The 56,357-nt window shown below is 70.6% G+C and carries 51 protein-coding genes and 2 pseudogenes (2 of these 53 only partly in view); 30 read left to right on the top strand and 23 right to left on the bottom strand.

Features of this window, described 5'->3' with window-relative positions:
- A protein-coding gene (locus tag AC5DRG_RS03585) for an RNA polymerase sigma factor (protein WP_491807980.1) crosses the window boundary here: on the top strand, nucleotides 1-1,044 show its 3' portion. The gene continues 171 nt to the left of window position 1, outside the view; only the last 1,044 of its 1,215 coding nucleotides appear in the window; the start codon falls outside the window, past its left edge; its stop codon occupies nucleotides 1,042-1,044.
- Between the two features lie 9 nt (nucleotides 1,045-1,053).
- On the opposite strand, the gene urtE is transcribed toward AC5DRG_RS03585, so the two are convergent.
- From urtE to AC5DRG_RS03555, 6 genes are all read right to left on the bottom strand, one after another.
- Nucleotides 1,054-1,746 carry an urea ABC transporter ATP-binding subunit UrtE gene (urtE, locus tag AC5DRG_RS03580; RefSeq protein ID WP_491807979.1) on the bottom strand — a complete coding sequence of 231 codons (693 nt, stop codon included), beginning with the start codon at nucleotides 1,744-1,746 and terminating at the stop codon, nucleotides 1,054-1,056.
- On the bottom strand, nucleotides 1,746-2,519 hold the full coding sequence (gene urtD, locus AC5DRG_RS03575) for an urea ABC transporter ATP-binding protein UrtD (RefSeq protein WP_491807978.1): 774 nt from the start codon (nucleotides 2,517-2,519) through the stop codon (nucleotides 1,746-1,748). The genes urtE and urtD overlap by 1 nt, the downstream gene beginning before the upstream one ends.
- Entirely contained in the window at nucleotides 2,516-3,643 is a 1,128-nt protein-coding gene (gene urtC / locus AC5DRG_RS03570) for an urea ABC transporter permease subunit UrtC (protein ID WP_491807976.1), read from the bottom strand. Before urtC ends, urtD begins: the two co-directional genes overlap by 4 nt.
- A complete protein-coding gene (urtB, locus tag AC5DRG_RS03565) occupies nucleotides 3,640-4,536 on the bottom strand; it encodes an urea ABC transporter permease subunit UrtB (protein WP_491807975.1) in 897 nt (298 codons plus the stop codon). Before urtB ends, urtC begins: the two co-directional genes overlap by 4 nt.
- Before the next feature lie 63 nt (nucleotides 4,537-4,599).
- Nucleotides 4,600-5,820: an urea ABC transporter substrate-binding protein gene (gene urtA, locus AC5DRG_RS03560; protein ID WP_491812960.1), complete on the bottom strand. Its 1,221-nt coding sequence runs from the start codon at nucleotides 5,818-5,820 to the stop codon at nucleotides 4,600-4,602.
- 295 nt (nucleotides 5,821-6,115) lie between these two features.
- Nucleotides 6,116-7,228, bottom strand: coding sequence for a substrate-binding domain-containing protein (locus AC5DRG_RS03555; protein ID WP_491807974.1), 1,113 nt, complete (start codon nucleotides 7,226-7,228; stop codon nucleotides 6,116-6,118).
- Between the two features lie 137 nt (nucleotides 7,229-7,365).
- On the opposite strand from AC5DRG_RS03555, the gene AC5DRG_RS03550 reads away from it, so the two are divergent.
- From AC5DRG_RS03550 to AC5DRG_RS03530, 5 genes are all read left to right on the top strand, one after another.
- A complete protein-coding gene (locus AC5DRG_RS03550; RefSeq protein WP_491807973.1) occupies nucleotides 7,366-7,812 on the top strand; it encodes a MarR family winged helix-turn-helix transcriptional regulator in 447 nt (148 codons plus the stop codon).
- Nucleotides 7,813-7,900: 88 nt separating this feature from the next.
- On the top strand, nucleotides 7,901-9,292 hold the full coding sequence (locus AC5DRG_RS03545; RefSeq protein ID WP_491807972.1) for an aldehyde dehydrogenase family protein: 1,392 nt from the start codon (nucleotides 7,901-7,903) through the stop codon (nucleotides 9,290-9,292).
- 217 nt (nucleotides 9,293-9,509) lie between these two features.
- A complete protein-coding gene (locus AC5DRG_RS03540) occupies nucleotides 9,510-10,394 on the top strand; it encodes a glycoside hydrolase family 19 protein (protein ID WP_491807971.1) in 885 nt (294 codons plus the stop codon).
- A 66-nt stretch (nucleotides 10,395-10,460) separates the two neighbouring features.
- On the top strand, nucleotides 10,461-11,825 hold the full coding sequence (locus tag AC5DRG_RS03535) for a phosphoinositide-specific phospholipase C-related protein (protein WP_491807970.1): 1,365 nt from the start codon (nucleotides 10,461-10,463) through the stop codon (nucleotides 11,823-11,825).
- 42 nt (nucleotides 11,826-11,867) lie between these two features.
- Complete coding sequence (locus AC5DRG_RS03530) at nucleotides 11,868-12,764, top strand: aldo/keto reductase (RefSeq protein WP_491807969.1); 897 nt, start codon at nucleotides 11,868-11,870, stop codon at nucleotides 12,762-12,764.
- Here the strand turns inward: AC5DRG_RS03530 and AC5DRG_RS03525 are convergent.
- Both AC5DRG_RS03525 and AC5DRG_RS03520 read right to left on the bottom strand, forming a co-directional pair.
- Complete coding sequence (locus AC5DRG_RS03525) at nucleotides 12,751-16,098, bottom strand: NACHT domain-containing protein (RefSeq protein ID WP_491807967.1); 3,348 nt, start codon at nucleotides 16,096-16,098, stop codon at nucleotides 12,751-12,753. The two genes, AC5DRG_RS03530 and AC5DRG_RS03525, sit on opposite strands and share 14 nt — an antisense overlap.
- Before the next feature lie 10 nt (nucleotides 16,099-16,108).
- Nucleotides 16,109-16,456 carry a trypco2 family protein gene (locus tag AC5DRG_RS03520; protein ID WP_491807965.1) on the bottom strand — a complete coding sequence of 116 codons (348 nt, stop codon included), beginning with the start codon at nucleotides 16,454-16,456 and terminating at the stop codon, nucleotides 16,109-16,111.
- 187 nt (nucleotides 16,457-16,643) lie between these two features.
- On the opposite strand from AC5DRG_RS03520, the gene AC5DRG_RS03515 reads away from it, so the two are divergent.
- Complete coding sequence (locus tag AC5DRG_RS03515; RefSeq protein WP_491807964.1) at nucleotides 16,644-17,036, top strand: VOC family protein; 393 nt, start codon at nucleotides 16,644-16,646, stop codon at nucleotides 17,034-17,036.
- Between the two features lie 37 nt (nucleotides 17,037-17,073).
- A complete protein-coding gene (locus tag AC5DRG_RS03510) occupies nucleotides 17,074-18,144 on the top strand; it encodes an adenosine deaminase (RefSeq protein ID WP_491807963.1) in 1,071 nt (356 codons plus the stop codon).
- Here AC5DRG_RS03510 and AC5DRG_RS03505 read toward each other — a convergent pair.
- Together AC5DRG_RS03505 and AC5DRG_RS03500 are read right to left on the bottom strand one after the other, a co-directional pair.
- Entirely contained in the window at nucleotides 18,126-18,641 is a 516-nt protein-coding gene (locus tag AC5DRG_RS03505; RefSeq protein ID WP_491807962.1) for a mycothiol transferase, read from the bottom strand. The two genes, AC5DRG_RS03510 and AC5DRG_RS03505, sit on opposite strands and share 19 nt — an antisense overlap.
- 102 nt (nucleotides 18,642-18,743) lie before the next feature.
- Complete coding sequence (locus AC5DRG_RS03500) at nucleotides 18,744-19,661, bottom strand: LysR family transcriptional regulator (protein ID WP_491807960.1); 918 nt, start codon at nucleotides 19,659-19,661, stop codon at nucleotides 18,744-18,746.
- A gap of 117 nt (nucleotides 19,662-19,778) precedes the next feature.
- Between AC5DRG_RS03500 and mgrA the strand changes: the two genes are divergently transcribed.
- The 5 genes from mgrA to AC5DRG_RS03475 all read left to right on the top strand — a co-directional run bounded on the left by mgrA (nucleotide 19,779) and on the right by AC5DRG_RS03475 (nucleotide 25,548).
- Nucleotides 19,779-20,771, top strand: a complete 993-nt coding sequence (gene mgrA / locus AC5DRG_RS03495) for an L-glyceraldehyde 3-phosphate reductase (protein WP_491807959.1) — start codon at nucleotides 19,779-19,781, stop codon at nucleotides 20,769-20,771.
- Nucleotides 20,772-21,163: 392 nt separating this feature from the next.
- Nucleotides 21,164-21,574, top strand: a complete 411-nt coding sequence (locus AC5DRG_RS03490; RefSeq protein WP_491807958.1) for a hypothetical protein — start codon at nucleotides 21,164-21,166, stop codon at nucleotides 21,572-21,574.
- An 81-nt stretch (nucleotides 21,575-21,655) separates the two neighbouring features.
- Entirely contained in the window at nucleotides 21,656-23,995 is a 2,340-nt protein-coding gene (locus AC5DRG_RS03485; RefSeq protein WP_491807957.1) for an ABC transporter ATP-binding protein/permease, read from the top strand.
- A gap of 15 nt (nucleotides 23,996-24,010) precedes the next feature.
- Nucleotides 24,011-24,559, top strand: coding sequence for an SH3 domain-containing protein (locus tag AC5DRG_RS03480; RefSeq protein WP_491812959.1), 549 nt, complete (start codon nucleotides 24,011-24,013; stop codon nucleotides 24,557-24,559).
- Nucleotides 24,559-25,548, top strand: a complete 990-nt coding sequence (locus AC5DRG_RS03475; protein ID WP_491807956.1) for a serine/threonine-protein kinase — start codon at nucleotides 24,559-24,561, stop codon at nucleotides 25,546-25,548. Before AC5DRG_RS03480 ends, AC5DRG_RS03475 begins: the two co-directional genes overlap by 1 nt.
- On the opposite strand, the gene AC5DRG_RS03470 is transcribed toward AC5DRG_RS03475, so the two are convergent.
- Nucleotides 25,549-26,820 carry a streptophobe family protein gene (locus AC5DRG_RS03470; protein ID WP_491807955.1) on the bottom strand — a complete coding sequence of 424 codons (1,272 nt, stop codon included), beginning with the start codon at nucleotides 26,818-26,820 and terminating at the stop codon, nucleotides 25,549-25,551.
- 163 nt (nucleotides 26,821-26,983) lie between these two features.
- On the opposite strand from AC5DRG_RS03470, the gene AC5DRG_RS03465 reads away from it, so the two are divergent.
- Nucleotides 26,984-28,195 (top strand): DUF6777 domain-containing protein, encoded by a 1,212-nt coding sequence (locus AC5DRG_RS03465; protein WP_491807954.1) that lies wholly within the window; start codon nucleotides 26,984-26,986, stop codon nucleotides 28,193-28,195.
- A gap of 162 nt (nucleotides 28,196-28,357) precedes the next feature.
- Nucleotides 28,358-28,852 carry an ATP-binding protein gene (locus tag AC5DRG_RS03460; protein ID WP_491807953.1) on the top strand — a complete coding sequence of 165 codons (495 nt, stop codon included), beginning with the start codon at nucleotides 28,358-28,360 and terminating at the stop codon, nucleotides 28,850-28,852.
- A gap of 79 nt (nucleotides 28,853-28,931) precedes the next feature.
- Here the strand turns inward: AC5DRG_RS03460 and AC5DRG_RS03455 are convergent, their stop codons facing one another.
- On the bottom strand, nucleotides 28,932-29,789 hold the full coding sequence (locus tag AC5DRG_RS03455; protein ID WP_491807951.1) for an RNA polymerase sigma factor SigF: 858 nt from the start codon (nucleotides 29,787-29,789) through the stop codon (nucleotides 28,932-28,934).
- A gap of 105 nt (nucleotides 29,790-29,894) precedes the next feature.
- Here AC5DRG_RS03455 and AC5DRG_RS03450 point away from each other — a divergent pair.
- Nucleotides 29,895-30,249 (top strand): annotated as a pseudogene (locus tag AC5DRG_RS03450) (mycothiol transferase).
- Nucleotides 30,250-30,268: 19 nt separating this feature from the next.
- Here AC5DRG_RS03450 and AC5DRG_RS03445 read toward each other — a convergent pair.
- Entirely contained in the window at nucleotides 30,269-31,051 is a 783-nt protein-coding gene (locus AC5DRG_RS03445; RefSeq protein ID WP_491807950.1) for a class I SAM-dependent methyltransferase, read from the bottom strand.
- A gap of 84 nt (nucleotides 31,052-31,135) precedes the next feature.
- Here AC5DRG_RS03445 and AC5DRG_RS03440 point away from each other — a divergent pair, with 84 nt between their 5' ends.
- Entirely contained in the window at nucleotides 31,136-31,570 is a 435-nt protein-coding gene (locus AC5DRG_RS03440) for a helix-turn-helix domain-containing protein (protein ID WP_491807949.1), read from the top strand.
- Between the two features lie 24 nt (nucleotides 31,571-31,594).
- Here AC5DRG_RS03440 and AC5DRG_RS03435 read toward each other — a convergent pair whose 3' ends face one another.
- The 6 genes from AC5DRG_RS03435 to AC5DRG_RS03410 all read right to left on the bottom strand — a co-directional run bounded on the left by AC5DRG_RS03435 (nucleotide 31,595) and on the right by AC5DRG_RS03410 (nucleotide 35,877).
- Nucleotides 31,595-32,197: a ClpP family protease gene (locus AC5DRG_RS03435; protein ID WP_491807947.1), complete on the bottom strand. Its 603-nt coding sequence runs from the start codon at nucleotides 32,195-32,197 to the stop codon at nucleotides 31,595-31,597.
- 1 nt (nucleotide 32,198) lies between these two features.
- Nucleotides 32,199-32,837, bottom strand: coding sequence for an ATP-dependent Clp protease proteolytic subunit (locus tag AC5DRG_RS03430; protein WP_491807946.1), 639 nt, complete (start codon nucleotides 32,835-32,837; stop codon nucleotides 32,199-32,201).
- Nucleotides 32,838-32,947: 110 nt separating this feature from the next.
- The gene (locus AC5DRG_RS03425; RefSeq protein ID WP_491807945.1) at nucleotides 32,948-34,159 is read right to left on the bottom strand and encodes an epoxide hydrolase family protein; all 1,212 of its coding nucleotides are present in this window, start codon (nucleotides 34,157-34,159) and stop codon (nucleotides 32,948-32,950) included.
- A 33-nt stretch (nucleotides 34,160-34,192) separates the two neighbouring features.
- Nucleotides 34,193-34,606: a cytidine/deoxycytidylate deaminase family protein gene (locus AC5DRG_RS03420; protein ID WP_491807944.1), complete on the bottom strand. Its 414-nt coding sequence runs from the start codon at nucleotides 34,604-34,606 to the stop codon at nucleotides 34,193-34,195.
- A gap of 9 nt (nucleotides 34,607-34,615) precedes the next feature.
- Nucleotides 34,616-35,527: a hypothetical protein gene (locus AC5DRG_RS03415; RefSeq protein ID WP_491807942.1), complete on the bottom strand. Its 912-nt coding sequence runs from the start codon at nucleotides 35,525-35,527 to the stop codon at nucleotides 34,616-34,618.
- A gap of 5 nt (nucleotides 35,528-35,532) precedes the next feature.
- Nucleotides 35,533-35,877, bottom strand: a complete 345-nt coding sequence (locus tag AC5DRG_RS03410; RefSeq protein WP_491807940.1) for a hypothetical protein — start codon at nucleotides 35,875-35,877, stop codon at nucleotides 35,533-35,535.
- Between the two features lie 43 nt (nucleotides 35,878-35,920).
- Here AC5DRG_RS03410 and AC5DRG_RS03405 point away from each other — a divergent pair, with 43 nt between their 5' ends.
- Complete coding sequence (locus tag AC5DRG_RS03405) at nucleotides 35,921-40,042, top strand: CHAT domain-containing protein (protein ID WP_491807938.1); 4,122 nt, start codon at nucleotides 35,921-35,923, stop codon at nucleotides 40,040-40,042.
- A gap of 161 nt (nucleotides 40,043-40,203) precedes the next feature.
- Nucleotides 40,204-40,686 (top strand): VOC family protein, encoded by a 483-nt coding sequence (locus tag AC5DRG_RS03400; RefSeq protein ID WP_491807936.1) that lies wholly within the window; start codon nucleotides 40,204-40,206, stop codon nucleotides 40,684-40,686.
- A 154-nt stretch (nucleotides 40,687-40,840) separates the two neighbouring features.
- Here AC5DRG_RS03400 and AC5DRG_RS03395 read toward each other — a convergent pair whose 3' ends face one another.
- Nucleotides 40,841-41,719, bottom strand: coding sequence for an aminoglycoside phosphotransferase family protein (locus AC5DRG_RS03395; protein ID WP_491807935.1), 879 nt, complete (start codon nucleotides 41,717-41,719; stop codon nucleotides 40,841-40,843).
- Between the two features lie 213 nt (nucleotides 41,720-41,932).
- Here AC5DRG_RS03395 and AC5DRG_RS03390 point away from each other — a divergent pair, with 213 nt between their 5' ends.
- Genes AC5DRG_RS03390 through AC5DRG_RS03365 form a run of 6 tightly spaced genes read left to right on the top strand, consistent with a single transcriptional unit; the run spans nucleotide 41,933 to nucleotide 49,832 of the window.
- On the top strand, nucleotides 41,933-43,540 hold the full coding sequence (locus AC5DRG_RS03390; protein WP_491807933.1) for an ABC transporter substrate-binding protein: 1,608 nt from the start codon (nucleotides 41,933-41,935) through the stop codon (nucleotides 43,538-43,540).
- Between the two features lie 2 nt (nucleotides 43,541-43,542).
- Nucleotides 43,543-44,499 (top strand): ABC transporter permease, encoded by a 957-nt coding sequence (locus AC5DRG_RS03385; RefSeq protein ID WP_491807932.1) that lies wholly within the window; start codon nucleotides 43,543-43,545, stop codon nucleotides 44,497-44,499.
- A complete protein-coding gene (locus AC5DRG_RS03380; RefSeq protein WP_491807931.1) occupies nucleotides 44,496-45,383 on the top strand; it encodes an ABC transporter permease in 888 nt (295 codons plus the stop codon). Before AC5DRG_RS03385 ends, AC5DRG_RS03380 begins: the two co-directional genes overlap by 4 nt.
- A gap of 29 nt (nucleotides 45,384-45,412) precedes the next feature.
- Entirely contained in the window at nucleotides 45,413-47,158 is a 1,746-nt protein-coding gene (locus AC5DRG_RS03375) for a dipeptide ABC transporter ATP-binding protein (RefSeq protein WP_491812958.1), read from the top strand.
- Nucleotides 47,155-49,161 carry a CocE/NonD family hydrolase gene (locus AC5DRG_RS03370; RefSeq protein WP_491807929.1) on the top strand — a complete coding sequence of 669 codons (2,007 nt, stop codon included), beginning with the start codon at nucleotides 47,155-47,157 and terminating at the stop codon, nucleotides 49,159-49,161. Before AC5DRG_RS03375 ends, AC5DRG_RS03370 begins: the two co-directional genes overlap by 4 nt.
- On the top strand, nucleotides 49,158-49,832 hold the full coding sequence (locus AC5DRG_RS03365) for a TetR/AcrR family transcriptional regulator (protein WP_491807928.1): 675 nt from the start codon (nucleotides 49,158-49,160) through the stop codon (nucleotides 49,830-49,832). The genes AC5DRG_RS03370 and AC5DRG_RS03365 overlap by 4 nt, the downstream gene beginning before the upstream one ends.
- A 4-nt stretch (nucleotides 49,833-49,836) precedes the next feature.
- Here the strand turns inward: AC5DRG_RS03365 and AC5DRG_RS03360 are convergent, their stop codons facing one another.
- Entirely contained in the window at nucleotides 49,837-51,507 is a 1,671-nt protein-coding gene (locus AC5DRG_RS03360; protein ID WP_491807926.1) for a hybrid sensor histidine kinase/response regulator, read from the bottom strand.
- Nucleotides 51,508-51,516: 9 nt separating this feature from the next.
- Nucleotides 51,517-52,191, bottom strand: a complete 675-nt coding sequence (locus tag AC5DRG_RS03355; RefSeq protein ID WP_491807924.1) for a response regulator transcription factor — start codon at nucleotides 52,189-52,191, stop codon at nucleotides 51,517-51,519.
- Between the two features lie 237 nt (nucleotides 52,192-52,428).
- Between AC5DRG_RS03355 and AC5DRG_RS03350 the strand changes: the two genes are divergently transcribed.
- Nucleotides 52,429-52,863: an STAS domain-containing protein gene (locus AC5DRG_RS03350; RefSeq protein ID WP_491807922.1), complete on the top strand. Its 435-nt coding sequence runs from the start codon at nucleotides 52,429-52,431 to the stop codon at nucleotides 52,861-52,863.
- Here the strand turns inward: AC5DRG_RS03350 and AC5DRG_RS03345 are convergent.
- A complete protein-coding gene (locus AC5DRG_RS03345; RefSeq protein WP_491812957.1) occupies nucleotides 52,808-53,818 on the bottom strand; it encodes a zinc-binding alcohol dehydrogenase family protein in 1,011 nt (336 codons plus the stop codon). The two genes, AC5DRG_RS03350 and AC5DRG_RS03345, sit on opposite strands and share 56 nt — an antisense overlap.
- A gap of 190 nt (nucleotides 53,819-54,008) precedes the next feature.
- Here AC5DRG_RS03345 and AC5DRG_RS03340 point away from each other — a divergent pair, with 190 nt between their 5' ends.
- The 4 genes and pseudogenes from AC5DRG_RS03340 to AC5DRG_RS03325 form a co-directional block, all read left to right on the top strand.
- Nucleotides 54,009-54,806, top strand: coding sequence for a VOC family protein (locus tag AC5DRG_RS03340; RefSeq protein WP_491807921.1), 798 nt, complete (start codon nucleotides 54,009-54,011; stop codon nucleotides 54,804-54,806).
- Nucleotides 54,807-54,843: 37 nt separating this feature from the next.
- Nucleotides 54,844-55,572, top strand: coding sequence for a ribonuclease H family protein (locus AC5DRG_RS03335; protein ID WP_491807920.1), 729 nt, complete (start codon nucleotides 54,844-54,846; stop codon nucleotides 55,570-55,572).
- 26 nt (nucleotides 55,573-55,598) lie between these two features.
- Nucleotides 55,599-55,859: pseudogene (locus AC5DRG_RS03330) on the top strand (hypothetical protein); the annotation flags it as partial.
- Between the two features lie 137 nt (nucleotides 55,860-55,996).
- Nucleotides 55,997-56,357, top strand: the 5' end (the start) of a protein-coding gene (locus AC5DRG_RS03325) for an MFS transporter (RefSeq protein WP_491807919.1). 1,088 nt of this gene lie beyond the right edge of the window; the window shows 361 of its 1,449 coding nt (coding positions 1-361); it begins with the start codon at nucleotides 55,997-55,999; its stop codon lies off the right edge, out of view.

The following is a 56,357-nucleotide window of genomic DNA, read 5'->3' as shown; positions in this document are numbered from 1 at the left end:
GTGCCGCCCAGTCCCGCCGGCTGGATCATCACGACCGCCCGTAACCGCGCCATCGACCGGTTGCGCCGCGAGTCGTCCCGCTCGGCCCGCCACGCCGAGGCCGCCCTGCTCCACGCACCCGACACGCCGCCCGAGGAGGGACCCGTGCGCGACGACCGGCTCCGCCTCGTCTTCACCTGCTGCCATCCGGCGCTCGCTCCCGAGGCCCGGGTCGCGCTCACCCTGCGCCTGCTCGGCGGGCTCACCACGGCTGCGATCGCCCGCGCCTTCCTGGTGCCGGAGCCCACCATGGCCCAGCGCCTGGTGCGCGCCAAGGCGAAGATCAGGGACGCCCGCATCCCGTACCGGGTGCCGCGCGATGCCGACCTCCCCGACCGGCTGGGCGGTGTCCTCGCCGTCATCTATCTGATCTTCAACGAGGGCTACACGGGCGAGCCCGGGCTGTGCGCCGAAGCCGTACGCCTCGGCCGGCTGCTCACCGAGCTCATGCCGGACGAACCGGAGGTCACCGGCCTGCTCGCGCTGATGCTCCTCGTGGAGTCGCGCCGGGCCGCCCGGGAGGACGAGAACGGGGAACTGGTGCCGCTGCCCGAGCAGGACCGCGCCCGCTGGGACCGCGACCTGGTCGTCGAGGGACAGGGGCTCGTCCGCCGCTGTCTGCGCCGGGGCCGACCGGGGCCGTACCAGATCCAGGCCGCGATCAACGCCGTCCACAGCGACGCGCCGACCGCGGACGCCACCGACTGGGGTCAGATCCTTCAGCTCTACGACCAGCTGAGCGCCGTAGCTCCGAGCCCGGTCGTCGCCCTGAACAGGGCGGTCGCGGTTGCCGAGGTCGAGGGCCCAGGACCGGCCCTCGACCTCGTGGACGCCCTCGACCTCGACGGCTACCACGTCTTCCACGCCGTCCGCGCCGATCTGCTGCGCCGCCTCGGCCGCGACACCGAGGCGGTACGGGCGTACGAGGCGGCCATCACCCTCACGGAGAACCTGGCGGAACGGGCCTTCCTGACCCGCCGGCGGCGGGAACTCGAACACCGATGACGCCGAGCCTCACACGCTCAGCGCCTCCCGGACCGCGAGCTCCGACTCCTTGCCGCCCTCGCCGGACGACGTGACCCGCCCGGCCTCCAGGACGTAGTACCGCTGGGCGGCCCGCATCGCGAAGCCGACGTGCTGTTCGACCAGGAGCACGGAGAGTCCGCCCCGGGCGGCCAGAGCCAGGATCGTCTCCTCGATCTCGGCGACCACGGAGGGCTGGATGCCCTCGGTCGGCTCGTCGAGGAGGAGGATCCGAGGCTCCGTCACCAGGGCGCGGGCGATGGCGAGTTGCTGGCGCTGACCGCCCGACAACAGGCCCGCCCGGCGGCCGGACAGGGTCCGCAGCGCCGGGAACAGGTCCAGCGCCTCCGCGATCGCCTCCTTCCCGCGCTTGCGTCCGTCGGCCACCAGCTGGAGGTTCTCCGCGGTCGTCAGGTGCGGGAACGCCTGCTGGCCCTGCGGGACGTACGCCATCCCGCGCGCGACCCGCTCGTGCGGCTTGCGGCGGGTGATGTCCTCGCCGTCCAGGCGGATGGTGCCGCTGGAGGGCGTGAGCAGCCCGACCGCCGCGCGCAGCAGGGTGCTCTTGCCGGCGCCGTTGTGCCCGAGCACGGCGGCGACCCCGTCCCTGGGGACCTCGACGGAGACGCCGTGCAGGACGGTACTGCGGTGGTAGCCGACGCGGACGTCGTTGATCTCAAGCATCACGCCTCCTGTACGGCCACGTCGGAAGCGGTCTCCCGGGCGGCGTGCCCGAGGTACACCTCCTGCACCTTGGGATCGGCCTGCACCTCGGCCACCGTGCCCTCGCTGAGCACCTTGCCCGCGTGCAGCACACTCACGCTGCGCGCGAAGGAGCGCATGAAGTCCATGTCGTGCTCGATGACGACGACGGTCCGCTCCTCGCTGATGCGCTCCAACAGCTCGCCGGTGGACTGCCGTTCGTCGTGGCTCATCCCGGCGACCGGCTCGTCGAGCAGCAGCAGACGCACGTCCTGCACGAGCAGCATGCCGATCTCCAGCCACTGCTTCTGGCCGTGCGCGAGGATCCCGGCGGGGGAGTCGGCGAGTTCGGTGAGCCCGACCGTCTCCAGCGCCTTGGCGACGGACTCCGGCACGTCCTTGCGGCGCCGCAGCATCGTCCACGCGCTGCGGCCCGCGCCGGCCGCGATGTCCAGGTTCTGCAGGACCGTCAACTCCTCGAAGACGGTGGCGGTTTGGAACGTACGCCCGATGCCCGACCGGGCGATCTTGTGGACGCTCCGCCCGAGCAGCTCGTCCTCGCCGAAGCGGACCGAGCCCGCCGCCTTCACCAGGCCGGTGACGGCGTCGACGAGGGTCGTCTTGCCCGCGCCGTTCGGCCCGATGAGGAACCGCAGATCGCCCGGCCGCACGTCGAGGTCCACACCGTCCACGGCGGTGAACCCGTCGAAGGACACGCGCAGTTGCCGTATCTCAAGCCCTGCCAGCTCGGTCATGCTGCTTCTCCCACGGGAAGTGCGGTCGCGGGTTCCCCGGCCGGCTGCCTGGCGGCCCGCCACCGGCGTACGATCCCGGCCAGCGAGGCGAGTCCGCCGGGCAGGAAGGCGAGCGCCACGATGAACAGCAGGCCCTGGAAGTAGGTCCAGGCCGCCGGGAACTCCTCCGACAACGCGGTCTTGGCCCAGGCCACGCCGATCGCGCCGAGCACCGCGCCGACCAGGCTGGCCCGGCCGCCCACCGCTGCGCCGATCACGAACTCGATGGACGGCACGATGCCGATCATCGCCGGCGAGATGATGCCGACGGCCGGCACGAACAGCGCGCCCGCGAGGCCCGCCATGCCCGCCGCCACGACGTACGCGACGAGCTTCACGTTCGCCGGGTTGTACCCGAGGAAGCGCACCCGCTCCTCCGAGTCCCTTACGGCGACGAGGAGTTCGCCGTACCGGCTGTGGATCAGCTGGCGGGCGATCGCGATCAGGGCGAGCAGACACGCGGCGATGATGAAGTACACCGTCCGCTGGTTGAGCGGGTCGTTGAGGTCGTAGCCGAAGAAGCCCTGGATGTCGGTGAGTCCGTTGGTGCCGCCGGTCGTGTCCTGCTGGCCGATCAGCCAGATGGCGAAGGCGGCGGCGAGGGCCTGGCTGAGGATCGCGAAGTAGGCGCCCTTGACCCTGCGCCGGAAGATGAACGAGCCCAGGATCGCGGCGACGGCCATCGGCAGCAGCACGGTCGCCGCGAGCGCGAACAGGGGATTCGCGAACGGCTTCCACCACCAGGGGAGTTCGGTGGCGGTGCCGTACAGCGCCATGAAGTCGGGCAGGTTGCCCGGCCCGGCGTCGGCGATCTTCAGATGCATCGCCATCGCGTAGCCGCCGAGCCCGAAGAACACGCCCTGGCCGAGCGTCAGCAGCCCGCCGCGGCCCCAGGCCAGACAGATGCCGACCGCGACCATGGCCGTGCACAGGTACTTGGCGAGCAGCCCGAGCCGGAAGTCGGACAGGGCGAGCGGAGCGAGGGCGAACAGCACTACGGCAGCCGCCGCGAATCCCGCCACGGCCCGGGCCGAACGGCCTTTCAGCAGAGGCACGTTGGGGAGAGTCACTTTCTGCGGGCTCATACGAGACTCCTCGTACGCAGCGTGTACAGCCCCTGGGGCCGCCACTGGAGGAACGCGACGATGGCCACGAGGACCAGCACCTTGGCGACACTGACCGTGGTCGAGTACTCGAGGACCGACTGCAGCACGCCCAGCACGAAGGCGACGATCACGCTGCCCTTGAGCTGCCCGATGCCGCCGACCACGATCACCAGGAAGGCGTCGATGATGACGTTGGTGCCCATCGTGGGCCCGATCGGACCGACCAGCGTGAGCGCGACCCCGGCCACGCCCGCGAGCCCGGACCCGATGAAGAAGGCGGTGCGGTCGACGCGGGACGTGGAGATCCCGGACACCTCGGCGAGGTCGCGGTTCTGCACCACGGCCCGGATACGGCGGCCCAGCGGCGTCAGCCGCAGCGTCAGAGAGAGAGCGACCACGGCCGCGATCGCCAACCCCAGAATGAACAGGCGGCTGTTGGCGAAGGTGAGCGGATCGTCGCCGCCGATGATCGTGATGTTCCCGGTGAGCACGTCCGGCGCACGGGTCTGCACATTCGGCGCCCCGAAAATGTCACGGGCGAGTTGCTGGAGCATCAGTGAGACGCCCCACGTGACGAGAAGCGTGTCGAGTGGCCGGAGATACAGACGGCGAATCAGCAGCCATTCCAGCAGTGCGCCGAGCGCCCCCGAGACGAGAAAAGCGACGGGAAGCGCGACCAGCAGTGAAATTCCCGCGCTGGATATGGATTTTTGAAGGACGTATGTGGTGTAGGCGCCCGCCATGATGAACTCGCCGTGGGCCATGTTGATGACGTTCATCTGGCCGAAGGTGAGCGACAGGCCGAGCGCGATGAGCAGCAGGACGGCACCGATGCTGATGCCGGTGAAGGTCTGACCGAGGATCACGGTCATACGGCGGCTCCGGGGAGGCGGGACGCGGGGGCCTCGGCGTGCGAGGCCCCCGCGGAGGGGCGGTCAGGAGAGGCCGGAGGCCCACGAGTAGCCCTTGAGGTACGGGTCCGGCTTGATGGGCTCGCCGGAGTTCCACACCTCCTTGATCAGACCGTCGGTGCCGATCTCGCCGATCCGGGCCGTCTTGTAGATGTGCTGGCTGGCGCCGTCCACGGTGACCTTGCCCTCGGGCGCGTCGAAGGTGATGCCGTCGGAGGCGGCCTTCACCTTCTCCGGGTCGAAGGACTTCGCCTTCTCGACCATCGCCTTCCACAGGTAGACCGAGGTGTACGCGGCCTCCATCGGGTCACTGGTCGGCTTGTCCTGGCCGTACTCGGCCTTGTACGCCTTCACGAACTTGGTGTTCGCCGCGCCCGTGGTGGTCTGGTAGTAGTTCCAGGCCGTCAACTGGCCCGCCAGGTACTGGGCGCCGATCGACTTGACCTCCTCCTCGGCGATCGACACCGAGACGACCGGCATGGACTTGGCGGTCAGGCCCGCGGACTTGTACTCCTTGAAGAAGGCAACGTTGGAGTCGCCGTTGAGGGTGTTGAAGACCGCGTCCGCCTTCGACGCCTTCACCTTGTTGGCGATCGTGCTGAACTCCGTGGAGCCCAGCGGCGCGTAGTCCTCACCGGCGATCGTCATGCCGTTGGCCTCGGCGTACGCCTTGATCTCCTTGTTGGCGGTACGCGGGAAGACGTAGTCGCTGCCGACCAGGTAGAGCTTCTTGAGGCCCTTGCTCTTGAGGTAGTCGAGCGCCGGGACGATCTGCTGGTTGGTGGTCGCGCCCGTGTAGAAGATGTACGGGGACTCCTCAAGCCCCTCGTACTGCACGGGGTAGAACAGCAGGGACTTGTTCTTCTCGAAGACCGGCTTGACGGCCTTGCGGCTGGCGGAGGTCCAGCAGCCGAAGGTGGCCGCCACCCGGTCCTCGCTGATCAGCTTCTGCGCCTTCTCGGCGAAGGTCGGCCAGTCGGAGGCGCCGTCCTCGCTGATCGGCTTGATCTGCTTGCCGAGGACGCCGCCGGAGGCGTTGATCTCGGAGATCGCCAGTTCCAGCGAGTTGCGTACGGTCACCTCGCTGATCGCCATCGTGCCGGACAGCGAGTTGAGGAGACCGACCTTGACCGTGTCACCGCTGACGTCGGCCTTCGCGGCCTCGTCGGAGGAGCCGGCCTCACTGGTCTTGGCGCCGCACGCGGAGAGCACGACGGCGGCGGCGAGCGCCGCGGTACCGGCCATCAGCCGGCGGCGGAAAATGCTGGGAACGCTGGACAAAAGAACCCCCTTGTCCCCTATGGGACACCTGAAAAGGAAAGGCCAGCCCTTCAGGGGCCTGAAGTGCGGTCACAGCTTCAAGTCGCCCTGTTTCCAAGCTGTTTCGCGGCACTTACCCGCCTGTATCTTCCGGCTCCCGACGGGAAAGAAGGGGAAAACAAAAAATGCCCGGGGCGGAATGCTTGAGATGCATTCACAGTTCGCCCGAGGCATTCTAGTTACTTCCTGAGGGAAGTATCTCGGCGTGGTGAGGCGCATGTCAAGGGCGGGCCGGGTCGGCGTCCAGCTGGGTGAGCACGTCGAAGTCGACGCCGTCCGCGCGGGCGAGGTAGATCCGCTGCTTCACATGGCTGCCCCGCAGCCGCAGGAGTCCCCGTGGCCCCTCGTACGACACGGAGTCGGCACTCGCGCCGATCGCGGTCACGTCCAGAGTCCTGGCCCGGGCGATGAGCGCGGCCAGCAACAGGACGCCCTCGTAACACGATTCGCCCAGGCTGCCCGGGGCCGGCGCCTCGACGCCGAACCTTCCGGCGTACTGGCCGTGGAAGTCGAGGGTGTCCTGGTTGGCGAGAGAGGAGAAGAATCCGGCGGTGCTGTAGAGGCCCTCGGTGGCCGTGGGTCCGCTGGCCATCAGCATGTTCTCGTCCATCAGCGTGCTCAGTCTGAGGCAGCGCTGGTCGAGCCCGGACGCGGCGAACGCGCGGTTGAAGCGGACGGCGTCACTGCCCACGAGGAGCATCAGCACCGCGTCCGCCTCCGACTGCTCGATCCGGCGCAGCACCTGGTCGAACTCATGCGTGCCGAGCGGGAGGTAGGCCTGCCCGCAGATGCCGCCCCCGGACTCGCGCGCGTACGTGCGTGCCGCCAGCGCGGTGCGGCGGGGCCACACATAGTCGTTGCCGATCACGAACCAGCGCCGCACCGTGTGCTCGGCCGCCAACAGACGCATCGCGGGCCGCAGTTGGTCGTCCGGCGTCTCGCTGGTCAGGAAGACACCCGTGGTGTGCTCCCCGCCCTCGTACAACGCCGTGTAGACGTACGGGACGCGGTGCGCGATCCGCGGGGCCAGTGCCTGCCGGACCGAGGAGATGTGCCAGCCGGTGACGCCCTGGACGACGCCCAGATCCACCAACGCCCCTACCCGGTCGGCGATCTCACCCGGCTCGGCGCCGCCGTCGACCGGCAGCAGTCGCAGTTCCTTGCCCAGCACCCCGCCCGCGTGGTTGACCTCCTCGGCGGCGAGCCGCGCGCACAACTCGCAGGTGGGCCCGAAGATTCCCGCGGCGCCCTGCATGGGGAAGACGAGCGCCACGCTGAACACGGAGTCATCGACGGTGAACCAGTCGAGCGGGTGGGGGTCGAGCTGGAACATGAGGTCATGATTCCGGGTCCGACCGGTGAACTCCAGTCCGTCTCGTGGTGCGGTCGTCCCGGCGGCGGCAGGCGTGCGCGAACCACAGGCGGAGCGGGACTTGTACGATGTTGGGCACTCCGGCACCAAGGAGAAGGATGCCCACTCCACCTCCGCGTCAGCCCCAGGATCTGATGCAGCTGTTGACCCAGGCCGAACGCCTTGCGGCACGGCGGCTCCAGGCCGCCCTCGACGCGGACGGCTGCTCGCTCGACGCCTGGCGGGTGCTCTCCCTGCTCTCCGACGGCGAGGGCCACTACATGACCGCCGTCGCCGGAGCGGTCTTCCTGCCGCCGCCGACCCTCACCAAACTGGTCGACCACCTCGTCGACCAGAACCTCGTCTACCGGCGCGTCGACCCCCTGGACCGGCGTCGCATCCTCACCTACCTCACACCGCGCGGCGAGACCTACTGGCGCAAGGTCAGCCGTGAGGTCCGCGCCCAGTGGCCGGTGCTGAGCGACGGAGACGACGAACTGCTGCGCGCCCTGCTGGAACGGCTGGTGGGCGCCTTCGAAGGGGCTGCGACGGAGTCCGCCTCCTGAGGTGTCCGGGTATCCACCCGTGACGTTCTGATCACGAAAAGTAGTTTCCGCGTGTCCGGAATTCTCCCTCCGGGGTGATGGTTGGTATATGCATCGAGCTGACCGCCCGACCCGACCGCACGCGGCCGAAAGGCCCGCGCACCACCAGCGAGGCACCGTGAACCACTCCACCCCCGAGCAGCCCGCCGACATCGTGGCCCGGCTGCGCGCCGCCTTCCGCACCGGCCGCACCAAGCCCGTCGAGTGGCGCACCGCGCAGCTTGGCCGCCTGCGCGAGATGCTCACGGAGAACGGCGACGACATCGCCGCCGCCCTCCACGCCGACCTGGGCAAGAGCAGCACGGAGGCCTACCGCACAGAGATCGACTTCACGATCCGCGAGATCGACCACACCCTGGACCACCTCACCGACTGGCTGCGCCCCGAGCCCGCCCCCGTCCCGGCCCACCTCGGCGCCGACGCCACGGCCTGGACGCAGTACGACCCGCTGGGCGTCGTCCTCGTCATCGCCCCCTGGAACTATCCGGTCCAGCTCCTGCTCACCCCCGTGATCGGCGCGCTGGCCGCCGGCAACGCGGTGGTCGCCAAGCCCAGCGAGATGGCCCCCACCACCTCCGCCGTGCTGGCCCGTCTCCTGCCTGCCTACCTCGACACCGACGCGGTCGCCGTCGTCGAGGGCGGCATCCCGGAGACCACGGCCCTGCTGGCCGAGCGCTTCGACCACATCTTCTACACCGGCAACGGCGCCGTCGGCCGCATCGTCATGCGCGCCGCCGCCGAGCACCTCACCCCGGTCGCCCTCGAACTCGGCGGCAAGTCCCCGGCGTTCGTCGACCACGACGCCGACCTGAACGTCGTAGCCGACCGGCTGGCCCGCGGCAAGTTCCTCAACGCCGGCCAGACCTGTGTGGCCCCCGACTACGTCCTGACCGACCCGGAGACCGCCGCCGCGCTCGAGCCCCTACTCGCGCGTGCCGTCGAGGCGCTCTACGGCACCGACCCCGCCGACTCGACCGAATACGGCCGCATCGTCAACGAACGCCACTTCGACCGGCTCGCCGGCCTGCTCGACTCGGGCCGTGTCGTCGTCGGCGGCGGCAGTGACCGTACGACGAAGTACATCGCGCCGACCGTCCTCGCCGACGTCGACCCCAAGTCGCCGGTGATGCGGGAGGAGATCTTCGGCCCGATCCTGCCCGTCGTCACCGTCGCCGACCTGGACGCGGCGATCGACTTCATCAACGACCGGGACAAGCCCCTCGCCCTGTACGTGTTCACCGAGTCCGAGGACACCCGCTCCCGGATCGCCGCCGAAACCTCCTCCGGCGGCCTCGGCTACGGCCTGCCGCTCGCCCATCTCACCGTCTCCGACCTGCCGTTCGGTGGCGTGGGGGAGAGCGGCATGGGCAGCTACCACGGCCGCTACTCCATCGAGACGTTCAGCCACCGCAAGGCGGTGCTGGCGAAGCCGCTGAGCTGAACGGACTCCAACTCGGCCGAGGGGGCGGCCGAGTCGCCGTCCCTGTTGACTGGTCTACACCCTTGACTGGTACAGACCAACGCGGTTGAGTGAGCCTCCACACCCCCCACCACGGCCGCCCCCACGCCGTGGCCGGTCCGACCGGCTCGTGCGCACAAGGCTGTGCTCCGCCCTGCCCTTGGTGGGGTCGGCCGTGCTCCGCAGAGGAGTTGACCCTGTGTCGAGGCGCCGCATATCCGCTGTTCTGACCGCACTCGTCCTCGGAGGCATGGCCCCCGTGCTCCTTCCGGCCTCGGGCGCGTCCGCAGCCGCCTGCTCCAGCTATCCCAGCTGGGTGGCGGGCAAGTCGTATGTCACCGGCGACATCGTCCGCTACACCGACGGCAAGGCGTACGTCGCCGAGCACGACAACCCGGGCTACGACCCGACGATCAGCACCTGGTACTGGGAGCCGTACGCCTGTGACGGCTCCGGCACTCCGTCCGGATTCGTCGTCTCCGAGGCGCAGTTCAACCAGATGTTCCCGAGCCGGAATTCGTTCTACACCTACAGCGGCCTGACCGCCGCGCTGAGCGCCTACCCGGCCTTCGCGAACACCGGCAGCGACACCGTGAAGAAGCAGGAGGCCGCCGCTTTCCTCGCCAACGTCAACCACGAGACCGGCGGGCTGGTCCACATCGTCGAGCAGAACACCGCCAACTACCCGACGTACTGCGACTGGAGCCAGTCCTACGGCTGCCCGGCCGGCCAGGCCGCCTACTACGGCCGCGGACCCATCCAGCTGTCCTGGAACTTCAACTACAAGGCCGCAGGCGACGCACTCGGCCTCGACCTCCTCAACAACCCCTGGCTGGTACAGAACGACGCGTCCGTCGCCTGGAAGACCGGCCTGTGGTACTGGAACACCCAGACCGGCCCCGGCACCATGACCCCCCACAACGCCATGGTCAACCAAGCCGGCTTCGGCCAGACCATCCGCAGCATCAACGGCTCCCTGGAATGCGACGGCAAGAACCCCGCACAGGTGCAGAGCCGCGTCGACGCCTACAACCGGTTCACCTCCATCCTCGGGACTTCACCGGGCGGCAACCTCTACTGCTGACGCCCGATCGCAGGGCATGGTGTCATGCACCTGACTATTGATCCCGCACGGATGAAGGGCATCGTCATGCGCACCCCCCACGCCCTGCTCGCCACGACCGCCGCGCTCGCCGCGACGGTCGTGGCACCCCCGGCCGGAGCCGCCACGGCGGTCCCGGCCGCGGGCGCCTACTACGTCCAGAGCGCCACGACCGGGCTCAACGCGGCCGACAACAGCGGAGCGGTCGAGCAGCACAACCCCAAGGGCAACGAGGACCGCCAGCAGTGGACTCTCCGGGCGAGCGGATCCTCGTACGTCCTGGAGAGCACCGACACGGCCGGCAGCTGCCTCGGCCGCTCCGGCGACCAGGCGAGAACCGTGGCCTGCACGAGCGCGGACGCGGCCTGGGAGATCACCCCGACCGGCCCCGACCAGTACACCCTCAAGTCCCCGGGAACGGAGCGCTACTTGACGGTGGCTGCCAAGCCGTCCGGCTCCAACTACCCCGCCCAGCTGGCCGTCGGCTCCTCCGGCACCCTCGCCGCCTGGTACCTCACCCCGGTCACGCCCACGACGGGCACCATGCCGTCGGCGGACCAACGCACCCTGGACCAGGTCACGTTCCTCACCTCGCACAACGCCTACGCCAATGGAGTCGACGGCGGCTTCGCACCGCCCTTCGTCAACCTGGTGCCGAACCAGTCCCGGGGCATCAACCAGCAACTCGCCGACGGTGTCCGGGGATTCATGATGGACATCCACCAGACCTCGGACGGGGCGATCCTCTGCCACAACAGCTGCACCCTGGTCAGCAGTCCGGTCGCCCTGTGGGTCGACATCCAGCGCATGGTCGACTTCCTGAAGGCGCATCCCGACCAGGTCGTCACCGTCTTCCTGGAGGACTACGTCGACCCGGGCGTCCTGCGCAGTGAACTCGCCCGGGTCAGCGGCCTGTCCGACGTGCTCTACCGCCCCGACCAGACAGGTGTCCGGCAAAGCGGCTGGCCCAAGGTGGCCGACCTGATCGCCGCCAACGACCGGCTGCTCATCTTCACCGACCACAGCCGTTCCTCCGACGAGTCCGCGGGCCTGACCCGGGACAGCTTCGGGGTGATGTACCAGCGGGAGTGGACCGTCGAGAACTACTGGTCCATGGGCTCGGGCCTCGGCTCCTCCAACTGGGCCTGCTACAGCCGCTGGTACGACGCCAACGCCAACATCCCGCTGACCCGCACCGAGACCGCCTTCCGGCCGCTCTTCGTCATGAACCACTTCCGCGACGCGGCGATCGCCTCGACCGCGCAGACCGACAACACCAAACTGACCGACCGGGCCAAGCGGTTCTGCCAGCCGGCCGCCCGCAAGAAGCCCAACTTCCTCGCCGTGGACCGCTACGACCTCGGGGACCCGGCGTCGGCGGTCAACTCGCTCAACACGTACACATATCCGTAAAGCGCCCGTTCCGCCTGACGGTCCCTGTGCGAGACTCCGCTGATGACCTCGGAAACGATCACCGCACAGGCCTCCGGCACCTGGAAACTCGGCGACCTGTCCGTCAACCGCATCGGCTTCGGCGCGATGCGGTTGACGGGCAGCGCCGCCTTCCACCTCGGCACACCGAGCGACCGCGACCGGTCGATCGCCGTACTCCGCAAGGCGATCGAACTCGGTGTGAATCACATCGACACGGCCGCCTTCTACTTCTCGTCCCTGCGCTCCGCCAACGAGCTCATCAACAGCGCGCTCGCCCCCTACTCCGACGACCTCGTCATCGCCACGAAGGTCGGGCCTTTCCGGAACTACTCGGGGGAGTGGGGCACTTCGGCACGCCCCGAGGACCTGCGCGGCCATGTCGAGGAGAACCTGCGCCAGCTCGGCCGGGACCATCTCGATCTCGTCTACCTCCGCCGGATGCGCCAGGACTCCATCGCCGAGCACTTCGGCGCGCTCGCCGAGCTCCGCAAGGAGGGCCTGATCCGGCACCTCGGCATCTCCGACGTCGAGCCCCGGCATCTCGCCGAGGCGCAGGAGATCGCCCCTGTGGTGAGTGTGCAGAACAGGTTCGGGCTGGACTCCCGCAACCCCGAGACCGCCGAGATGCTGCGGATCTGCGGGGAACAGGGCATCGCCTTCGTTCCGTTCTTTGCCATCGCGGGCGAGGGAGGGGCACAGGGGGCCACCACCGCACACGACGACGAGGTACTGGCCATCGCGGGCGCCCACGACGCCAGTCCCGCCCAGATCCGGCTCGCCTGGTCGCTCGCGCAGGGCCCGCACGTTCTCGCCATTCCCGGGACGGGCAACCCCGACCATCTCGTCGAGAACGTGGCCGCGGGCGCGATCCGTCTCACCGAGGACGAGTTGAGGCGGCTGGTGGCTACGGGGCCTTGATGTGGAGACGGTCGCCGAACGGTTCCGCGCCCGTAAGACGCGGACGGCTCCGCGCGACGATCGTGACGGACAACCCCGGCAGTCCTTGCAGCGGGGAGAGGTCGACCGTCGGGTCGACGGCGTCCAACTCCAGGGTGAGCCTCCTCAGGAAGGGGAAGGCAAGGCCAAGCCCGACCAGTTCGGGATCGTCCTTGACCTTCATCAAGGTGAGGGAGTGAATGCCTGGCTGGAACGGGAGGCCGGCGAATTCCAGCGCGGGGTCACGCACCGGGATCCGGAGCGCCTTCAGCTTCGGCAGGCCCCTGATCTGGTCGAAGAGCTCGTCGACAGGTGTCTCGTTCCAGAGGGCGAGTCCGCGCAGGCCTGCCCAGCGGTGGAGGGAGTCGAGGCGCAGCTTGTCGCCGGACACCGAGAGCCGCATGACCGTGGGGTGCGCTGGGGGGAGTTGGCTGTCACGCAGCCCCCAGAGACGCAGCTCGCGGAGCTGCTCAAGTGTGGGGATGACGTCCAGGTGCCCTCGTTCGAGCAGGGCGGCACCGAGTTCCAACGTGACCAGGGGCGCGCCGGCAAGGGTGGCGACATCATGGACACAGGTCCCGTTCCCGATGAACAGGTGCTTGATTCCCGGACGCCTGGTCAGAAAGGACAGGTCGGACAAGCGGGAATTGTCCCTCACGGTGAGGTTCTCGATCGTGTCCTGCGGCAGGTCGTTGTCCAGCAGAGCCGCGTCGAAGGGACCACTGACGACGACCTTCCTCAGCGGACCGAGATGGTGCAGGCTCCTGATCATGTGATCGCGGTCGACGAGCACCTCTAGATCGTCCAGCCGCATACGGGCCAGCACCTCACGGGCGTACCGCTCGACAGGGAAGTCCCGCCAGGCCGAGACGACGAACTGGCGTACCAGCGGGCTCGGTTGCGACGCGAAGTCGAGGACGAGCGGCAGGCACTCGGGAGTGCCGATCTTCCGTAGCGTCGTGGTGACGAGGAGTTGCACCTCCTCCGGCAAACCGATGGGGCCAGGCAGCATCGGAAGGGCGTACGGCCCGAGTCCGGCCACCTCGGTTGCCTGGCGGGCGTTTTCGGGCGGCATGAAGGCTTTGACGCGCTCCTCCACCGCCTGGCGTGTCTCCGGCGGCAGGAACACCGCCTCGGCCGCGCAACTCGCTGCGAGAACTCGGAGTTTCCACCGCTTGCGTCCCGACCGGGCATCCCCCTGCTCCACGAGATGCTCGATCACGCCGCGCACTTCGGCGGCCGTGCAGTGACCGACGGACAGCAGGACGACGTCATGCCACTCCTCCTGCGAGGCGTGCTGCAGCATCTCCGCCAGGCAGTCGCTGTCGCGGAACTCGGCGGCGGCCAGGTAGTCCTGGAATGTGCGGTGAATGAACTGGATGCTGTCAGCGGTGCGTTCTTCCAGGACTCCACTGCGATTGAGCATGTGCCGCAAGATGGCCTCCGCCGGACCCTGCTTCAGCACCTTCGGCATTCCCTGCAGGGCGGGCGTCAACTGACCGATGGCCTGCTCGTGGGAGAGCTGCAACTGGCCGTTGCGCACCAGCCACACGGCGATGCGCTGCAGGAGCGCCTGGTGTGCCTCCGGGCTCAGTTCGATCCCTTCCGGCCCGGTGATCCTTCGCCGCGCGTCGCGCTTGCCCAGGAGCATCTTCAGCGCGGCCGTGTAGAGCTCGGGCCGGCTGACGGGCAGGTCTCCGCCGCTGCGCCGGTGGAGAGCGCAGATCACGGCGCAGAGCAGGGGAGTGCGCGCGAGATTGCGCAGGGCCGGACTTGAGGTGAAGCGGGCTTTGAGGGAGGCCTCCAGTTCGGACAGGTGGTGGTCCTCGTCATCCGCGGCGGACACGTCCAGACGTGCCGTGTCGTGCCAGGCGTGCACGAAGGCCTCGATGTCCGTGTCCCGCATGGGCAGGAGGTGGAGCTCCTTGAAACCCTCGTGCGCCAGCCAGTCCTCCTTCACCGCCAACGGCCGCACCGTGACGAGGCAGAGCGCGGGGGTGAAGGAGGCCAGGAGCTCACCCAGCCAGTGCCGGGCATCCGTACGATCCTCCTGCGGCACCTCGTCGAGACCGTCGACCAGCAGGAGTCCACGGCCCGAGTCCAGCACCCTGCGGGCCCAGTTCACCGGCGGGTCACCGGTCATCAGACCGGCTATGCGGTGGAGGTCGCCCGGCCTGGGAAACGTGTCGCCCTGGGCGCGCAGCCTGCGCAGCGGGATGACGAACGGGACCAGGCCGTTGAGCGCCGTCAGGCTGCCCTCCAGCGAGTGGGAGGCGGTGTGGGAGGCCAGCCATCCGACCAGCGTGGTCTTCCCCGCGCCGGCCTCTCCCCGCAGCAGCACCCGGGGACCGGCCGCCAGCAACTGCTCGTCGACCCGTCGCGCCCTGGGCGGGGTGCCTTCGGACTGGCGGAAGGCGCGGGAGTCCTCCGCCTCCAGGTGCAGGTAGGCCGTGTCCAGGTCCCAGCGCGACTCGTGAGTCCCCAGTTCGTCGACCCCGATGATCGCGATACTGCGGAACCGGGTCTTGATCGCCTCCCGGTACTCGCGTTCGAACAGCTCGTCATGCCGGTGGAACTCGGTGACCCGTTCCAGAGACAGTGGCCGCTCGGCCTCCGGCAGGGTGAAGGCCTTGGCGACACCGTCGTCGACCGATTCCGCCTCGATGCGCATGTGACCGCGTCCCCGGGGGACGCTGGTCACGATGCCAGTCAGGACACCCCCGGCGAACACCGGAGCTCCGGAGAGCCCGGCCAGCGGGGACGAGCCGTCGGCGCGCTCGGTGGCGGGCGCGCGGGAGAACTCGCAGACCAGGATGTCCGGGCGCAGCCGACTGGCCACTGGAAGCATGGTGACCTCGTACTGGTCGCATTCGATCTCACCGGTCACGGCGTCGCGCTGCACGTCGGGGAAGCCGATGACCTGGCAGTCGGGAACGGGCTGCGCGGTGTCGACGCGGCCCCAGCGCAGCCTGCCGAGCGGCTTGAGGAACGCCGGGGTCACCACCTGCGTGTGTGCCTCGAGAAGCGCGAGATCGCGTTCCGGGTCGATCCAGCGCACGTCGCAGGGAACCGACGCGGAGCCGCTCGGGTGCATCACCGAGGCGACGCCGGGAGACCCCGGGGGGAGGAGAACGAGCCGGGGTGGATACCGCTTCGGTTCCGCACCGGCGTCCGGATGCGTGACGCGTGCCCGGCGCGGGCCGCGCAGTACGTGTGCCGCGGTCAGCACGAGGCTCGGGGTGAGAAGCACACCGGTGCCCTGGGTCAGGCCGCTGACCAGGACGACACGGTCCGCCGGAGACACGGCTCTGTTCATGGTCGTACCGTCAGTGCGCGCCGCTGTTTCCGAACCGGCCGGTGCCGCCCGGTTCAGGGTTGCCAACCTGCCAAGGAGCCCCGGTTCGCGCGTCCTTGGGCGTCAGCGTGAAGGCGACCTTGTGCGTACGGGTGTCGGCCCGCGTCGCGTCGACGCCGGCATCAACGACCCAGGCCCGGACCCTCGCGCCGCCCTTGTCCTCCGCGCGCAACTCGACCATGAACTCCATGTGGATGTCCCCCACCTCGAAGCGCACGTCCTGTCCCGCGGATCGGCTCGATGCGAGGAGGAGCTGATCGCGTACGGCCTGAACCGCGTCCGCCAGCTCGATGCCTTCCGGTACGCCGGCAGTGCTCATGCGTGCGTCCTCCCCGTTCTCGGTGCTCAGGCAGGCAATCTAGCGTTAACGCCGCTCCACGGCACGGGTGTTGGGAGGCTGGGCGGATCTTCATGCCACCTCGGGGAGGAGCGACTGGCGTGCGCCAAGTTTTACGTATAACCTCTCTCGTCAACCGCCTGCCCCGAAAGGCTCCCGAAAGGCTCCGATGAGACGCGTCGCCCTGGTCACCCTCGTCGTCGACGACTACGACGAGGCGATCCGCTTCTACACCGAGGCCCTCGGATTCCGGCTGGTCGAGGACACGCCCCGCCCCGACGGCTCCCGCTGGGTCGTCGTCGAGCCCGGCACCGAGGCGCACAGCACCGGCCTGCTGCTCGCCCGCGCCAAGGACGAGGCCCAGCGCGGCCGGGTCGGCGACCAGACCGGCGGGCGCGTCGGCTTCTTCCTGCACACCGACGACTTCGCCCGTGACCACGCCCGCATGACCGCCGCGGGCGTGACCTTCCTGGAGGAGCCGCGCCATGAGCCCTACGGCTCGGTCGCCGTCTTCCAGGACCTGTACGGCAACCGCTGGGACCTGCTCCAGCCCGCAGCCTGACCCCGCTCACCGAGACATCGCCGAGGAACGACCGCACATGACCTCTACGCGCATAGACGCCGCCATCCTCCGCAGCCTCCCCAAGGCCGTGCTGCACGACCACCTCGACGGCGGCCTGCGCCCCGCCACCGTGGTGGAGCTCGCGGCCGAGGTCGGTCACACGCTGCCCACCACCGACCCGGACGAGCTGGCCGCCTGGTACTACGACGCCGCGAACTCCGGCGACCTGGTCCGCTACATCGCCACCTTCGAGCACACCCTCGCCGTCATGCAGACCCGCGAGGGCCTGCTGCGCACCGCCGAGGAGTACGTCCTCGACCTCGCCGAGGACGGTGTCGTCTACGCCGAGGTGCGCTACGCCCCCGAGCTGAACACCGCCGGCGGACTGGCCCTCGCCGAGGTTGTCGAGACCGTCCAGGAGGGCCTCGCGGCCGGGATGGCGAAGGCGGCCGCCGCCGGCACCCCGGTCCGCGTCGGCACCCTGCTGTGCGGCATGCGGATGTTCGACCGCGTCCGTGAGGCCGCCGACCTCGCGGTGGCCTTCCGGGACGCCGGTGTCGTCGGCTTCGACATAGCCGGCGCCGAGGACGGCTTCCCGCCCGCCGACCACCTGGCCGCCTTCGAGTACCTGCGCCGCGAGAGCGTCCCGTTCACCATCCACGCCGGCGAGGCCCACGGCCTGCCCAGCATCCACCAGGCCCTCCAGGTGTGCGGCGCCCAGCGCATCGGCCATGGCGTCCGCATCACCGACGACATCGTGGACGGCAAGCTCGGCCGCCTCGCCGACTGGGTCCGCGACCGCCGGGTCGCCCTGGAGATGTGCCCGACCTCGAACCTCCAGACCGGAGCCGCCACCTCGATCGCCGAGCACCCCATCACGGCCCTGAAGGACCTCGGCTTCCGCGTCACCCTCAACACCGACAACCGTCTGGTGTCCGGGACGACCATGACCCGCGAGATGTCCCTGCTGGTCGAGGAGGCCGGCTGGGGTATCGAGGACCTGCGCACGGTCACGGTGAACGCCGTGAAGAGCGCGTTCATCCCGTTCGACGAGCGCAACGCCCTGATCCGGGACGTGATCCTGCCGGGCTACGAATCCGTGCTCTGAAGCAGTCCCCGTACGTAGGCGGCCTGTCCGACGTGTTCCAGATCGTCGGACAGGACGCTCACCAGCCGTACCCCCAGGGTGACCGGCGGATCCCAGCGCTCGTCCACGATCCGCTCGTAGTCCTGGGCGGTCAGCCCGCGCACGAACCCCAGGGTCTGCTCGTGCACGGCGTCGTAGTACCCGGTCAGCTGGCCGGCCGACTCGACCCGCACCTTGGCGACCTGCGTGGACGTATGGCCGTACCCCGTGTCCAGGCGCGGCAGATCGAGCCCGAAGCGCTTCTCCCAGTCCTGCGCCAGCCAGACCTGGTCGAGTCCGGAGGCGTCGGCGACATGGTCGTCCTGGACGCGGGTGAGGTGCCAGACCAGCCAGGCGATCGAATTGGCGTCGGCGGCGGGACGGGCGTGCAGTTCGTCCGGTGACAGGCCGTCGACGGCGGCATGGACTTCTTCCTGGATGCGGCCGTACGCGTCGATGAGAATGTCCTTTGCATGCATACGTCCACCATCGCGCATCGCCGTCCGTCACGCGTCCGGAATCCAACTCCCTTGACGCAACCCGGTGCCCGGTTGCGTCGACAAGCCCGCCGGCCGCCGAGGTCAGGAGGGGTGGACACCCTCCGGGGGTGTTGCCAAGCCCCCTGTTTCGAGCAGGGTCATCAGCGCCCGGGCCGCCGGACTGGTGGCCTCCGGCGGAGGCAGCAGGGCGACGGTCTCGTACACCGCCTCGCCGGTGCCCTTGAGGGGGAGGGCGGTGAGGCCCTCGCGCTTGTGGCGGAAGTGGCGCGGTACGACGGCGATGCCGAGGTTCTCGTCGATCAGGTCCAGGAGGCTGTGCACGTCGTTGACCTCCAGCGCGACCGTCCGCCGCACACCCGCCGCCGCGAAGGTCGCGTCGGTGGTGCGGCGCGGCCCCCAGTCCGGGTGGAAGTCGACGAAGACCTCACGGCCCAACTCCTGAGGCGTCAGGGCCACCCCGGCTGCCGCGAGCCGGTGACTGGGATGGCACAGGACGGTCATCGGCTCGCTGGTGAGCGGTACGACGCGGAGCTGGTCGATGTCCTCCTGTGCCGTCCGCACCGCGAAGGCCAGGTCGAGGCGGCCGGCCGAGACCTCCTCCGCGAGCGCGCCCGATCCCGCCTGCCGCAGACAGATCTCCACGTCCGGATGCCGGCGCCGGAATGCGGCGAGCAGCCCCGCCACATGCACCCCGGCGATGCACTGCTCGGACCCGAGCGCGAGCATGCCGCGCAGCACCCCCTGCACCGCGGCGACCGCCTCATGGGCCGTCCGCACCTGTGCGAGGATCCGCTCCGCCTCGGTCAGCAGCGCCCGGCCGGCCGGGGTGAGGGTCACGCTCCTGGTCGTCCGCACGAACAGCGGGGTCTGCAGCTCCCGCTCCAGCGCCCGGATGGACGCGGACAGGCCCGACTGGGACACCAGGAGCCGCTCGGCGGCTCGGGTGAAGTGCTGGTCCTCGGCGACCGCGACGAAGTGCTGGAGATGGCGCAGTTCCATGATTGAGAAGCCTATCCGCTGAATTCCATCGGATTCTTCTGTTGGACCGATGCCCCCAGGTCGCGAAAGAGTGGGCACCGGTTCTCAGGAAACCGTGCCAACCCCTCTGGAGTCGCGTTGTACACCGCACACCCCGACCGTTACGCGGACATGCCCTACCGGCGCACCGGACGCAGCGGTCTGAAGCTTCCCGCGCTGTCGCTCGGTCTGTGGCACAACTTCGGTCCCGACCGGCCGGTGGAGACGCAGCGTGCCATCCTGCGCCGCGCCTTCGACCTCGGCGTCACCCACTTCGACCTCGCCAACAACTACGGCCCGCCGCCGGGCGCCGCCGAGAGCGCCTTCGGCGAGGCCCTGAAGGCCGACTTCGCGGGCTACCGCGACGAGCTGGTGATCTCCACCAAGGCCGGGTACCTGATGTGGCCGGGCCCGTACGGCGAGTGGGGTTCCCGCAAGTACCTGCTCTCCTCGCTCGACCAGAGCCTGACCCGCATGGGCCTGGACTACGTCGACGTCTTCTACTCGCACCGCCCCGACCCGGAGACTCCCCTGGAGGAGACGATGGGCGCCCTGCATTCGGCGGTCCAGCAGGGCAAGGCGCTGTACGTCGGTGTCTCGAACTACTCGGCGGAGCAGACCCGCGAGGCCGTCCGCATCCTGGGCGAGCTGGGCACCCCGCTCCTCATCCACCAGCCGCGCTACTCGATGCTCGACCGCCGCCCCGAGGACGAGGGCCTCTTGGACGCCCTCGACGAGCTCCAGGTCGGCTCCATCGCCTACTCCCCGCTGGAGCAGGGCCTGCTCACCGGCCGCTACCTCGACGGCATCCCCGAGGACTCCCGGGCGGCGAGCGACAGCCCCTTCCTGAACTCCGACGCGGTGACCGAGGACCTGGTCGGCCGGCTGCGCGCCCTCGACGACATCGCCAAGTCCCGCGGCCAGTCCCTGGCCCAGCTGGCCCTGGCCTGGGTCCTGCGCGGCGGGCGCGTCACCTCGGCCCTCGTCGGCGCGAGCAGCCCCCAGCAGTTGGAGGACAGCGTCGCCGCCATCGGCAACCTGGACTTCGAGGCGGAGGAACTGGCCCGGATCGACGCGGTGATCAAGCCGTAGAAAGCCGCGGTACGCCGTAGTACTTCGCCAATGGACCCTGCCCGGCCCGTTCAGACGGTGCCGGGCAGGGTCCATTGTGAATTCCGCGTCCGCTTTCCGGTTGAACCCACGACGTCCTCCGCTCGTATTCACCTCGACGTCGTCCTTGCAGGTCGGAACCCGTATCTCGCTCCCCAGTGATCAATTGCGACCCCCCGCGCAATGACGCTCCGTGACGGCCCGTCGCATTTCGGCCAATGGCTGCGGTGAATATGCCAAGAGACTGGCCAAAAAGTCATGGTGACAGTGTTTCAGGAGTGAAGATACTCAAAGGTCAGGGACTTCACCGCACAGGAGCCGCACGGAAAGCGAGGCCCAGCCGGCATTCGAGCCATGCAACGGGGGAGTTGATCGTGCACGACGAATTCCTGTGTCATGTGACGGCGTACGGTACCTGCGACGGGCGGCGCATCGGCGTCCCCCTCGGCAGCTACCGGGCGCCGACCCTGGCGCTGGCCCTGTGGTGGTTACGGGACCGCGCCGCGTGGATCGCGGAGCGGCTCGATCCGCAGCCCGAGAGTCCGCAGTTCCCGCCCAACGCCCTCGTGCCGGTCTCCGGCACCGTGCCCGACGTACCCGCCGTACTGCGTGCCTGGTGCGGTGACATGGATCAACAGGAGATGGTCGCCGAGGAGTTGGCCGCCGGCCGGCTGATCCGGATCGCCACCAACGACGACACCACCGAGTACGAGCTCCTCGCGGAGTCCGTGGACGCCCTGCGCATGCAGCGGACCATCCGGGCGCTCGTCGTACCCGTGGCCTGACAGGTGGCATGCCCGCCGCCCGCCACGAGCCCGCCGGTCTGAGATCAGGCGCACATCTGAGCGAATCGGTAGAATTCTGGCATGGCGGAGCGGCCGATCGCGCCGACGGCGCCCGAACTCGTCGTGGAGACCGACACGGGCTCCACGGTGATGAGTCCGGGCCGTGACTACCACGTCGGACGCGACCCTCTGAGCGACATCGTCATCGACGATGCCCGGGTCTCGTGGCACCACGCGGTGCTGCGGCCCGACGCCGACCACTGGACGCTGGAGGACGAGCACAGCACCAACGGCACCTACGCAGATGGCCGCCGTGTCCATGAGTGGGGCGTGGGCCCCGGCAGCGTCATCCGCTTCGGCAACCCGTCGGATGGGCCCCGCGCCGTCCTGGCCGTTCGCTCCGCACCGGCGCCCGAGCGCCCCTCGGCCGTCTCCATGCCCCGCCTGACCAGCACCTTCCGGCAGCCCACGACGGTACGGCCGCTGCCCTCCCGTGCCGTCCGCATCGGCCGTGCCGATGACAACGACCTCGTCGTCGACGACCTGGTGGTCTCCCGCCGGCACGCCGAACTGCGCGCCCTGCCGGACGGGACGTACGAGATCGTCGACCTCGGCAGCCACAACGGCACGTTCCTCAATGGTGGACCCGTCACCCGCGCCCCGGTCGGCCCCGGCGACATCGTCGGCATCGGACACTCGGCGTTCTGCCTGGTCGGCGACCAGCTCCAGGAGTACGTCGACACCGGCGAGGTCTCCCTCGACGTCCAGGACCTCACCGTCGCCGTGGACCGCGGCCGCAAGACGCTCCTGGACCAGGTGTCCTTCCCGGTGGGGGAGAAGTGCCTGCTCGCGGTCGTCGGCCCCAGCGGCGCCGGAAAGTCCACGCTGCTCAACGCCCTGACCGGACAGCGCCCCGCCGACCACGGCACCGTCCTCTACGACGGCCGCGACCTCTACCGCGACTACGCCGAACTGCGCCAGCGCATCGGCCTCGTCCCGCAGGACGACATCCTGCACGCCCAGCTCACCGTCCGCGCCGCCCTGTCCTACGCCGCCGAACTGCGCTTCCCGCAGGACACCGCGAAGGCGGAGCGCCGGGCCCGGGTCGACGAGGTCATGGGAGAACTGGGCCTGGAGCAGCGCGCCCGGCAGCCCGTGCACAGCCTCTCCGGCGGGCAGCGCAAGCGGGTCAGTGTGGCCCTGGAACTGCTGACCAAGCCGTCGCTGCTCTTCCTCGACGAACCCACCTCCGGACTCGACCCCGGTATGGACCGCTCGGTGATGCACATGCTGCGCGGCCTCGCCGACGACGGCCGGACCGTCATCGTCGTCACCCACAGCGTCCTGAGCCTCGATGTCTGCGACCGCCTCCTGGTACTCGCACCCGGCGGCAAGGTCGCCTACTACGGACCGCCCGACGACACGCTCGCCTTCTTCGGCTACGAGCAGTGGCCGGAGGCCTTCGAGGCCTTCGAGCGGGACCAGGCAAGGGACTGGGCGGGGGAGTACCGCGACTCGCCGTTCCACCGCCAGTACATCGTCAACTCGACCGCACAACCCCATCTGCCCCGCTCGGGCCCGGTCATCATGGCCCCGCCGCTCCGGCCCCGCAGTCGCGGCGCGCAACTCGGCACCCTGATCCGCCGGTACGCCACCGCGCTCAGCGCCGACCGGACCTTCCTCGCCATCATGATCGCGCTGCCGTTCGTGATGGGAGCGATGGCCAGGGCCCTGGCCGGCAGCAAGCTGACCCAGGAGACCGCGATGAACGCGCTGCTGATCCTGTGCGTCGGCGGAGTCCTGACCGGTGCGGCCAACGCCGTCCGCGAGCTCGTCAAGGAACGCGTGATCTACCAGCGCGAACGGGCTGTCGGCCTGTCCAGATCGGCGTACCTGATGTCGAAGGTCGTGGTCCTCGGGACGATCACCGTGCTGCAGGCGGTGGTGCTCACCCTCGTCGCCCTGCTCGGTGTCGACCTCAATGCGCCCGGCGGCGAAGGCGTGTTGCTGCCACCCCTCGTCGAAATCATCGTCGCCGTCGCCCTGCTGGCCTTCACGGCGATGATGCTCGGCCTGCTCGTCTCCGCGCTGGTGCGCAAGGAGGAGGTGACGATGCCGCTGCTCGTGCTGCTCGCCATCGTCCAGGTCGTCTTCTGCGGCGCCCTGCTCAAACTCGACGGCGTGCCGGGCCTTGAGCAGCTGTCCTGGCTGGTGCCCTCCCGATGGGCGCTCGGCGGGATGGCCGGCACCATCGGGCTGGCCCGGATCGTGCCCGGCGAGCTGACCGGCGATCCGCTGTTCGAGCACTCGGCGGGCGTGTGGCTGCTCAACATGGCCATGCTGGTCGTGCTGTCGGCCCTCTTCGGTTACGCCGTGTCCCGGCTGCTGCGCCGGCACGAACCCGCCGTGATGCGGAAGTAGGCGGCCCCGATGACGATGCCCGCCCCCGGCTTCCGGCCCACGCATGTCGTCCCCCAGCACGGGATGCCCGCCTGGGAGGCCCCCGACCCCGCCCGGCCCACCGTGCCCCTCGACCCGCTGCTGCCGGTCCAGCTCGTCGAACAGCGCGGCGACTGGGGGCACGTCCGGTGCGCCAACGGCTGGTCCGCCTGGGTCGACGGCCGCTTCCTGGTCACCGTCCCCCAGGACCCGCCCGCCGCCGGCGGCCCCCTCGCCCACACGGCCGACCCCCGCCCCCTGCTCGCCGACGCGGAAGAGACCCTCTCGCGCTACCGGGGCGCGGTGGAGGACCTCGCGGCCGGCGGCCTCGACGGCGAGTCCTTCCGCGGGCGGACCCGGGGACTGCGGATCGGGGTGGTCGTCGACGGGGAGCACGTGTGGCTGTACGACGCCCGGCACGGGCGGTGGGTGTACGGCGACGGCACCCGGCTGAGCACGTACGCGACGGACGGGGAACCGCAGGCCGAGGCGGAGGACCCCGGCCACGCCCCCACGCGCGTCGTGACACCCGACGGTGACGTGTGATGGCGCGCGAGTCCAGCCTTTTCTCGGGCCGGCCCTCCGAACTGGTCGGCAAGCAGGTCGCGGGCTACCGCGTCGAGCGCGAGATCGGCCGCGGCGGCATGGCCGTCGTCTACCAGGCCAAGGACCTGCGCCTGGACCGCACCGTCGCCCTCAAGCTGCTCGCCCCGGAACTCGCCCGCAACGACACCTTCCGACAGCGCTTCACCCATGAGTCACGGGTGGCCGCCGCGATCGACCACCCGCACATCGTGCCCGTCTTCGAGGCGGGCGAGACCGACGGTGTCCTGTACATCGCCATGCGGTACGTCTCCGGCAGCGACCTGCGTCATCTCCTCGACCGGAACGGCCCGTTGCCGCTCCCGGCCGCCGTCCGCATCGCCGCACAGGTCGCCTCCGCGCTGGACGCCGCCCACGAACACGGCCTGGTCCACCGGGACGTCAAACCCGGCAACATCCTCGTCGCACGCGGCACCGACAGCGACCACCCCGAGCACGTCTACCTCACCGACTTCGGCCTGACGAAGAAGTCCCTGTCCCTGACCGGCTTCACGACCGTCGGCCAGTTCGTCGGCACCCTCGACTACGTGGCCCCCGAACAGATCTCGGGCCGCCCGGTCGACGGCCGCTGCGACGTCTACGGCCTGGCCTGCGTCGTCTACGAGACCCTCGCCGGCCGACCGCCCTTCCGCCGCGACGACGACATGGCCCTGCTCTGGGCCCACCAGTACGACGAACCACCGCCCCTCACCGAGGCCCGCCCCGACCTGGCCGCCCCGGTCGACGGGGTCTTCGTCAAGGCCCTGGCCAAGAGCCCCGACGACCGCTACGACTCCTGCCGCGCCTTCGTGACCGCCCTGCGCGCAGCCGCGCGCGGCACCCCGGAGAGCGGCCACCCACCGACCGAGGTGGACCTGAGGGTCGTAGAAACTCCGAGGGAGAAACCGAAACCGCCACCGCGTTGGGCGGAACCGGTGTTCCGGGAGCCTTAGTCACGTCTTCTCGACCTCGCCCCGTCGATGCACCGGCCGTGCGAGCAGGGCGCCGAGGAAGCCCGTCACCAGGCCCCACAGGGCGGCCAGGCCCAGGGCGGGCCAGAGTTCGGGTTTGAGGAACAGCTCTCCGGAGAGGTTGCCGCCCAGGTCGCCGATGCCGAGGAGGGAGAGGCCGTAGTGGGCGGAGACGCGGCCGATCACGAAGATCAGCAGGACCGTCAGCGTGAGGGCGAGCGCCATGTGCAGGGCGTGCTGCCAGGCGCGGATCCGGGCCGGTGAGCGCGCCGCCATCACGAACGCGGCGGCCAGCAGCAGCACCGCGTCGACCACCACCAGCCACCACACCCGGCCGTCGTACTCGGCGATCGAGCTCAGGCTGAGTGTGGAGACGTCCGGGGTGCGCAGCACCTCGTCGAGGACATGCGGCATGGGCAGCCCGAACGGCCCTTCCACGCGGCCGTTCCAGGTGGCGCCCAGGCCGATCGTCAGGGTGAGCCAGACGAGGTTGGGCATGCCCAGGAGGATCACCGCGAAGGTCTCCGGGGCGTGGCCGCGCGTCGCCGCGGTGACCAGGGCGATGGCGATGCCCAGGACGACGCAGGCGAGCAGCAGGACGACCATGGCGTACGCGGCCGGACGTACCGACTCCTGGAAGCGCAATAGCCGGGCCGGCAGCGGAGCCCGGGGCGAGACCAGCAGGGCCAGGATCAGCACTCCCGCCAGCCACAGCACACCCATGACCAGGGTCCGCGGCACGTCGGCCTGGAAGCCGACCTCGGGGGAGGCGGCGCCGAACACGTCGCCCAGGTCGCTGAGGGTTCCGTCCCCCAGCGAGACGGCGAAGGTCTGGCGAGCCCCGTACGCAAGGCCGATGAGCGCCAGCAGCCAGAGCGCGGCGATCCTCGCGGCCCAGCCGGTGAGTTCGCCGGTACTCGCGACCGCACGGTGCCGCAGGGGTCGTAGAAAGCCCGCCGCGATCACCAGGGCACCGACAAGCGTCACCGACAGCGGGACCACTGTCAGGCCGGCCTGTGTCTCGGCGAGTGATCCGGCGTTGCCCGCGAGTTCGATCCGGCCGCCGACCGCCGTCACCACGGTCGCCGCGAGGACCCGGGGGAAGGCGTCGTCCGGGAGGTCCGTGGCGTCGGCCGCCCAGAGGCCCAGCCCCGCGGTCACGCCCATCGCGATCAGAGCGGCCAGGACCGTGGCGAGGGCCTGGAACCAGCCGTGGCGGGCTACTAGCTGGTCAGAGGGGGGTCGGGGGCTCACGCTGCCACGCTAAGCAGCTGCCGGGCGGTGTGCCCGCCGGGAGGGCCGTCCGCGTCGGCTTGCGAGCGCAACACGTTCGGAGCACACAATGGGTTCGTTGTGGAAACAATCGGTACAGAGTGTGACAAGTGCCGTGGGAAACCCGCGTCGGGAAGAAGAGCTCGTGAGCGTCGAACCGCCGTCTTCCGGCCGCCCCACAGGGCCGCCCTCCGGCCCCCTGTCGGGCCCCTCCCAGCCGCCCTCAGGCCCGCCCTCGCAGCCCCCGGGCGGCAGCGGCGGCGGAGGAGGTACTCCGGAGGAGCCCCACCGGCCCTGGTGGAAGTCCGCGCCGCGCGTCGCGGTGCTGGCGACAGCCGTCGTGGCCGCAGTCGTCCTGGCGGTCGTCTTCACCGGCTCCGACGGCGGCTCGAACAAGGCCGACGGCGAGGTCTTCCTCCAGGCGGCGAGCAAGAGCGGCCCCGACCCCTTCACCGAGTCGACGGCGACGGACAGCTCCGCCCCGCCGGTCTCCGCCTCCCCGGCCACCGAGTCGGAGTCCGCCAACGCCGTGCGGGGCGTGGACGGCGCGGCGCCCGGCCTTTACGGCGGCACCCGCAACACCTCCAGCTGTGACGTCGAGAAGCAGATCAAGGCCCTCCAGGCGGCCCCGTCGAAGAACGCGGCGTTCGCCTCGGTCGCCGGCGTCCAGCCGTCCGGCGTGCCCGCCTATCTGCGCTCGCTCACCCCCGTACAACTGCGCATGGACACCCGCGTCACCAACCACGGCTACCGCGACGGCGCAGCCACCAGCTACCAGGCCGTCCTCCAGTCGGGCACCGCCGTCCTCGTGGACGACCGCGGAGTGCCCCGGGTCCGCTGCGCCTGTGGCAACCCGCTGGCACCGCCCGTCGCCCAGCAGAGCACGCCCAAGATGACCGGCGACTCATGGCCGTCGTACCGGCCCCAGAACGTCGTCGTGGTCGCGCCCTCGGTGACGGTCATCAACATCTTCGTCATCTACGACCACGACCACGACGACTGGTTCGGCCGCCACCACGGGGACACCGGGGGCAAGGACCACAAGACTGATCCGCCGGTCAACCCCTCCCCGTCGGTGACCCTGTCCCCGCCGACCTCACCGGCGTCGCCGCCGTCCGACTCCCCGTCGCCGTGTGCCTCGTCGCCCAGTGGTGCGACCGGGACGCCCAGTGTCTCGACGACACCGTGTCCGCCGACGTCGACGGCTCCCTCCTCCCCGTCCTCTTCGTCGCCGGGTTCGGAGACCCCGTCCTCGGAGCCGCCGTCCCTGGAGCCCGAGACGTCCGAGCCGCCTTCCGACCTGTCCTTGGCCCAGCTGGTCCCATCGGACACCGAATCCTCCGACACGGTCAGCTAGTCGGCGTCCACCTCGCTCGCGACCCCGTCGAGCGCGACCCCGTCGCTCTCCTCACCTGCGGTGTGACGCGGAAGACGGGACGTGGGGACTGCCCGGCGCGGCTCGGGGTACGAGCACAGATGCAACAGCGACCGGCCGGGCCGGCCTCCGAGAGAGAAACATGTGATCGAACACCTGGACGGGGCAGTGATTTCGACTGGCTTCGACGTGCCTGTGGAACCGCTCCGGCGAGCGGCGCACTACTCCGGTGAACCGGGGTGCATCGCCGAGGCGCGGTCCTTCGCCGCACGCTTCCTGGAGCAGCTCAGGACCGAGTGGTGCGCCGCGATCGACGAGCGCGTCGACGGGGAGGTGCTCCTCGTGGTGAGCGAGCTGGTCACCAACGCGGACCGGCACAGCAACGGGCCGTACATCCTGGACCTGGAGGGCACGGACACCTGGGTGACGGTGTCCGTGTACGACAGCAGCGCGGCCCTGCCCAGGAGCTTCCCGCGCGATCCCGAGCGCGTCGGCAGGCACGGTCTGGAGATAGTGCACGCCCTGGCCGCGGAGGTCGCCAGCGAGCGGGTGCCGGTCGGCAAGCGTGTACGGGCGGTGGTGGACCTGGGCCGGAGGAACGCGGGCCGGGCGAAGGTCGCCGAGCCGCAGACGAGGTGAGCCGCAGGGAGCCGTCCGCGAGGTGAACTGCCGGGGGCGCGCCGAGAGTGTCGGCGCGCCCCCTTCCGTCGGACTTCCGTCAGGCGCAGCCCAGCTCGCCCAGCATGCCCTTGCGCAGGCGCGCGATGATCCGCTTGATCAGCCGGGACACATGCATCTGCGAGCAGCCGAGCCGTTCCCCGATCTCCGCCTGGGTGGCCTCTTCGACGAATCGCATGTGGATGATCTGCCGGTCGCGTTCGCTGAGTTCGGCCATCAGCGGGGCGAGGGACTGGCAGTCCTCGACGAGCCGCAGCCCGTCCTCCTCGACGCCGATGAAGTCGGCGAGCACCGCCTCCCCGTCCTCGGGTCCGTCTCCGTGCAGCGCGGCGTCCAGCGACGCGGAGTTGTACCCGTTGGAAGCGAGCCGGCCCTCGATCACCTCGTCCTCGGTGATGTTCATCAGCGTGGCGAGTTCGGCGACCGTCGGGTCGCGGTCCAGCCGGGCGGAGAGTTCCTCGTTCGCCTTGGCGAGGTCGACGCGCAGCTCCTGCAACCGCCGGGGCACGTGCACCGCCCACGTCGTGTCACGGAAGAACCGCTTCATCTCGCCGACGATGTACGGCAGCGCGAACGACGTGAACTCGACCTCGCGCGACAGCTCGAACCGGTCGATGGCCTTGATGAGGCCGATCATCCCGGTCTGGACTATGTCCTCCATGTCGTCGCCGCGATGGCGGAATCGGCCGGCCGCGAACCGCACCAGCGACATGTTCATCTCGATGAGGGTGTTGCGTGCGTACTGGAACTCGTGGGTTCCTTCGTCGAGTTCCGCGAGGCGCTGGAAGAACTGCGGGGACAGCTCCCGCGCGTCGCGCGGAGCCATGGTCCGCGGGTCCACGACTACCTGCAGTGGTCCCTCTGTGACGGCGATGGTGTCCACTACTTCCTCTCCCACAAGAGTCACGATGCGGCGTTTTCTCTTCCCGGCTGCGGATACCCGGAGTGACGCGAGGCATGCGCCCCGTTCGGCGTGGCGACGCAAAATCGGTGGCGGCCACGGCTGACGAGCACCGATGCTCGCCGCTATGACGGACATCACGGAGTCACAAACCACGCAGCCCGAGCGGAGTTTCGGGTGGTCGAGCTGCGCGACCGGCGGCTGACACTGGAGATGAAGTGCGCGGGACCGGGCGCCGAGTCCACGGCGCGCTGTTCGGTGCCACTGTCAGACATGTCCTTGCTCGGCCTGGTACGTCACCTGGACGCAGTCAGAACAGTCTTGGTTCATGGGCGTGATCCATGACGAGCCCATCTCGCTCCGCGAGGTGCTGGTGCACATGATCGAGGAGTACGCCCGGCACAACGGCCACGCCGACTTCCTGCGCGAACGCATCGACGGGCGGGTCGGACAGTAGGGCGGGCGTCGGTGCATCCTCAGGCCTGCGCACGCGTAGCCGTGATCAGCTCATGGAGGTACCGCTTGGTGATGCGGCCGGCGTAGCGCCCCTCGATCAGATCGCGGAGACAGTCCAGCAGGCCCTGGCGGGAGGGCTCGTCCAGGGCGCGGTGGCCCGAGTAGGTGAGGAGCACGTCGAGGTAGGTGTCGGCGGAGTAGGCGATGTCCTGGGCGTGGCGTCTCGACTCCACGTTCTCGAAGGACCCGGAGCGCTCCAACTCGCCCGTGTCGGTTGCCGTTTCGGCCTCGTCCGCGAGGCGCAGCCCGGGCGGCGTCGCCGGATCCCAGCGTTCGTAGCAGCGCTGCGCCCGGGCGAAGAAGTCCTCGGTGCCGCCCGCCACATGGTGCGTGGTGACGAGGGCCAGGCAGCCGCCGGGGCGCAGCGCGGCCGCCGCCTTGACCCACTTCACCGCCGGGTCGATCCAGTTGTACGCGGTCGCGCTCACCACCAGGTCGAACGGCTGGGGTGGCAACTCCCAGCGCTCGTAGTCCGCCACCACCACGTCCGCCCGCGGGAACTCCCGCAGTCGGCGCCGTGCCACCTCAGCCAGTGAGGGGCCCAGCTCCACCGCCGTGAGGTGACAGCCGAACTCGGCCAGTGGAACGGTGAGTTGGCCGGTGCCGGGACCCACCTCCAGGACGCGGCTGTCGGGGCCGAGGCCGGTCACCGCGACCAGGTCCTCGATCAGGGCCCGGGGATAGCGGGGCCGGGCCCGTTCGTAGCGCTCGGCGTCCTCGTCGAACGTGTCTCGCAGCGCCATTCCCGTATCCTCCGCGGTCGTGATTCCACCCAGGGCAGAATGCTGATCCCTTCCCTGGGCGTCCACTGCTTCTACGCTGAAGGGGTGACCAACCGAGCGACCGACGAAGCCCGCGTCATCCAGCTGCGCCCCAGGACGGGAGTGGAGCCCGCGGAACGGCCCACGGAACGGCCCGGTGTGCGGCCGGAGGCGCTTCCCGGTGAGCGCCCCAAGGAGCCACTGTGGCGCGACCTGGTCGGGGACGTCCTGCGCCGCGAGCGTCTCGCCCAGGAGCGCACCCTGAAGGATGTCGCCGACGCGGCCCGGATCTCCATGCCCTACCTCTCCGAGGTGGAGCGCGGCCGCAAGGAGGCCTCCTCCGAGGTCCTCGCGGCCGCCGCCCACGCCCTCGGCCTGGGCCTCAGCGACCTCCTCTCGCTGGCGCAGGGCGAGCTCGTCCGGATCGAGAACCGGCGGACCCGCACCGGACGTGGCACGTCCACCGCGCCGTACAACGGGCTGTGCCTGGTCGCCGCCTGACCGGTCGCTCCACGAGCCGGTGCCTCAGACCCTGACGAGGCGCCGGCTGACCACCTCGTCGGCGAGCCCGTACGTCACCGCCTCCTGCGCGGTGAACACCTTGTCGCGGTCCATGTCCGCGCGCAGCGTCGCGATGTCGTGATGCGTGTGACGCGCCAGCACCTCCTCGACCTGCGAGCGGATCCGCACCATCTCCCGGGCCTGGAGGGCGAGGTCGGACACCATGCCCTGATGTCCGCCGCTCGCCGGCTGCCCGAGCAGCACGCGCGCGTGCTCCAGCACGAACCGCCGCCCGGAATCCCCGCCGGCCAGCAGTACGGCCGCCGTGGAGGCCGCCTGGCCGACGCAGAACGTCGAGATCGGTGACTGGACGTACGTCATCGTGTCGTAGATCGCCATCAGTGAAGTGAACGAGCCGCCGGGCGAGTTGATGTAGATCGCGATCTCGCTCTCCGGACTCGACGACTCCAGATGGAGGAGTTGCGCGATGACGACGTTGGCGACGCCGTCATCGATCTCGGTGCCGAGGAAGATGATCCGCTCGGACAGCAGCCGGCTGAACACGTCGTAGGACCGCTCGCCCTGCGGGGTCCGCTCGACGACGTTCGGAATCGTGTACGTACCCATGTCAGAGCCCCATCCGTCGCCGTGTGACGACCGGGGTCACGTCGGCGAACGACTCGACGACCCGGTCCACGATGCCGTACTCCCTGGCCTGTTCGGCCGTGAACCAGCGGTCGCGGTCGCCGTCGCGGGAGATGGTCTCCGGGCTCTGGCCGGTGTGCTCCGCGGTGATCCGCTCGATGGTCCGCTTGGTGAACTCGTGGTTCTCCGCCTGGATCTCGATGTCGGCGGTGGTGCCGCCGATGCCCGCCGACGGCTGGTGCATCATGATCCGCGCGTTGGGCAGCGCGTACCGCTTGCCGTGCGCGCCGACGCTGAGCAGGAACTGCCCCATGCTGGCGGCGAATCCCATGGCGAGCGTCGACACGTCGTTGGGGATGAGCCGCATCGTGTCGTAGATGGCCAGGCCCGCGTGCACCGAGCCGCCCGGGCTGTTGACGTACAGGCTGATGTCGGTGCGCGGGTCCTCCGCCGACAGGATCAGCAACTGGGCGCAGACCCGGTTCGCGGAGACCTCGTCGACCTGGGTGCCGAGCAGGACGATCCGCTGGGCGAGCAGTTGGGCGGCGAGGTGGTCGTCGAAGCGGCTCGGAGGGGTGTCGCCCTCCTCGGCCCGCGGAGCGAGCGTGGTGAGTGGAGTCATCGGTTCTCCTCGTGGTGGCGGGGATGCCGTCCACTCCACTCTTGACCTCGGACGATGCCGGGATGCGGATTCTCTGCCGGTGGCAGATTCGCCACGGGCAGAGCGGGCGCTCAGCCCTTCTCGCGCAACTGCCGGAAGAACGCCCGCACGTCGCTCACCAGGAGGTCGGGCTCTTCCATCGCCGCGAAGTGGCCGCCCCGGTCGAGCTTCGTCCACCGGACGATGTTCTCCGTGCGGTCGGCCTTGTGCCGCAACGGGATCTGCAGTTCCGCCGGGAAGAGCGCGAGCGCGGTCGGCGTCGTCGACGGTTGACGCGGGGCTCCGGCCCGGTCGCCCACGGCGTGCGCGCGCTCGTAGTAGACGCGGGCGGACGAACCGGCGGTCCCGGTCAGCCAGTACAGCATCACGTTGGTCAGCAGCCGGTCCCGGGTGACCGCCTCCTCGGGCAGCTCCTCGGAGTCCGTCCGCTCCTGGAACTTCTCGACGATCCAGGCGAGTTGACCGACGGGCGAGTCGGTGAGCGCGTACGCCAGGGTCTGCGGCCGGGTGGACTGAAGGGCGGCGTATCCGGTCCCCTCCAGCGACCAGGCGCTCCAGCCGCGCCACGAGGCGAGGGTGTTCTCCCGCTCCTCGGGGCTCAGTTCGGCGAGCTCCTCGGGGGTGGGCTCGCGGGTGGCCTGCGCGCCGGGCAGCAGGTTGAGGTGCACGCCGATGACGCGGTCCGGGTGGGCCCGGCCCAGCTCGCGGGAGATGGCCGAGCCCCAGTCGCCGCCCTGCACACCGAACCGCTCGTAGCCGAGCCGCGTCATCAACTCCGCCCACGCGTCGGCGACCCGGCCGGCCTCCCAGCCGGTCTCCGTGGTCGGCCCGGAGAGCCCGAACCCCGGAATGCTCGGTACGACGACATGGAACGCGTCCGCGGGATCACCCCCGTGGGCTGCCGGGTCGGTCAACGGCCCGACGATGTCCAGGAATTCGACGATAGATCCCGGCCAGCCATGGGTGATGACCAGCGGCGTGGCGTTCGGCTCCGGCGACCGGATGTGGGCGAAGTGGACGTTCGCCCCGTCGATCGTGGTGGTGAACTGCGGCCACTCGTTGAGCTCGGCCTCTGCCACCCGCCAGTCGTACTCGTGCCGCCAGTACCGGACCAGCTCCCGCAGATAGTCGTCCGGAACGCCGTACGCCCAGCCCACCCCCGGCAGGGAGTCCGGCCAGCGGGTGTGGTCGAGCCGGTAGTGGAGATCGTCGAGTTCGCTCTGCGGGATGTCGATGCGGAACGGATCGATTCTGCTGCCGCTGTCGGCGGGCGAGGACGTCATGGCCGCGATGCTAGTTCCGCATCGGGGCGCGGTTCACTCGGCGTCGAGCTGGTGGTCGGCCCATACGTAGCTTTCGGGCAGCAGGTCGGTGATGAGGACGGTTCGGATGCGGTCGCCCGCGCCGACGATGACCTTGAGGGCGGGGAAGTAGTCGAGAAGGACCTGGCGGCACCGGCCGCACGGGGGAACAACACCCCGGTCGCGGTCGCCCACGGCGACGATCGTGTCCAGCTCGTAGGCGCCCTGGGCGGCTGCCGCGCCGAGGAGGACCAGCTCGGCGCAGGGCCCTCCCGTGAAGTGGTAGGCGTTCACCGCGGTGACGATCCGGCCGTCCCGGGCACGGGCCGCTGCCGCCATGGTGTGGTTGTCCCCTCGGCAGCGAGTGCGCGCGACGTGCGCCGCGGCCTGGACGAGTTCGTCGTCGACGTGATGGGTCTGTGTGGTCATGTTCTCTGCCTAGCGGCCCTTTCGTACGAGGTCGGTGATGCGCTCGCCCTCGCTGATCGTGAGCGGACCGGTCTCCTCCGTGGGGTCGCCGACGCCCAGCGCGGCCGCCAGCGTACGGCCGTGCAGGTCGAGGACGGCCTCGGTCAAAGTGGTGAGTTCGGCTACGGCGGCGCGGGCGCGGGCCCACCCGGTCAGGCCGATGCCCGCGGCGACCAGCACGGAGGGCCACCACACCACGGTGAGCAGGAGGTAGGGCACGGCCCAGGTTCCGGTGGCGACCGCGGCGGCGAACGCCGAGTGCGAGGCGGTGAGTTCGGTGCGTGCGGAGTCGGGGAGGACCAGCCAGAGCCGGGACCAGCCGTAGGCCAGGTCGAGTCCGTAGCGGTGGTACGCGATCGACTCCACGGCTTGGATCCGGTCGCCCATCCAGGTCGGCCTGCCCGGCTCGGCCATGGCCAAGCGGGTGAGGCGTTCGGCCGCGGCGTCGATCTGGTCCTGCTGCTCGCGGGTGCGGATGCCCGGGCTCGCGTTTTCGAGCGCCCGGCGTTCCTCGACCAGCCGGTGCCACCGTGCACGCCGGCGCGCCGTCCGCGCCGCCGCGACCGGGGCGAGGGGGCGGGACCACTGCCCCAGCCAGACGCGCCGGGTGACTCCGGCCAGCGACTGCACGACGAAGCCCACACCGGCGGCGGCCGCCAGTACGGCTACGACGAGGAGTGCCTGCGCCCCGCTGGGCAGGTCCCGGACCCTGGTGGCGGTGTCCTCGGTCTGCCGGGTCAGCAGCGTGATGTTCCACGCGTCGGCGTGGCCGAGGCTGACGGACAGCCACACCGCGCCGAGGAAGAACGCACCGGGCAGCACGAGCAGGCTGATCCACCGGTCGGCCAGCGTCTTGGCCAACTGCTGGAAGAAACCGCCCACTTGAGCTACCCCCGCACCATGAGCCGGCCCATGACGGCGCAGCGCGGTATCGCCCCCGCCGGGAGTGGTACCGCCGTCCGGTCACAGGCGCCGTCCGGGCAGCGGAAGGCTTCCTGACGGGCGATGCCCGGCCCGGCTCCCGGCAGCCCCGTCGCGAGCGTCCGCAGGGTGGTCTCACGGTCGGTGTTCAGCAACTGGCCCAGCAGGGTGAGCACCGGGCGCCGGGTCCGCGCCTCGGCCACGATCCGTTCCAGCAGTTCCTGACGTTCCGTGGAGTGAAGCCTGGTCTCGCCGATCAGCGCGTCGAACTCCTGGCACAGCGTGGTCAGTGCCGATCGTTCGGCGTCCACCAGGGCTCCCCTTTCCGTCAGTTGGCCGATAGTCTCATGGTCGATGTCCACCGACCACCGACCTGATCCGGAGCTCCTGAACCAGCAGGCGGTCGACCTGCTGAACCGAGCTACCCAGTCCGGTGACGCGGCGCTTCTGGGCAGCTGCGTCTCGTTGTTCCAGGGCATCGTCGCCATCACACCGCACCACCATCCGCACCGCGCCACCCGCCTGTACAACCTCGCCGAATCCCATCGGGCGCGGTACGCGTTGACGGGACAGGAGGACGACGGCGACCAGTCGATCGGCATCGGGCGACAGGCCGTAGCCGCCCTCCACGACGGCGACCGGAACACCGCGCTGATCCTGGGCAACCTCAGCGTCACCCTTCTCATGCGGTTCCAGCGGGTCGGACAGCCGAACGACCTGGACGGGGTCATCGAGTTCGGGGAACGGGCCGTTGCCGCGAGCGGCACCGACCTGAACCTCGCGTTCCACCTGTCGACTCTCGCCACGGGCTACCTGCTGCGGTTCCAGGGGACCGGGCACACCGCGGTCCTGGACCGTGCCATCAGCACCAGTGAGCGAGCGATGGCCGTCGCCCTCGCCGACTCCCCACACCGGCCGACAATCCTGACCGACCTCGCCACCGGCTACCTGCTGCGATTCCAAGGGACCGGGCACACCGCCGACCTGGACCGCGCCATCGGCACCAGCGAGCAGGCGATGGCCGTCACCTCAGCCGGCTCCCCTAACTGGCCGACAATCCTCACCGACCTCGCCACTGGCTACCTGCTGCGGTTCCAGGAGTCCGGGCACACCGCGGACCTGGACCGCGCCATCGACACCGGTGAGCAGGCGATGGCCGTCACTCCCACCGACTCCCCACACCGGCCGACCACCCTCACCAACCTCGCCACGGGCTACCTGCTGCAGTTCGAGCGGACCGGGCACACCACGGACCTGCACCGCGCCATCGACACCGGCGAGCAGGCCATGGCCGTCGCCCCCGCCAACTTCCCACACCGGCCGACAATCCTGACCAACCTGGGCACTGCCTACTGGGCACGGTTCGGACGGGCGGGCCGTCCGGCGGACCTGGACCGCGCCATCGGCTTCGGGGAACAGGCCGCCGCCTACACCGGTAATCCGCACCGAGTGACCGTCCTGTCCAACCTCGCCGTCGCCTACCACGACCGCTTCGAGCGGACCGGGAGTCTGACAGACCTGGACCGGGCCATCGGCCACCACGAACACGCGGTGGCCGTCGCCCCGAACAACGCTCCCGGCAGCGCCACCTACGTGTCCAACCTCGGCATGGCGTACCACGCGCGGTTCGAGCGGACGGGGAGCCTCGCCGACCTGGACTTGGCCATCGGCCACCTCGGTCGTGCCGTAGCCGCGGCGCCCCAGGGGCACCGCCAGTTCGCGATGTTCCTGTCCAACCTCGGCATCCTTTACCGGGCGCGGTTCGACCGGCTGGGGGACGTGGCCGATCTGGACCGGGCCGTCACGCATCACGAACAGGCTGTGGCCGCCACGCCCAACGACCACCCGGATCTCGCCCACCGTCTGTCCAACCTGGGCACCGCGTACGACGCGCGGTTCGACCGGAAGGGGGACCCCGTCGACGTGCACCGGGCCGTCGAGAGCATGGAACGCGCGGTCGCCGGCACACCCGCTGATCACCCCTTCCGGGCGATGGCCCTGTCCAACCTGGCGGGGTCCCTGCTGGGGCGGTTCAAACAGCTGGGGGACGTGGCCGATCTGGACCGGGCCGTCACTCATCGCCAACAGGCCGTGGCCGCCACACCCGACGACCACCCGAACCGGGCAATGCACCTGTCCAACCTCAGCGTCGCCCACTGGTCCCGGCTCACCCGCACCGGGGAGACGTCCGACCTGGATGCGGCCATCGACGCCGGGAGACGCGCGGTGGCCGCCACGCCGGACGACCACCCGGACCGCGCGATGCGCCTGAACAACCTCGGCAACGCCCTCCACCAGCGGTTCCAGCACAGCGGCAGCCTTCACGATCTGGACAGGGCCATCGCGCATCACGAAACGGCCGTGGCCGCCGTGCCCCCCGACCACCCGATCCGGGCAACGTGCCTGTCCAACCTCGCGGTCGCCTACCAGGCGCGGTCCCGGCGGAACGGCGCCGGGTCCGACTTCGACCGCGCCGTCGACCTCATGCTCCTGGCGCTCGCAGCCACCCCCGTCGACCATCCCGACCGGCTACTGCGCCTGTTCAACCTCACGCGGGCCCATCTGACGCGGTACGACCACTCGGGCGATCCGGCCGACCTGGACCGCGCGGTCGACCTGGCGCGGGAAACGGCCGCCGCCGTCCCCGCCGACCATTCGGACCGCGCGCGATATCTGTCCAACCTCGGCACTGCCTACCGGGTGCGGTTCCGGCGGACCGGCGCCACGTCCGACCTCGACCGCGCCATCGACGCCGCGGAACTGGCGGTGGCGGCCACCCCCGGTGACCATCCCAACCGGGCCGCGCGCATCAACCTCCTGGGGACCTGTTACAGAACGCGGTGGGACACCGACGGCACCATCGACCGGTCGCGGATCGCCCGGCTCGCGGAGGATGCGCTCGCGGCCACGACGTCACCCCCGTTCGACCGGCTCCGCGCCTGCTGGGCGGTAGGCCGGCTCGCCTACGTACTGGACGAACTGCACACCGCCCGGCTGCTGTTCGACACGGCGGTGGAGCTGCTGCCGTTGGTCGCGGCGCGGGAGACCTCGTCGGCGGACCACGAACACCGCCTCGGCGCGAACCGCGGACTGGTCGGCGAGACGATCGCCGTGCACTGCGCCCTCGACGATCCGGGCGGCGCGGTCCAGGCCGGTGAGCTGGGCCGGGCGGTCCTGCTGGCGGCCCGGCTGGCCCTGCGGACACCCCTCGCCGACCTCGAAGCCGAGCACCCCGCACTGGCCCGCCGTCTGAGCCGCGTCCGCGACGCCCTCAACGCACCGGATCCTCCGGCCATGGCGTCGCCCGGCGGCCAGGACGTCGACCACGTCGACCGGCGCAAACGGCTGTGGGCCGAGCACGACGCCGTACTGGGGGAGATCCGCCGGCTGCCGGGCCTGGACCGGTTCCTGCTCCCGCCGATGTGGACCGAGCTGCGGCCTACGACCACCGGCGGGGCGGTCGTGCTGCTCAACGCCGGCCTGCAGCGGTGCGACGGCATCGTCGTCACCGCCGACGGGCCCCCGCTGCTGGTGCCGCTGCCCGAACTGCGGCTGGCCGACGTCGAGGCGTGGGCCGCCGAGCTGATGGAAGCGACGCACGACGCCGGCTCCTTCACCGGCGAGCTGCGCCGGCAACGGGTGCTGACGGAGCTGCTCGGCCTGCTGTGGGACAGGGCGGTCGAGCCGGTCCTCGACGCCGTTGACTCCCGGCTCCGTCCGGACGAGGGAGTAATTCCCCGCGTGTGGTGGATGCCGACCGGGCTGCTCGGACTGCTGCCGCTGCACGCGGCCGGGCACCCCGGCCAGTCAGGGGCGCTCGACCGGGCGATCTCGTCGTACACGCCCACCCTGCGCACCCTGGCCCGCGCACACGGACGCCCGGCCGCGACGGTCCTGCGCCGGCTCACAGTCGCCCTCGACCGGACCCCGGGACTTTCGGACCTGCCGGCCACCGCCGCCGAGGCGGCGATCCTGCACGCCGCCCATCCCGACATGCCACTGCTCACCAACGAGCAGGCCACCGCCGCCCGTGTGACCGGCGCGCTCCCCGAGGCGAGTTGGGCACACTTCGCCTGCCACGCCGGCACCAACCCCGACGCGCCGTCCGAGGGCGGGCTTCACCTCCACGACGGCGTGCTGCCCATCGCGGAGATCGGCCGCCGCAACCTCCACGAGGCCGAACTGGCATACCTGTCCGCGTGCTCCACCGGACATGTCGGCTGGCGGCACGCCGACGAGTCCATCCACCTCGCCTCCGCGTTCCAACTGGCCGGGTTCCGGCACGTCGTCGCGAGTCTCTGGCCACTGGACGACCGCGTCGCGGCCGGCGCGGCCGAACACTTCTACCGCCTGATGCCGGACACGCCGTCCGCCGATGACGCTGCGGTCGTGCTCCACCGCGTCATCCAGCATCTGCGCACCGAGCACACCGGCCGACCACACCTGTGGGCGTCACTGATCCACAGCGGGCCATAGCCCGAACCGGACCCGAACTCAGAGGCTGCTACGTGCCTGATGCGCCACTGGTTCCGGACGGTGTAGCAGCCACCTGGATCAATCGGCCACGCGACCGATGAGTTCCGGGGCGAGGATCGGTCGACACAGGTGACAGCGATCCGCACGCACAGGAGGTACTCATGGCAACCGACGGTTTCACCACGTGTCTCTGGTTCGACGGCCAGGCCGAGGAAGCCGCCCACTACTACGTCTCGGTCTTCAAGAACTCCAGCATCGGGAAGGTCGCGCGCTACCCCGAGGGAGCGCCCCAGCCTGCCGGCACCGTGCTGACCGTCGAGTTCACGGCCAACGGCCACAAGTTCCTCGCGCTCAACGGCGGTCCCCAGTTCAAGTTCACCGAGGCGGTCTCCTTCATGATCTACTGCGAGAACCAGGAGGAGATCGACTACTACTGGGCCAAGCTCACCGAGAACGGCGGCGAACCCGGCCCCTGCGGCTGGCTCAAGGACCAGTACGGACTGTCCTGGCAGGTCGTCCCGGACCGGCTCCACGCCATGGTCACCGACCCGGACCCGGCGAAGGGCGCCCGCGTGGTCAAGGCGTTCATGGCGATGAGCAAGTTCGACATCGCCGAACTGGATAAGGCCTACGCGGGCGGGTGACCCCGGGCACGGCGACCGGCCGGCGTCCCGCCCGGGGATACGGCCGGCCGTCACGCTCCCTCGCCGGGACGCCGGGACGCCGGTCGGCCCTCACGCTCCCGCGCGGGGACCGCGACCAACCGTCACGCTTCCGCCCAGGGACGGGCGCCGGCCCTCACGCACCCGACTCCGCCAGGATCTCCGCGATCACATGCCGTGAGTTCTCCGCGACCGGCGGATTGGTGTGCCAGTAGTACGGCAGCGCGATGACCGCGACCGACAGCGCCCAGCCCCGGCCGCGCGCCCACTCGGCCTCGTCGGCGCCCATGGCCTCGCGGAAGGTGCCGCGGACGGCCGCGGGGAGCAGGTTCCACGCGACGATCAGATCCGCGGCCGGATCGCCCACCCCCGCGGTGCCGAAGTCGATCACGGCGGTGAGCCGCCCGCCGGTGACCAGCAGATTGCCGGGCATGAGGTCGCCGTGGGCCCACACGGGCGGCCCGGCGTGCTCCGGGGCGCGCAGCGCCTCCTCCCACACAGCCGTCACCGCCGCGGTGTCCGCCCTCCCCTCCAGCTGGGCGAGCGCCTCACGCATCGGCTCGTCACGGGTCGCCAGCGGGACACCCCGATAGCCCGTCGGCCCGTCGGCGGGGTCGATCCGGCGCAGGGCGCCGACGAGAGCGCCGAGGTCCCCGGCGAGGAGCTCGGGCTCCTCCAGGGCGCCGACGACCGGATTCCGGCCGCCCAGCCAGCGGTACACGGACCAGGGCCAGGCGAACCCCGCACCCGGGCCGCCCCGGCCGACCGGCTCGGGCGTGGCGAAGGGCAGCCGTGGGCCGAGCCGGGGCAACCAGCGCTGCTCGTGTTCGACGTCCCCGACCGCACCGGGATGCCGGGGGAGCCGTACGACCAGGTCCGTGCCGAGCCGGAACATGGCGTTCTCGGTCCCGGACGACTCCAGCCGTTCGGCGGGCAGTTCCGCCCACTGGGGGAACTGCTCAGCGATCAGCCGGCGGACGAGCGTGGCGTCGATGTCCACCTCGTCGGGACGCATCTTCAGAGCACACATGAGCGCCAACCCAAGCGTCCGCCGGGCCCGCTGTCCAACGACTTTGCCGCCCACCGCGATGCCGACGCCGCGTAACCACTGGGTTTCCGAGGTTAATTTCCGCTTCCGAAGGGTTGGCGCGAAACCATCCCCTCGTTATCGTTCACGCACTTCACTCAATCGTTCTGCTGAACGAATAGCGAGAAGGACGGTCGGTACATGTCCGACATCCACCACCCCGGACGTCGCCTGGGGCGTAAGCCGGGACGGCGGTCGGTGCTCGCCGCGGGCCTGGCCTCGGCGGCATCGCTCGGCGCGTCCTGGCTGCTGTCCGGCTGCACGGGGGCCGCGGCCGCGCCCGTCCTGCCGACCGCCGCGGCGAAGGGCGCCCCCGACCGCGGCGGCACCCTGCGCATCGCCCGGCCGCCCGCCTCCGACGCCGAGACCCTGGACCCGGCGAGCTCCCTGTCCGCGTACGAGTACCTGGGAGCCCTCTACAACCGCCTCGTCCGCGTCGACGCGAGCGGCGATCTCGCCCCCGACCTCGCCGAGTCGTGGGAGCCGGACAGCAAGGCGAGCACCTGGACCTTCCGGCTCCGCAAGGGCGTCACCTTCCACGACGGCCGCGCTTTCACCTCCGCCGACGCGGCCTACACGCTCCGCCACATCCTCGACAAGGCGACCGCGTCACCCCAGGCTGCGGTCCTCGCCCCGCTGATCGACCCCGACAAGCTGCGCACGCCCGACGCGCACACCCTCGTCGTCCCGCTCAAGACCCCCAACGCCGAGTTCCCGAGCCTCCTCACGCACTACAACTGCTATGTCGTCCCCGACGGCAGCGCGAAGTCGATCGGCCGCACCGGCATCGGCACCGGCCCCTTCAGGCTGGCGTCGTTCGCACCGGCGGGCCCCGGCCGCGTCACCGCGTACAGGGACCACTGGGCGGGCCGGCCGGTCCTCGACGCCGTCGCCTTCTTCTCCGTCGCCGACATGTCGGCCCGCTCCAACGCCCTGCTCGCCGGCCAGGTCGACCTGCTCTCCCAGACCAACCTGGACTTCGCGACCGCGCGCGTGGTCGCCGCCTCCGACCGGGCCACGATCGCCCGTGTGAAGAACGCCCAGTGGTACGTCCTGCCGATGCTCACCACCGAGAAGCCCTTCACGGACGTACGGGTACGGCAGGCGATGAAGCTCGCCTACGACCCGGAGCACGTCGTCCAGGTCGCCCTCCAGGGCGCGGGCACCACCGGCTGGGACAACCCGGTGCCGCCCAGCGATCCGAACCACATCGCCACGCATCCGAAGCACGACCCGGAGCAGGCGAAGTACCTGCTGAAGAAGGCGGGCCAGGAAGGCCTGGCCGTCGACCTCTACACCTCCTCCTACGACCCGCTGTTCACGCCCATGGCGCTCGCCTACCAGGACTCGGCCAAGCGGGCCGGCATCCGCGTCCGCGTCAAGACGGCGTCCGCGGACTCGTACTACACGCAGATCTGGATGAAGAAGCCGCTGATGGCCACCTACTGGTTCACCGGCCGACCCGTCGACCAGCTCTTCACCCAGATCTTCCGCAGCGGCTCCAGCTACAACGAGACCGCCTGGTCCGACAAGGACTTCGACGCCGTCCTGGACCGGGCGCGCGCCGAGACGGACGACGCCGAGCGCCGCGAACTCTATGGCCAGGCACAGACGTTGGTGATCGAGAGGGGCGGGGCGATGACCCCGATGTTCGCCGACCGGCTCGTCGGGATCTCGCGCAAGGTGCGCGGATACGCCGAGCACGGCTTCGAGTTCGACTACCTCAACATCGGTCTGAAGGGGGCCTGAACATGCTCTCCTTCCTCGCCCGCCGCATCGCGGCCGCCCTCGGCACCCTCCTCCTCTCCTCCGTGCTGGTCTTCCTCGCCGTCCAGGCCCTCCCCGGCGACGTCGCCACCCAGATCCTCGGCAAGGACGCCACACCGGACGCGGTCGCCGCCCTGCGGGGGCAACTCGGGCTCGATCAACCCGCCTGGGAGCGCTATTTCGACTGGATCAAGGGCGCCCTGCACGGCGACTTCGGCACCTCGCTGGTCTCCGCCAAGCCGGTCGGCGGCGAAGTCGCCATGTACCTCGGCAACTCCGCGCTGATCGCCCTGATCACCGTCCTCTTCGCGGTCACCGGATCGATCGTCCTCGGCATCCTCGCCGGCCTGTACCGCGACCGCTGGCCCGACCACGTGATCTCGACCGTCAGCCTCGTCGGCATGAGCGTCCCAGAGTTCGTGGTGGCGACCGTACTGGTCCTGTGCTTCTCGGTGGCGCTGCCGTGGTTCCCCGCGGTCGTCCTCTACGGCCCCGACGCCACCGTCGGCCAACTCCTGCCCGCCGTCTGGCTCCCCGCCCTCGCGCTCGCCGTGGTCATGGCCGCGTACATCGTCCGCATGGCCCGCACCTCGGTGATCGACGTGATGGCGAGCGAGTACGTCACGACGGCCCGCCTCAAGGGCCTGTCGACCTGGCGGGTCGTCACCCGGCACGCCCTGCCGAGCGCCCTCCTGCCCACCCTCCACGTCATCGCGCTCAACATCGCCTGGCTCGCGGGCGGAGTCGCCGTCGTCGAGAACGTCTTCAACTACCCCGGCATAGGCAAGCTGATGCTCTCCTCGGTCCAGAACCGGGACCTGCCCGTCATCCAGTCCATCGCCCTGATCAGCGCGGTCGTCTACGTCGCCTGCAATCTCGCCGCCGACCTCGGCGCGATGGCCCTCAACCCCAGGCTCCGTACCCGAGGGAGGACCCGATGACCACGCTCGACACCGCACCGGCGGCCGTCGCTGCCGAGGCGCGACCGGCCCGCGCCTGGCGCACCCTGCGCTCCTCGCGCACCGCCGTCATCGGCCTCGCGATCGTCGCCGTCCACGTCGCGATCGCCCTGCTCGCCCCGCTCCTCACCTCCTACGACCCCATAGCCAACGACGCCTCGCACGCCCTGCTCGGCCCGACCTCGTCCCACTGGGCCGGCACCGACCAGTACGGCCGCGACGTCCTCGCCCGTGTCCTGTACGGCGGCCGGTACGCGCTCGGCGTCTCCGTCGCCGCCACCCTGCTGACCGTCGCCCTGGGCACGGTGATCGGGTGCGCGGCCGCGCTGCGCGGAGGCTGGTTCGACGACGTGCTCGGGCGGGTGCTGGACGCGGTCCTGGCAGTGCCGTCGATCCTGGCCCTGCTCGTCATCGTGACGGCACTCGGCACGGGCCCGTCCGTCATCGTCCTCGCGATCGCCGTCATCTACGTCCCTCAGGTCGTCCGGGTCGTGCGGGGCGCCGCCCTCGCGGTCGTCCCGGCCGACTATGTGACCGCGGCCCGGGCACGCGGCGAGGGCACCTGGTCGATCCTGCGCCGGGAGGTCCTGCCGAACATCACGGACGTGGTGTGCGTGGAGTTCGCGATGCGTGCCTCCTGGGTCGTGCTGCTGATCTCCTCGCTGTCCTTCCTCGGCTTCGGCGCCAATCCGCCGACCCCCGACTGGGGGCTGATGGTCGCCGAGAACCGCACCGCCATCACCGTCGTCCCGATGGCGAGCCTCGCGCCCATCATCGCCCTGGCCACACTCGTGGTCGGGCTCAACCTCGCGGCCGACGGCCTGTCCAAGGCATGGGGCGTCGACCGGATCAGGGAGGGCTCCTGATGACCCCGAACGCTACGACCCCGAACGCCATGAACCCGATCGTCTCCGTCAACTCCCTGTCCGTGGCGTACCGTTCGGGTGGCCGTGACGTGCCGGTCGTGCACGAGGTGTCGCTGGAGGTCGCCAAGGGGCGGACGCTGGCCCTCGTCGGTGAGTCGGGCAGTGGGAAGTCGACTGTCGCGGCGGCCCTGTTGGGCCATCTGCGGCACGGATCGCACATCACCGGGGGCACGGTCCAGGTTGACGACTCTGACGTATTCGCCCTTCCCGCACGGGAGTTGAGGCGGCTGCGCGGCGGGACGGTCGCGATGGTCGGCCAGAACGCCGGTCAGGCGCTGACCCCCTCCATGCGCGTCGGACGGCAGATCGCCGAGGCGGGCGGCGATGTCCCGGTCGTCGACCTCCTCGAACAGGTCCGACTACCGCGCCCCGCCGAGCTGGCCCGGCGCTACCCCCACGAGCTGTCCGGCGGCCAGCAGCAGCGCGTCGCCATCGCCATGGCCATCGCGGCCCGCCCCAAAGTGCTGGTCCTCGACGAACCGACCACCGGCCTCGACGTCGTCACCCAGCGCAGCGTCCTCGACCTCATCGCCGCCCTGCGGGACGAACTCGGCCTGGCCGCCGTGCTGGTGAGCCACGACCTCGGCGTCGTCGCGCACATGGCCGACGAAGTGACCGTGCTGCGGTCGGGCCGGGTGGTGGAGGCGGCGCCCACGCGGCAGCTGTTCGGTCAGCCCCAGGACCCGTACACCAAAAGGCTGTTGGCGAGCGTGCCGCGCCTCGACGACACCGGTCTCGCGGTCGTCGACGAGACGGGGACGCGGGAGGTCAGGCCGAAGACCGTGGTGCCCGACGACGCCCCGGTGGCCGTCTCCGCGAAGGACGTCACCATCGACTACGGCAAGGCCCGTGCCGTGCACGGCGTCTCCTTCGACGTGCGGCGCGGTGAAGTCCTCGCCCTCGTCGGCGAGTCGGGCAGCGGCAAGTCCACCCTCGCCTGGACGCTGGCGGGCCTGCGCACCCCGTCCGGCGGGACGCTGACCCACGAGGCGGGCGACCTGGGCGTACCCGCGCACAAGCGGCCGCTGTCGCTGCGGCGCCGCGTGCAGCTGGTCTTCCAGAACGCGGACACCTCGCTCAACCCGCGCCGTTCGGTGGGGGACGCGGTCCGGCACCCGCTGCGCTTCTTCGGCACCGCCGACGGCCGCACCGAGGCGGCCGAGCGCGCCCGGCGCCTCATCTCCGGCGTACGCCTCGACCCGGCCCTCGCCGACCGTCTGCCCGCCCAGCTCTCCGGCGGCCAGCGACAGCGCATCGGCATCGCACGCGCGCTGGCCGGCGAGCCGGACGTGCTGATCGCCGACGAGATCACCACCGCTCTGGACGTCTCCGTACAGGCCGACGTCCTGCGCCTCCTCGACGACCTGCGCCGCGAACGCGACCTGGCCTGTCTGTTCATCAGCCACGACCTGGCCGTCGTACGCGGCATCGCCGACCGCGTCGCCGTCCTGCGCCATGGCGTCGTGGTGGAGGAGGGCCCGACGGAGGCCGTCTTCGCCGCCCCCGGGCACCCTTACACCCGCCAGCTGATGGCGGCCGCCCTCGAACCCGACCCGGACGCGAGCCCGTTGGTGGAGGACGCCCCGGACTGGACCGACGCGGCCGAGCCGGGCGATGTCTGGACCGACCTGGGGGAGGGCCACCGTGTCCGCCGCTGGGACAGCGCACCCGTGAGCACCTCTGCCAACACCCCCGTCACGGAAGGAGTTTCGTGAAGTACCGCGACCAGTTCGAGCGCCAGGTGATCCACGAGGACGTCTGGATCCCCACCCGGGACGGCGCGACCCGGTTGCACGCCCGCGTCTGGCGGCCGGCCGACGCCGAGTCCGACCCGGTGCCCGCGCTGCTCGAATACCTCCCGTACAGAAAGAGCGACTGGACCGCCCCGCGCGACGCCCAGCGCCACCCCTGGTACGCCGGACACGGCTACGCCTCCGTCCGCGTCGACATCCGCGGGCACGGCGACAGCGAGGGCACTCCCGGCGACGAGTACGACGCGCAGGAGCTCGCGGACGGCGTCGACGTCGTCAACTGGCTTGCCGCACAGCCCTGGTGTACCGGCAACGTCGGCATGTTCGGCATCTCCTGGGGCGGCTTCAACTCCCTCCAGATCGCCGCTCTCGCCCCCGAACCGCTCAAGGCGATCGTCACCGTCTGCTCGACCGACGACCGCTACGACAACGACGTCCACTACATGGGCGGCGCCGTCCTCGGCATCGACATGCTCGCCTGGGCCGGCACCATGCTGGCCTTCGCCTCCCGCCCGCCGGACCCGGCGAACGTCGGCGCCGACCGCTGGCTGCCGATGTGGCGCGAACGCCTCGACGCGCTCGAACCCTTCCTGCACACCTGGCTGGAGCACCAGCAGCGGGACGCCTACTGGAAGCACGGCAGCGTCTGCGAGGACTACGCGGCCATCGACGCGGCCGTCCTCGCGGTCGGCGGCTGGAACGACCCGTACCGGGACACCGTGCTGCGGCTCGTCGAGCACCTGCCCGCGGATCGCGTACGGGGGATCGTCGGCCCCTGGTCGCACCAGTACCCCGACCGCGGCCTGCCCCCGGGACCCGCGATCGGCTTCCTCCAGGAGACCCTGCGCTGGTGGGACCAGCACCTGAAGGGCATCGACACCGGCGTCATGGGGGAGCCCCTGCTGCGGGCCTGGATCACTGACGGGGTTCCGCCCGCAACGTCGTACGACGAACTGCCGGGGCGCTGGGTGGGTGACGCGAACTGGCCATCCGGGAAAGTGACTTGGGACGAGCGGGCGCTCGGCGCGAGTGAAACGCCCGTGCCCGTCCGCTCCCCGCAGCACACCGGCCTCGACGCCGGCCGCTTCTTCCCCTTCGGCAACGCGAGCGACCTGCCGCCCGACCAGCGCGAGGAGGACGGCCGCTCGGTGTGCTTCGACACGGAGCCCCTCGCCGAACGCGTCGAGATCCTCGGCCGCCCCCGCGTCCGGCTCCGCCTCGACAGCGCCACCCCGCGCGCCCATGTGATCGCCCGCCTCTGCGATGTCGCCCCGGACGGCTCGTCCACGCTGGTCACCCGCGGGGTGCTCAACCTGCTGAGCCGGCACGGCAGGGACCGGGCCGTCGAGTGGACGCCGGGAACCTACGAGGACGTCGAGTTCGAGCTCAACAGCAACGGGTACGCCTTCCCGCCCGGCCACCGCATGCGCGTCGCCGTCTCCGACGCCTACTGGCCGTGGGTGTGGCCGCACGGCGAACGGGGCGAGCTGCGTGTCGTCCCGGCCGACAGTGCCGTACTCCTGCCCGTGCGGGAGCTGGTCGACGGGCCGCCGATCCGCTTCGAGGAGCCCGAGCAGGCCCCGCCGCTCGCCGTGACCTACGACCGACCCGCCGACCCGGCGCCCGAGCGGCTCGTCGCGCACGACGTGGCGAAGGGGGAGTGGACCCTGGAGGTCGATCCCAACTACGGGGGATCGCGGACGTATCCGGACGGGCTGCGCTACGAGGAGAGTGCGCGGGAGACCTATCGCATCCGCGGCGACGACCCGCTGTCCACGCAGGCGGTGTCCGAGTGGCGCGTCCGGCTGCGGCGCGGGGACGAGTGGGACGCTGAGATCATGGCGCGCACGGAGCTGCGCGCCACGGCCGCGGACTTCATCATGGACAGCCGCATCGAGGCACGGGCGAACGGAGAGACAGTGGCCAAGCGCGCATGGCACCGCACCACCCCGAGGACCTCCGGATGACGGCCGCCAAGCCCTCCCAGGCCGCCAAGCCCGCGAAGAGCCCGCGCCGTGCCGTCGCCGCCGCCGACCGCACCCGCCAGCCCACCGAGGTGCGCCGCCGGCTCATCGTCGAGGCGGCCGTCCCGCTGATCGCCGAGCGCGGCTACGCCTCGGTCGGGGTGCGGGACGTGGCCGCCGCGGCCGGAGTGTCCGTGGGCACCGTCACCTACCACTTCGGCAGCGTGCAGGAGATCCTCTCCGAGGCGATGGTGCTGCACATCGAGCGCTACTACGCCGAGCTCAGTGAGACCGCCGGGCATGCCTCCAGCGGGGCCGAGGCGCTCCGGCTGCTGGTCGACGCCCTGTTCACCGAGGACACCGACCGGCACTGGCGGATGTGGTTCGACTACTGGAACGCGGGCGACCAGGGGACAGACGAGGCCTTCGTGCGCGGCCAGGCCGAGCGCTACGAGGCCTGGCACCGGCAGATCCGCGCCCTCGCCGAATGGGGCGTCGCAGACGGCGAGTTCATTGGTGACGACCTCGACGGCTTCACGGTCCGCTTCGCCGCCCTCGCCGACGGCCTCGCACTGCAACGGCTGCGCCAGGCACCCCCGTTGAGCACCGAGGACGCCCGCCGCCACCTCAACCGGCTCATCGAGACCGAGCTGCGACGCCGCTCACCGGCGTGACCGGTCAGACCGGGTCGGCGCCCAACTGCGCCAGCAGCTCCAGCAGATCGGTGAGCGGCAGCGGCTTGGCGAGATGGGCGTCGAAACCGGCCGCCCGGGAGAGCGAGCGGTCGGTGCCCTGGCTGAACCCGGAGACCGCGATCAGTCGCGGCCGGTCGCCGTGCGGTCGGGAGCGCACGGTCCTGGCGACCGTGTAGCCGTCGATGTCCGGCAGGCCCAGATCGCACAGGACGACGTCGAACAGCCCGTCCCGCGTCGCCGTGAGCGCGTCCGCGCCCGTGTGGACGGCGGTGACATGGTGGCCCTGCCGGTCCAGCAGGGTGCGGTAGGTCGCGGCCAGATCCGTGTTGTCCTCCACGATCAGGATGGCCAGCTGACGCCGTACCGGCCGGGCGGCCCTGGGACGCGGCGGTTCCGGAGCCGCGGAGTCGGCCACGGGCAGCAGCACCGTGAACGTGGCACCCTTCCCCGGTCCGTCGCTGAGCGCGGTGATCCGCCCGCCGTGCAGTTCTACGACCGTCCGCGCCACGGCGAGACCCAGTCCGAGCCCCTCGGGAGTGTTCGGGCCGGCCGGGGCCGCCCGCATGAACACGCCGAAGAGTTCCTCGGCCTGGGCCGGTTCGAAACCGATGCCGTCGTCCCGCACGGTCAGCCGCGCCTGCCCTTCCTCGACCGCCAGCCGGACCTCCGTACGCCCGCCCGGCGGCGTGTACTTGAGCGCGTTGGACAGCAGGTTCGTCAACACCTGCGCGAGCCGCAGCCGGTCGGCGTCGACGGGCACCGGGTCGGCCGGCAGCCGGATGTCGAGGATGCGCTCCTCGTGCCCGAACAGCCCGCGGATGTCGGCACAGGCCCCCTCGACGACGGACCGCATGTCGACGCGCCCGCGCACCAGCTCCAGCCGTCCGGTCACGGCCCGCGTCCCGTCCAGCAGGTCGTTGCTCATCCGCACCAGCGTGCCCAGCTGCCGCTCAAGGACGGCCAGCGCGGGATGCCCGCCCGGCAGGTCAAGGGCCAGCAGTTCGGTGGCCGCCGTCGCGGCCGCGAGGGGATTGCGCAGCTCGTGCGAGAGCGTCGCGATGAACCGGTCCTTGGCCCGCTGTTCCTCGCGTAACTGCCGCCCCGCTGCGTCCAGTTCCGCGTTCGCCCGGCTCAGCTGCTCGTTCACCTCGCGGATCTCCCGCGCCCGCACGAACAGGTCGATCTCCATGCCCTCCGCACGCATCTGTGCCTCGGCCGCGGCCCGCTCCTGCTCGCGCCCCACCCTTCGCAGATGGACGAAGTCCGTGACGTCCTCGACGCGGTGGATGACATAGGTGACCTGCCCGCCGGCGTCGAGGACCGGGGTGTTGACGGGGCTCCAGTAGCGCTCGGCGAAGCTGCCCTCCTCGCCCGTGGGGATGTCGTACCGCTGAAGCGCCATCGTGTCCGTACGGCCCGTCGCCACCACCGTCTCCAGCGAGCGGCGCAGATTGGCGACGCCGTCGGCCGACGGGTCGTCCGGGTTGTCGGGGAACACCTCGAAGATCCGCTGCCCGACGATGTTCCGTTCCGTGCGGGTGGCCGCGAGATACGCGCGGTTGACCTCGACGATCGTGAAGTCGGGACTCAGGATCAGCAGCGGGGACAGTGTCGCGTCGAAGAGGCTGCGGAAGTCCGGGGCGGTGCTGGGCATGACGGGCTCTCAGGGGTCGAGACGGTAGCCGTACCCGCGGACCGTGGTGATGCGCGGAGCCGGTGCGGGCAGGCCGGCGAGCTTGCCGCGCAGCCGGTAGACGTGCTCGATCACGGTCGCGGGCTGCTGCCAGGACGCACCCCAGATCCGCTCCAGCAACTGCTCCGCCGAGAACACCCGGCCGGGCGCCCCGGCCAGCATCTCAAGCAGCGCGTACTCCTTGGGGCGCAGCACCAGCAGAACGCCTACCGCGGAGGCCTGGCGGGCGGCCGTGTCGATGCGCAGCGAGCCCACCTGGAGGACGTCAGGCAGCTCGGGCGGCTGCGCGCGGCGCAGCACCGCGCGGATCCGCGCCACCAACTCCCGCTGCGAGAACGGCTTGACCAGGTAGTCGTCCGCGCCGATCTCCAGGCCCGCGACCCGGTCCGCCTCCGCGCCGCGCCCCGTGACGACGATGACCGGAAGACGACTTGTGGAACGCAGCGCCCGCAGCAACTCAAGGCCGCTGCCGTCCGGCAGCCCCAGATCGAGGACGGCCAGATCGACACGGCCCTCGTACAGCACGGTCTTTCCGGCACGGGCGTCCATCGCCCAGGTGACGGTGAAGCCCTCGTGCTCCAGATAGGAACGGCACATCAGTGCGAAGTCGGGTTCGTCCTCGATCAGAGCGAGGTGTGGACGCATGCCGCATCACCTGGCCCAACTGCCGCCCGCACGTTGTGTCGCTGATGAGCGGGCGTTGATGCCCCGACCATGTGGCGAAGGTAGAACAGTAAGCACCCACGGTTCAAGGGGGAGCCGCTCAGGGGGAGTTCCGGCGCGGGCGCGTGCGGTGCGGGGATGACGAAGCCGCCGCACGGGCCCGCGCCGGAACGAGTGCCCGGCGGGCGCGGCAGGTACGAAAACGGGGGACGGAACGGCGTGCACGAGAACACCCTGGAGCCCATCACCACGGCATCCTGCCCACCTCCCGACGGCCACACCCTCCTGCGTTCGGGGGACGAGCTGCTGGTCGTGGGGCTGCGCGGCGACATCGACCTCGCGACCGCGACCCGTCTGCGCCTGTGGCTGGACGCGGTCGTCGCGATGCGTGCACCGGCCTACGTCGTCGATCTGAGCCGCGTCTCCTTCATCGACTCCACCGGACTGAATCTCGTCCTGCGCCTGCGCCGCCGCGCCCTGGAAACGGACCACGGATTCGCCCTGCTGTGCGCCCCGCACACCCGGCGGCTGCTGCGCGCGCACGGCACGCTGGACCTGCTGAGCCCCGTCACCACCCTGCCTGAAGCGATGTCCGAGCTCACCCGGACACGTCGTTCACCAGTACCGCGGCCCCGTCGAACCGGCCGGCCTTGAGGTCGCTCAGCGCCTGGGCCGCCCGCGACAGCGGATAGGTGTGCGTGGTGGCGCGTACGCCGTGCCGGGCGGCCAGCGCCAGGAACGCGCGGCCGTCCTCGCGGGTGTTGGAGGTGACGCTGCGCACCTCCTTCTCGTAGAACAGCTCGCTCTCGTAGTGCAGGGGCGGGATGTCGCTGAGGTGGATGCCGGCGATCGACAGGATTCCGCCGCGGTCGAGGGCGCGCAGCGCGACCGGGACCAGGTCGCCGACCGGCGCGAACAGGATCGCGGCGTCCAGCGGTTCGGGCGGCGGCTCGTACGCGTCGCGCGCCGAGGCGGCCCCCAGCTCCAGGGCCAGCCGCCGCGCCGCCGCACCCCGCGTCAGGACGTGCACGGTGGCCCCCTCGGCCAGTGCCACCTGCGCACACAGATGGGCGCTGCCCCCGAACCCGTACAGCCCGAGCCGCCCGCCCGGCGGCAGCGACGCCCGCCGCAGTGCGCGGTAGCCGATGATCCCGGCGCACAGCAGGGGAGCCACCGCCACGTCGTCGAGACCGTCGGGGAGCCGGTAGGCGAACGCGGCCGGGACCGTCGTGTACTCGGCGTAACCGCCGTCGGCGTCCCAGCCGGTGTACTCGGAGTGCGGGCACAGATTCTCGGCGCCGCGCTGACAGTGGGCGCAGGTGCCGTCGGTGCGCCGCAGCCAGGCAACGCCCACCCGGTCGCCGAGCGCCCATCCCGTCACCGCCGCCCCGAACCCCGCGACCACGCCCACGACCTCGTGCCCCGGTGTCACCCCGGGCCGGTGCACCGGCAGGTCCCCCTCGGTGACATGCAGGTCGGTACGGCACACCCCGCAGGCGCGCACCCGCACCAGCAGCTCGTCCTCGCCGGGTACCGGAACGGGCCTCTCGACGAACCGGAGGCCCCCCTCCTCGACCGGTCGCGGCTCGGCCACCGACCATGCCCACATCGTCCCGTCCGCCATGACCGCACCCCGTCCCGCCGAAGTCCGCCCCGTCTCCTCTCCAGTCTGGAGCGGACTCACCCATTCGGCGCGCGGGTCGGCCCCTGGGTGACTAGCGTGAGAATTCGGACACCCCCCAACGAATCTCGGACACCCCCGACGAATCAACGATCAGCCAATGCGAAAGGGCCGCGCCATGGCCGTACAACCTGAAGGAACCCCCTGTTGGGCCGATGCGATGTTCAGTGACGTCGAGGGAGCCAAGAGCTTCTACGGCGACGTCCTCGGCTGGACCTTCGGCGAGGCGTCGTCGGAGTACGGCAACTACACCCAGGCCTACGCCGATGGTAAGGCGGTCGCCGCCGTCGTCCCGCCGATGCCCGGCCAGGAAGGCCAGTCGCAGTGGTGCCTGTACCTCGCCTCAGCGGACGCCGCCGCCACCGCCGCCCGGATCCGTGAGAACGGCGGCGAGGTGCTGATGGAGCCGATGCAGGTCGGCGAGTTCGGCACCATGTGCCTGGCCCGCGAACCCGGCGGCGCCGTCTTCGGCGTCTGGCAGGCCGGCACCCACGAGGGCTTCGAGGCGACTGGCGTGCCCGGCGCCTACGCCTGGGCCGAGGTCTTCACCCGCGAACCCGAGAAGACCGACGCGTTCCTGCCCGCCGTCTTCTCGTACACGGCACGGCAGATGGAGGACGACGCGATCGACTTCCGTATGTTCAACCTCGGCGACGAGACGGTCCTGGGCCGTATGAAGATGACGGAGGAGTTCCCGCCGGAGGTCCCGTCGTACATCAACCTCTACTTCGGGGTCGACAACTGCGACGACGCCGTCGCCAAGGCCACCAAACTGGGCGGCACCCTGCGGTTCGGCCCGATGGACAGCCCGTTCGGCCGGTTCGCGGCACTGAGCGACCCGCAGGGCGCGAACTTCTCGGTGATCGACATGACGACGACCGCCGGCGAGATGCCCAAGAGCACCGAAGTCTCCTGACCGGCCTCCGCGATCCGGAGCCCAGCCCGTCCATGGCATGATCGAGCGCATGCGTGAACGAGTTGTGGCCGCGTGCGACGGGGCTTCCAAGGGAAACCCCGGACCGGCGGGCTGGGCCTGGGTTGTTGCCGACGATGCCGAGACACCGACCCGCTGGGAGGCGGGGCCGCTCGGCAAGGCCACCAACAACGTCGCCGAACTCACCGCACTGGAACGCCTGTTGACGGCGGTCGACCCGGACGTACCGCTGGAGATCCGGATGGACTCGCAGTACGCCATGAAGGCCGTCACTACCTGGCTGCCCGGCTGGAAGCGCAAGGGCTGGAAGACGTCCGCCGGCAAGCCGGTCGCCAACCAGGAACTCGTCGTCCGCATCGACGAACTCCTCGACGGCCGCTCGGTCGAGTTCCGCTACGTCCCCGCCCACCAGGTCGACGGCGACCCCCTGAACGACTTCGCCGACCGCGCCGCCAGCCAGGCCGCGATCGTCCAGGAACCCGCGGGCAGCGACCTGGGCTCCCCGGTGCCGCCGCCGTCGCCCGACACACCGAAGTCCGGCGGGTCGAAGTCCGGTGCGGCCAAGTCCGGCGCTTCGTACCGCCGGGCCGGAGCCGGGTCGAAGTCCTCCGGCGGCTCCTCCTCCCGCACCATCAAGGCGAAGTTCCCCGGGCGCTGCCTGTGCGGCCGGGGGTACGCGGCCGGCGAGGCCATCGCCAAGAACGCGCAGGGCTGGGGCCACCCGGAGTGCCGCACGGCCGAGGCCTGACCAGGCTTTAACTCCGCCCGCTGAAGGAGATCACGGCCGGCCGCAACACCTACATCTGGCTCGCCACCCCCAAGGTCTTCGACGCCTTCACCTTCGCCTTCGTGGAGACCGAGCACGGCTGGATCTGGTGCTACGGCTACGGCTACTGGACGGCCACCCCCTGATCGGCCGCCCCTCCGCCGACGGCAACGCCCGCCTACGGACAGGAACGCAGGTCAGCCCTGCTCTCCATTCAAAGCGCGGCCCGCTACAGCGCCCAGTGGTACGAGAACCTGCCCCGCTACATGCAGCCAGGCTCAAGCGGTGGCTGGGACCGACCGCAAATAGCCAGGTGAGGCCGTCGGCTGTTGGGTGAATGGCAATTCACTTGTATGGTGAATTGCCATTCACCCATTCTTTTGCCGCGCCGAGCGCTGGAGTGCTGATGCAGACGAGCCTGCGGGACCGGCTGGCGGTCCCGGTACTGGCCTACGGCGCGATCCTCTACGCGGTCAACCAGACCGTGGTGGTCCCCCTGCTGCCCGACCTGCCAGGGCTGACGGGCGCCTCGCCAGGCGCGGTCTCCTGGATGGTGACCGCGACCCTGCTGTCGGGAGCCGTCCTCACCCCGGTACTGGGCCGCGCCGGCGACATGTACGGCAAGAAGCGCGTCATGGTGGCGGCTCTCGCCCTGATGACCGTCGGCTCGGTCATGTGCGCCCTGTCCTCCGACATCCGGGTGCTCATCGTGGCCCGCGCCCTGCAGGGCGCCGCCTCAGCCGTCGTACCGCTGTCCATCAGCATCC

This window comes from Streptomyces sp. JLBG701 (genome assembly GCF_058544905.1).
Note: the sequence above shows the minus strand (reverse complement) of the source record. Positions and strands in the feature narration are given on the sequence as shown.

Excerpts from the sequence above, each read along its gene's own strand:
- AC5DRG_RS03485 (WP_491807957.1), top strand. The coding sequence starts at position 21,656 with ATGGCGGAGCGGCCGATCGCGCCGACGGCGCCCGAACTCGTCGTGGAG.
- AC5DRG_RS03400 (WP_491807936.1), top strand. The coding sequence starts at position 40,204 with ATGGCAACCGACGGTTTCACCACGTGTCTCTGGTTCGACGGCCAGGCC.
- AC5DRG_RS03380 (WP_491807931.1), top strand. The coding sequence starts at position 44,496 with ATGACCACGCTCGACACCGCACCGGCGGCCGTCGCTGCCGAGGCGCGA.
- AC5DRG_RS03345 (WP_491812957.1), bottom strand. The coding sequence starts at position 53,818 with ATGTGGGCATGGTCGGTGGCCGAGCCGCGACCGGTCGAGGAGGGGGGC.
- AC5DRG_RS03365 (WP_491807928.1), top strand. The coding sequence starts at position 49,158 with ATGACGGCCGCCAAGCCCTCCCAGGCCGCCAAGCCCGCGAAGAGCCCG.
- AC5DRG_RS03555 (WP_491807974.1), bottom strand. The coding sequence starts at position 7,228 with ATGTTCCAGCTCGACCCCCACCCGCTCGACTGGTTCACCGTCGATGAC.
- AC5DRG_RS03355 (WP_491807924.1), bottom strand. The coding sequence starts at position 52,191 with ATGCGTCCACACCTCGCTCTGATCGAGGACGAACCCGACTTCGCACTG.
- urtA (WP_491812960.1), bottom strand. The coding sequence starts at position 5,820 with ATGGCCGGTACCGCGGCGCTCGCCGCCGCCGTCGTGCTCTCCGCGTGC.
- AC5DRG_RS03430 (WP_491807946.1), bottom strand. The coding sequence starts at position 32,837 with ATGACTCCACTCACCACGCTCGCTCCGCGGGCCGAGGAGGGCGACACC.
- AC5DRG_RS03525 (WP_491807967.1), bottom strand. The coding sequence starts at position 16,098 with ATGAACAGAGCCGTGTCTCCGGCGGACCGTGTCGTCCTGGTCAGCGGC.
- urtB (WP_491807975.1), bottom strand. The coding sequence starts at position 4,536 with ATGACCGTGATCCTCGGTCAGACCTTCACCGGCATCAGCATCGGTGCC.
- AC5DRG_RS03535 (WP_491807970.1), top strand. The coding sequence starts at position 10,461 with ATGCGCACCCCCCACGCCCTGCTCGCCACGACCGCCGCGCTCGCCGCG.
- AC5DRG_RS03390 (WP_491807933.1), top strand. The coding sequence starts at position 41,933 with ATGTCCGACATCCACCACCCCGGACGTCGCCTGGGGCGTAAGCCGGGA.
- AC5DRG_RS03545 (WP_491807972.1), top strand. The coding sequence starts at position 7,901 with ATGCATCGAGCTGACCGCCCGACCCGACCGCACGCGGCCGAAAGGCCC.
- AC5DRG_RS03375 (WP_491812958.1), top strand. The coding sequence starts at position 45,413 with ATGAACCCGATCGTCTCCGTCAACTCCCTGTCCGTGGCGTACCGTTCG.
- AC5DRG_RS03360 (WP_491807926.1), bottom strand. The coding sequence starts at position 51,507 with ATGCCCAGCACCGCCCCGGACTTCCGCAGCCTCTTCGACGCGACACTG.
- AC5DRG_RS03530 (WP_491807969.1), top strand. The coding sequence starts at position 11,868 with ATGACCTCGGAAACGATCACCGCACAGGCCTCCGGCACCTGGAAACTC.
- AC5DRG_RS03475 (WP_491807956.1), top strand. The coding sequence starts at position 24,559 with ATGGCGCGCGAGTCCAGCCTTTTCTCGGGCCGGCCCTCCGAACTGGTC.
- AC5DRG_RS03550 (WP_491807973.1), top strand. The coding sequence starts at position 7,366 with ATGCCCACTCCACCTCCGCGTCAGCCCCAGGATCTGATGCAGCTGTTG.
- urtE (WP_491807979.1), bottom strand. The coding sequence starts at position 1,746 with ATGCTTGAGATCAACGACGTCCGCGTCGGCTACCACCGCAGTACCGTC.
- AC5DRG_RS03425 (WP_491807945.1), bottom strand. The coding sequence starts at position 34,159 with ATGACGTCCTCGCCCGCCGACAGCGGCAGCAGAATCGATCCGTTCCGC.
- urtC (WP_491807976.1), bottom strand. The coding sequence starts at position 3,643 with ATGAGCCCGCAGAAAGTGACTCTCCCCAACGTGCCTCTGCTGAAAGGC.
- AC5DRG_RS03435 (WP_491807947.1), bottom strand. The coding sequence starts at position 32,197 with ATGGGTACGTACACGATTCCGAACGTCGTCGAGCGGACCCCGCAGGGC.
- AC5DRG_RS03405 (WP_491807938.1), top strand. The coding sequence starts at position 35,921 with ATGTCCACCGACCACCGACCTGATCCGGAGCTCCTGAACCAGCAGGCG.
- urtD (WP_491807978.1), bottom strand. The coding sequence starts at position 2,519 with ATGACCGAGCTGGCAGGGCTTGAGATACGGCAACTGCGCGTGTCCTTC.
- AC5DRG_RS03480 (WP_491812959.1), top strand. The coding sequence starts at position 24,011 with ATGCCCGCCCCCGGCTTCCGGCCCACGCATGTCGTCCCCCAGCACGGG.
- AC5DRG_RS03445 (WP_491807950.1), bottom strand. The coding sequence starts at position 31,051 with ATGGCGCTGCGAGACACGTTCGACGAGGACGCCGAGCGCTACGAACGG.
- AC5DRG_RS03395 (WP_491807935.1), bottom strand. The coding sequence starts at position 41,719 with ATGCGTCCCGACGAGGTGGACATCGACGCCACGCTCGTCCGCCGGCTG.
- AC5DRG_RS03385 (WP_491807932.1), top strand. The coding sequence starts at position 43,543 with ATGCTCTCCTTCCTCGCCCGCCGCATCGCGGCCGCCCTCGGCACCCTC.
- AC5DRG_RS03420 (WP_491807944.1), bottom strand. The coding sequence starts at position 34,606 with ATGACCACACAGACCCATCACGTCGACGACGAACTCGTCCAGGCCGCG.
- AC5DRG_RS03340 (WP_491807921.1), top strand. The coding sequence starts at position 54,009 with ATGGCCGTACAACCTGAAGGAACCCCCTGTTGGGCCGATGCGATGTTC.
- AC5DRG_RS03515 (WP_491807964.1), top strand. The coding sequence starts at position 16,644 with ATGAGACGCGTCGCCCTGGTCACCCTCGTCGTCGACGACTACGACGAG.
- AC5DRG_RS03520 (WP_491807965.1), bottom strand. The coding sequence starts at position 16,456 with ATGAGCACTGCCGGCGTACCGGAAGGCATCGAGCTGGCGGACGCGGTT.
- AC5DRG_RS03505 (WP_491807962.1), bottom strand. The coding sequence starts at position 18,641 with ATGCATGCAAAGGACATTCTCATCGACGCGTACGGCCGCATCCAGGAA.
- AC5DRG_RS03500 (WP_491807960.1), bottom strand. The coding sequence starts at position 19,661 with ATGGAACTGCGCCATCTCCAGCACTTCGTCGCGGTCGCCGAGGACCAG.
- AC5DRG_RS03335 (WP_491807920.1), top strand. The coding sequence starts at position 54,844 with ATGATCGAGCGCATGCGTGAACGAGTTGTGGCCGCGTGCGACGGGGCT.
- AC5DRG_RS03510 (WP_491807963.1), top strand. The coding sequence starts at position 17,074 with ATGACCTCTACGCGCATAGACGCCGCCATCCTCCGCAGCCTCCCCAAG.